The organism is Pseudomonas sp. NPDC077451 (assembly GCF_044543345.1).
In the GTDB taxonomy this organism is placed as follows: Bacteria; Pseudomonadota; Gammaproteobacteria; order Pseudomonadales; family Pseudomonadaceae; genus Stutzerimonas.
Map to the genome: position 1 here is coordinate 115,343 of NZ_JBITVX010000003.1, position 57,671 is coordinate 173,013.

Here is a 57,671-nt window from a genome sequence, read left to right on the forward strand (position 1 = left end):
AACCCCTTGCGTAGGCCTTTGCTCCACCGTTTACGGCGATCTCGTCTGCCGTGGATGCAAACGGTTTCATCATGAAGTGGTGAGCTGGAATGGCTATAGCGAAGAGGTCAAGCGCTCGGTCTGGCAGCGCCTGGAGGTATTGCTAGCGCAAGTGATGGCGGCAAAGCTGGAGGTTTTCGATGCGCCACTGTTGCGTTCTCAGCTGGAGAGCCGACAGATCCGCTTCGTTGCCGACCAGTCACCCTACTGTTGGGCCTATCAACTGATCGCCCGCGGCGCGCGCGTGATTCAGCAGCTCGAAGCCTATGGCGTCGTGCTGCTGCCGGAGTTTCGTGATTGGTCCTTGCCTGAGCTTCGTGATGCAATCGATCGGGAGTTCTTTCTCCTTTCCGAAGCGCATTACCAGCGTTACATCGCCCCTCGATTTGTTCAGGACATGGCTCGCTAGGCATTCAATACAGCCGAGGAAGGCGATATCCAGCCTCGGCTGTGCTGATGAGCCTAGCGCTGCGCTACGAGCTCCTCAAGGTGGTCGATGATGTCCTCTGGCTTCAGCACCAGCACATCGCTTTCCAATGTATCGAGCACGACCTCGGCGGTATTGCCCATCAAGGCCCCGGACAATCCGGTGCGGGCGACAGTGCCGATGACCGTTACGGCAGCCTGAAGCTGGTGGCAGACGCGCGGGATCAAGGCGTCTGCGGGCCCTTCCTCGATATGCAGGTGGCCGTCAGGGATGTCGAACTCAGTCTGAAACTGCCGGCAGGCGTTGCGGTAACGCGCTTCGATCGTTTCCTTGAGCTGGAACGCAGGATCAGCGGAGGACAGCATGGCTGAAGGGTGAGCGCTGATCACATGCAGTGTGCCCTCGGCAAGCGAGGCAATCTGGTAGCCGTAATTGATGATGCTGGAATGAAGCGTGCGGTGTTCGATGTCAGCATTGCCGACGTCCACTGCGGCCAGAATGTTGCCGCCCGTCCAGGGCGCTTCGGTTTTGACCATCAGCACCGGGCAGGGGCAATAACGCAATAGCTTCCAGTCATCGGGCGTCAGCAGGGCGCGTTTCAGCGGGTTATCGGCAATGTGCTGTTTGATCACCAGGCCGCAGCCTTCGGCTTGCTGAGCGCTGATGATGGTCTGGTGCAGGTTTTCATGCCAGGCCTGCCGAGCCGTAACGACGTGGCCCTGATCTTCGAGTTCTTGGCGCAAGCGCTCAAGATAGCTGCTGTGATCCTGTTTGGCGTCGCAGATCAGCAAGTGCAGCCGGGACTGGCTGACGCTGGAAATCAATCGCGCCCTTTTTAGTGCCAGATTTTCGGAAAGTTTTGGGTCAATTACCACGAGGATACAGCGTATGGCTTGCATGATCGGCTCCGTTTGGGTGATCAGATGGTTTCACTATAGACAAGGGCTTCAGGGCAGCCACTGACCTATATCAAGCAGTGCTGGCCGTTACTTGCTGGGCTCGTATAATGCGCGGCGGCCCAGCGACTTCGTGCTGTTCGCCTCTTTCATTTCCTTCATGAATACCAAGACCTCATGCTCCCCGAACTGAATGAATTTCTTGGCTGTGCGACACCTTCGGCGTGGGTCGACGTTGCGCTGCACAACCAGGATGTGATGTTGATCGATCATGGCAATTGCGAGAAGAAGGCTGCTGGCGCTGCCTTTCAGTTGATGTTTCGCTATGTCGATAAGCCGGATCTGCAGAACAAGATGTCGCGCCTGGCCAGGGAGGAGTTGCGACATTTCGAGCAGGTGCTCTCGATCATCCGCAAGCGTGAAATCAGTCTGCGCAATATCGGCTCATCCCGTTATGCGGCCGGTTTGCGCGAGTTGGTGCGCAACCACGAACCCTACCGGCTCACCGATACGTTGGTGATTGGTGCGTTTATCGAGGCGCGCTCATGTGAGCGTTTTGCGATGCTGGTGCCGCACTTGGACGAAGAACTTGGGCGGTTCTATCACGGGCTATTGAAGTCCGAAGCGAGGCATTTTCAGGATTACCTGAAGCTGGCTTACCTCTATGGAGAGGCGGCGGACATCGAGGCAACCGTTGTCCGCGTGCGTGAACGTGAGCGTGAGCTGATCGAAAGCCCAGACAGTGAGTTTCGCTTTCACAGCGGCGTACCGAGCGCCGCCTGACTGATCAGTTCAGGTCGAACGGAGCCTGGTGAAAACCTGAATCGTCGACCTGTAACGCCCAACCCTTGCGATCCCAGTCACCCAGGACGATCCGAATTGCTGCTTGACCATCGATCTGCAACGAATGGGTTGCTGGCCGGTGCGTGTGGCCGTGAATTAAGGTTCGGACTTTGTAGCGTTGCATGATGCTCGCCACTTCGTCGGGTGTTACGTCGACGATATCGCTGGCCTTCATTCGCGTCTCTTCCTTGCTGCTGGAACGCAGCTTTTTCGCCAGCTTCTGACGCTTGGCAAGCGAAAGGTTATGCAGGATGAAGAGACTTACCGGGTTTCGCAGCCAGCGGCGTAGCCGCATGTAGCCTTCGTCACGCGTGCATAGGCTGTCGCCATGCATCAACAACACGCGCTCGCCAGCGAGCTGCGCGATATGCGGGTCGGCCAGCAGCGTGCATCCGGCCTCGCGGCAAAACGCTTTTCCGATCATGAAGTCGCGATTGCCGTGCATCAGATAGATGCGCGTCCCATGCTGACTCAGCGCTTTCAGCGCTCGGGCTATTTCATGCTGAAAGAGAGTCATGCCGTCATCGCCGACCCAGACTTCGAAAAAGTCACCGAGGATATAGAGTGCCTCGGCTTCGATTGCGCGAGTCTCGAGGAAACGAAGAAACGCCCGGGTAATCTCCGGGCGTTTTTCTTCGAGATGCAGATCTGAGATCAACAGGATCAATGCGATTTACTCGACGACTTCGGCTTTCTCGATCACGACGTCTTCTACCGGAACGTCCTGATGGCCCGACTTCATCGTGGTGGGCACGCCTTTGATCTTTTCAACTACGTCCATGCCTTCGACCACTTCGCCAAATACTGTGTAGCCCCAGCCTTGAACGGTCGGCGCCGTGTGGTCGAGGAAATCATTGTCTTTAACGTTGATGAAGAACTGCGCAGAGGCCGAGTGCGGCTCCATGGTGCGTGCCATGGCCAGGGTGCCGGTCTTGTTGGAAAGGCCGTTGTTAGCTTCGTTCTTGATCTGGCCGCGGGTGGCTTTCTGCTTCATGCCCGACTCGAAACCGCCGCCCTGGATCATGAAGTTGCTGATCACGCGGTGAAAGATAGTGCCGTCGTAGTGACCGCTTTTTACGTATTCCTTGAAGTTGGCGGTGGTTTCCGGCGCCTTGTCTTCGAACAGCTTGACGGTGATGACGCCATGATTGGTATGCAGCTTGATCATTGAAAGCCTTCCTAAATGAGGGAGAAACATGTGTCGCGGCAACGCGACCGGCGTGACGGCCCCGAAGACTCGCGGCTACGGCGCATAGCGCGGCAGGGCGCTTTGCTCTGTCAGGGGGTTGACGGGTCCGCTATGATAAGCGCTTTGGTGCGACACGTGTGTACGTGTTGTGCTTGGTCTGGTTCACTGCACCATAGCTCCAAATCCTTTGCTATCAAGGGGTTAATGCTTAAAACAGCAGTCAATGTACCCGGCTCTGCCTGGTAATCCTAGCTTCGGACGCTATGCGTTCTGACGAAGCTAGGCAAGAAATCTGCATCAGTTCATACCCTAAATGGGTTAAGAATGGGTGTAGAAAACCAGAAAGTAGCTCTCCGGTCCGCCTGGATTGTTACAAATAATGTCTAAGCCTGAGGGTGAATTTTGCCCTTAGGGTAGAAATTCGTCCCTCTCGTTCGGCATAGCGCCTTTATCACCGTCGTGAGACGTTGGGGGACGTTGAACCAAGTACGGAGCGTCAAGCTCCGAATCGCATTGCTCAACTCTGCTTGTAAAGGGAGTACCGAGCCTGGCGTGTACCCGCCAGTTCATTAGATCGGCATGCGTCAGGGGCCAACCCTGGGGTGTGAAGCCCGATTAACAATGTCTTGCTCATTTAGAGGGTGTTATCCGGTGACGGAGAACGCTATGCGTCCGAATTGCACGGACGTAACGAGGCTAATGACCCAACCCGCATGGCTAACGCATGTGAATCGTCGCCAGAACCCTCGTAACTATCGACGGGCCTACGGCAATTATTGGCCTCAGCCAAACGGCACAGCAGTTGGCATCACAGTCAAAGCTTGTGATGCGGTACCACACAACTGTCGGGGGATAGACGAAGCCTAAACGGGGAATTGATGCGGCTCGGGGAACGTGGCAATCCCGACCACTCGCCTGGCCAGCAGTATCGGTCAGGCAGGCAAACCGCAAGGGGCGCTGATGGGTGTGGGGAATGGGAGGATGCAAAAAGCGAAGGGCCGCCTGTAATGGGCTGCATACCGGTTGAGACATTACCGGCAGGGGCAACCCTGGCTGACGTGCATTTGGTTTACGAGCGCAAGAAGAGCCGCTGATTCCAGCGATAACCAAACGACCCTATGGGCGACTACTGCCCATAGGGGAGTAGTCCGTCCTGAATGTCGTGCATATCAGGAGGACTGTATGAAAACGCAACCAGCAATAGCGGTCGCCTCTGCGCCTTCTGGCGGAATGACGAACTGGCACGATCTCGATTGGGCCAGGATTCAACAATCCGTTCGGAAAACGCAGCTAAAGATTGCGCAGGCAACGAGGGAAAGCGACTGGCGCAGGGTTAAACGCCTGCAACGACTGCTGACCCACTCGTTTTATGGCCGCTGTCTGGCCGTAAGGCGAGTCACGGAGAACCGGGGTCGCAAGACGCCGGGTGTCGATGGAGAAACCTGGGGAACGCCTCAGGCCAAGCTCCATGCTGTGGGACGTCTGTCGAAACAACGAGGTTATCGGCCAAAGCCGCTGCGGCGGGTGTGGATACCGAAGCCTGGAAAGTATGAGAAGCGCCCGCTGGGCATCCCGACGATGTTGGATCGGGCCATGCAAGCGCTGTATCTGCAAGCGTTGGAGCCTGTTGTGGAAAGCACCAGCGATCCGAAGTCCTATGGATTTCGTCCGGATCGTTCGACTGCTGACGCAATGGTCGAGCTTTTCCACCTGCTGTCGCCGCAAACGGCGCCAGTCTGGATTCTGGAAGGCGACATCAAAGGTTTCTTCGATAACATCAACCATGAATGGCTGTGCCGGAATGTCCCGATGGATAAGACGGTGCTGCGCAAGTGGTTGAGGGCCGGGTTTATCGACCGGCGACAACTCATGGCTACGGAGGCCGGGACGCCGCAGGGAGGGATCATCTCACCCTGTCTGGCTAACGCCACCCTGAATGGCTTGGAAACCCAGCTGAAGCGCCATCTGGTGCAGAAGTTGGGGCCCAAAAAAGCCAAGAAGCTCAAAGTGCAGTGTGTGCGCTATGCGGATGACTTTGTCATCACGGCTGCCTCGAAAGAGCTGCTGGAAGAGGAGGTCAAACCTTGGGTGGAGCAATTCCTGTCGGTACGAGGGGTTGCGCTGTCACGGGAAAAAACGCAGATCACGCACATCCACCAAGGCTTCGATTTTCTGGGGTGGAATTTCAGGAAGTACGTGCCGAAATCGCTGCATAGGAACGCCAAGCTGTTGATCAAACCCTCGAAGAAGAACGCCTCGGCGTTCTATCGGAAAGTGCGGGAAATCATCAAAAACAGCGGGGCCCTGACGCAGGATGCGTTGATCGGCCAGCTGAACCCGGTACTGAAGGGGTGGGCGCAATACCACTCCCCGGTCGTGGCAAAACAAGCCTTCAGTAAGCTGGATAGCCTTCTTTTCTGGCGACTCTGGAGGTGGGCGAAGCGGAGGCATTCGAAGAAGTCGGCTGAATGGATCAGGAATAAATACTTCCGATCCATAGGCGGGCAGAACTGGGTGTTTGCGCATCCCTACAAAAATGGCAAGGGAGAAAGGCATTACCGACGGCTGTACAAGCTGGCGGAAACCGCAATCGTGCGCCACAAGCGTTTACCGGGTGAGTATCAGCCCTACGACGCGGCGCATGAGCTGAAGTGGGAGGCGTTGAGGGTCCAACGGATGCAGCACAAGCTGCGTTATCGGGGGCAGATACTCAATATCTTTCGCAGACAGAAGGGGCTTTGTGCCCTGTGCGGGCATGCGATCAGTAAGGAAACCGGTTGGCACGACCATCACGTCATCAGGCGTGTGGACGGCGGGACGGATACTTTGAGGAACCGTGTGCTGCTTCATCCCAACTGCCATGCGCTGGTGCATAGCCAGCGTGAAAAGGTAACTCTGCGATACGGTGGTCTGGAATGTTAAGATCACGCGACATTGTTGCCGGTCAGCCATCAGCTGACTTTTCGTAAACTTGAGCCGTATGCGGTGAAAGCCGCACGTACGGTTCTTAGGGGGGGACGGGCCAGTAATGGCCTGTCCCTACCCGACATTTGGCGGGCCTACCCTGAGGCGCGCACTCGCAGATCGTTAAGGACACCATGAGCAAGCCTGAGACTACCGCAGCCACAAATTTTCTCCGCCCGATCGTTCAGGCCGACCTGCAATCAGGCAAGCACGCGAAGATCGTGACGCGCTTTCCACCGGAGCCCAATGGCTACCTGCACATCGGTCATGCTAAGTCGATCTGTCTGAACTTCGGCCTGGCGAAAGAATTTGGTGGCGAGTGCAATCTTCGTTTCGACGACACAAACCCGGCGAAAGAAGATCAGGAATACATCGATGCAATCAAAAGCGATGTCCGGTGGCTCGGCTTCGAGTGGGCTGGGGAGGAGCGTTATGCCTCCAACTATTTTTCGCAGCTACATGACTGGGCCATCGAGCTGATCAAAGCGGGCAAGGCTTACGTCTGCGACCTGACATCCGAGCAGGCCCGAGAGTACCGCGGCAGCCTGACCGAACCGGGCAAGAACAGTCCGTTCCGCGACCGTTCCATGGAAGAAAACCTGGACCTGTTCGCGCGGATGAAAGCTGGCGAGTTTCCGGACGGCGCAAAGGCACTCCGGGCCAAAATCGACATGGCCTCGCCAAACATGAATCTTCGCGACCCGATCCTCTATCGGATCCGCCATGCGCATCACCACCAGACCGGAAACGACTGGTGCATCTATCCAAGCTATGACTTCACCCATGGTCAGTCGGATGCCATAGAAGGCGTCACTCACTCGATTTGCACCCTTGAGTTTGAAGACCACCGCCCGCTCTACGAGTGGTTCCTGGAAAATCTCCCGGTTCCGGCACGTCCGCGTCAGTACGAATTCGCGCGGCTTAACCTCAACTACACGATCACCAGCAAGCGCAAGCTCAAGCAGCTCGTGGACGAAAAACACGTCAGTGGCTGGGATGATCCACGCATGTCGACGCTCAGCGGCTACCGTCGTCGTGGCTACACGCCGGCGTCGATTCGCACGTTCTGCGACATGATCGGGGTCAATCGCGCCGGCGGTGTAGTGGATGTGGGCATGCTCGAGTTCGCCATTCGCGAAGACCTGGACGCCAATGCCCCTCGTGCCATGTGCGTCCTCAAGCCGTTGAAAGTGGTCATCACCAACTATCCTGAGGACAAGACCGAGACGCTCGAGCTGCCTCGTCATCCGAAGCAGGACATCGGCGTGCGCCAGCTGCCGTTCTCGCGGGAGATTTATATCGATGCCACCGATTTCGAAGAAGTACCTCCGGCCGGGTTCAAACGCCTGGTTCCGGGTGGGGAAGTGCGCCTACGTGGCAGCTACGTGATTCGTGCGGATGAAGCGGTCAAGGACGAGCAAGGCAACATTGTTGAGCTGCGCTGCTCCTACGACGAGAACACGCTGGGCAAGAACCCGGAGGGTCGCAAGGTCAAAGGCGTCATTCACTGGGTGCCGGCTGCTGAGAGCGTCGAATGCGAAGTGCGTTTGTACGATCGTCTGTTCCGCTCGGCCAATCCCGAGAAGGATGAAGATGGCGGCAGCTTCCTGGACAACATCAACCCTGAGTCGTTGGTGGTGTTGAAGGGTTGCCGCGCCGAGCCGTCGTTGGCCTCTGCCGAAGCTGAGGATCGCTTCCAGTTCGAGCGCGAAGGCTATTTCTGCGTTGACCGCAAAGATAGCCGGCCCGACGCAATGGTGTTCAACCGGACCGTGACGCTGCGTGATTCCTGGGGAGGCCAGTAATGGCGCTGGCGATTTACAACACGCTGACCAAAACCAAGGAGCCGCTCAAGCCTCTGATCGCTAATCAGGTGCGCATGTATGTCTGCGGCATGACCGTTTATGACTTCTGTCATATCGGTCATGCACGGGTCATGGTGGCATTCGATGTCGTTTCGCGCTGGTTGCGCCAGCGTGGCTACGAATTGACCTATGTGCGCAACATCACTGACATCGACGACAAGATCATCCGGCGAGCCCAGGACAATGGCGAGACGTTCGAGGCGCTCACCGGACGCATGATCGCTGCGATGCATGAGGACGAAGCACGGCTCAACGTGCTACGTCCAGACATCGAGCCTCGCGCAACCGACCATATTGCTGGCATGCACAGCATGATCCAGACCCTGATCGACAAGGGCTTTGCCTACGCACCGGGCAATGGTGACGTGTACTACCGGGTTGGCAAGTTCGTCGGCTACGGCAAGCTGTCGCGGCGCAAGATAGAAGACCTCAAGATTGGCGCGCGAATCGAGGTCGACGAGGCCAAAGAGGATCCGTTGGATTTCGTGCTATGGAAGGCCGCCAAACCGGGAGAGCCGAGTTGGGGGTCGCCTTGGGGCGCAGGGCGTCCGGGCTGGCACATCGAGTGCTCGGTCATGTCAACCTGCTGCCTGGGTGAGACCTTCGACATTCATGGCGGCGGTCCTGATTTGGTATTTCCGCATCATGAGAATGAGATCGCACAGAGTGAAGCGGCAACCGGCAAGCTGTACGCCAATGCCTGGATGCACGCCGGCGCCGTCCGGGTTGATGGTGAGAAGATGTCCAAGTCGCTGGGCAACTTCTTCACCATTCGCGAAGTGCTGGAGAAATACCAGCCGGAAGTGGTGCGCTACCTGCTGGTCTCAAGCCACTACCGTAGCCCGATCAACTATTCAGAAGACAGTTTGAAAGAAGCCAAGGGGGCCCTTGAGCGCTTCTATACCGCACTCAGAGGTCTGCCTGAGGCCACCGCTCAGGGTGGCGATACGTTCGTGGCTCGCTTCGGCGAGGCAATGGATGACGACTTCAATTCACCCGAAGCGTGCGCGGTGCTGTTCGAAATGGTTCGCGAGATCAACCGTCTACGCGATACGGATATGCAGGCAGCGTCCGGCCTTGCTGCGCAGCTCAAAGCGCTGGCTAGCGTGCTCGGCATATTGCAGATGGATCCCGACACCTTCTTGCAGGCCGGGGTTGAGGGCAAGGTGGATGCCACCCAGGTGGAAGCACTGATTGCTTCACGCCTTCAGGCTCGCTCCGATAAGAACTGGGCTGAATCCGATCGGATTCGCGATCAACTGACGGCTATGGGTGTGGTTCTTGAAGACGGGAAGGGCGGCACGACCTGGCGTCTTGGCGAGTAACTCGTATCCGCTACTAAGGCCGCACGTCAGCTTTTATCCCTGAAGTGCGGTTTTTTCGTCTGTCGTCTGCAGGGGCCGTGGCCACTGCGACCACCATCTGCACAGCTAGCTGCGGCTCCACGGCCTATCAGCTCTTTAGCCTACCTGGGAAGCCTGGCTGACCAACGCGCTTATGTCGGATACAACCCTTCGGCGCGCAAACGCTTGTACAAGGTGTTGCGGCTCACACCGAGATGCCGGGCCAAGTGCGAAACGTTGCCGTGACAGGCTTCGAACTGAGCCCGCAGAGGCTCATTCGCAAGCATTGGAAACAGCACTGTTTCGCTTGTCGAGGCGGAGGCCCCGGTTCTACCTTGAGCCGTCAGCCTTACGTCCGTATCGGCAAGGAAATCATCCGGTAGATGTTCCACTCGGATCGGTTGGTCCTGGGCCAGCGCTAGCGCGACCTGCACAACGCTGCTCAGCTGACGGATGTTTCCCGGCCAAGGGTGGCTGTCGAACAGGCGCAGCACTTCTGGACTGAGACCGGCCCACTGATGTGGTTCACGGTGCTGTTCCCATACCCGTTGGAAAAGGGCGTACTTGTCATAACGCGCGCGGAGTGGGGGCAATTCGACGCCGAGGCCGCTGACCCGGTAGAACAAATCCTGACGAAAGCGACCCTTTTCGACTTCCTGACGTAGCGAACGGTTAGTTGCGCAGATCAATCGAAAGTCGACTGAGTAGGGCTCACCGCCGCCCAGCGGCTGGACGCTGCGTTCCTGCAGAACACGCAACAGACGCGCCTGCAAGCTCAGCGGCATATCGCCGATTTCATCGAGGAACAGCACACCACCATCTGCTTTGCGGATCAGGCCCAGGCTGCCTTTCTGGTGCGCGCCGGTGAATGCACCTTTTTCGTAGCCGAAGAGTTCGGACTCGATCAGCTCGCAGGGAATCGCTGCGCAATTCACGGCTATAAGCGGGGCGTTCGCCCGTGAGCTGGCCGCATGCAGTGCTTTGACCAGCACTTCCTTTCCGACACCCGTTTCGCCGTTCACTAGAATCGGAATGTCCTTTTCGAGCATGAGCTGAGCCTGGCGAATCACCTTATGAACCTGCGGGTCGCCCTGATCGATGCTTGCCAGGTCGATGATATGTTCCGGTCGGCTATCCGGTGTCCGAAAATCACGGGCCTGAATACGCGGCTTCTGGGGGCGTCGAACAAGGCCATGAAAGCGATGATTGCCCGCTGTCCGCAGCAGCAGCGGCTGGTCCTCGGGCTGGCTGAGCAGCTGCCGCAGCGGGACGTCGAACAGCCTGTCGATGCGGCTACGAGTAAGCGCCAAGCCCAGCAAATTGTCTGCACGTCGATTGGCTGAAACGATTAGCCCCGACTCGTCGAAGACCAACAGACCGGCCCACTGACTATCAAGATTGTCCTGGCCGGTATTGAACGTCAGCTGGAAATAATCACCGCGGAACAGATTCAAGATAAGCCTGTTTTCAACCGACTGGCTCATCATCTTGACCATGCCCAGCGTGTGCGATGGCGGCAGGTAGCTGTCGCTGGACACGTCGAGCACCGCGATCAGCTGTCGTTGCGCGTCGTAAATGGGCGACGCCGCGCCGGACAGATATCGGTTGGCCTGGAGGAAGTGCTCGTCACGTTGGATATGCACGGCTTGCCCGCTGGCCAGTGCGGTGCCGATCGCATTGGTTCCAGTATCTCGCTCCATCCAGCTGGCGCCCGGCTTGAATCCGCGTTGCTGCGCGGGTTCGACGAAGCGCCTGTCACCCCATGACTCAAGCAACTGTCCGCCGCTGTCGGCAAGCAGAATCAGGCAGCTCGAATTCGAAAGGATGTTCTCGTAATAAGGCAGCACTTCACGCTGCGTGGTCTGGACCAGGTTTCGCTGACGTTCCAGCAGGGCATTGACGTCTCTCTCCGCTGGGTCGCCAAAGCTGGGGATGCTGAGCGGATGTAGTCCGTAGCGTTCGCAACGGCTCCACGAGCCTTTTACCAAAGCCTGGTGTGAGATGGGCTGGGCTGGGTTGGCCATGTCGCCTCTCTATCGCGGTACGTTCTTGTTGTTTTTGGTGTTTGTCACCGTCGGTGCCATGAACAGTCTTGTTCATTTTTGTTCACTGTCAATGTTCACAACTGTTCATTTTGAACACTAAACAACAGCGGCCTGAAACAAATTGCCACGGGCTAGAGCGGTCTAGCGTAGCTGGCACGGATATCGCTCTAAATCCTTCCATAACAACTAGAAGGATGCGGCATGTCCCTCACCCTGGAACACGTCACTAAAACTGTCGATGGCCAGCTGCATATCGACGACGCCAGCCTCATTTTCGAACCTGGCTCGTTCAATGTGCTGATCGGTCGAACCCTGTCGGGCAAGACCTCGCTGATGCGACTCATGGCGGGGCTCGACAAGCCGACTCGGGGGCGAATCCTAATGAACGGCGCCGACGTAACCGGGGTTCCGGTGCGCAAGCGCAACGTGTCGATGGTGTACCAGCAGTTCATCAACTATCCGACGTTAACCGTGTACGAGAACATCGCTTCGCCGTTGCGACAGGCCGGATTCAGTAAAGCCGAGATCGAGCGCAAGGTGCGCGAAACCGCCGAGATGCTGCACATCGAAGCCTTCCTGAAGAAACACCCGCTGGAACTCTCCGGGGGGCAGCAGCAACGTACTGCAATGGCCAGGGCGTTGGTAAAGGACGCTGATCTGGTCCTGTTTGACGAGCCGCTGGTGAACCTTGATTACAAATTGCGCGAAGAGCTCCGCCAGGAAATGCGTGAGCTGTTTAAAACTCGCCGCAGCATCGCTGTGTATGCGACCACGGAGCCGAACGAGGCTTTGGCGCTAGGCGGAACAGCGACCGTATTGCATGAAGGTCGAGTAATTCAGAGCGGGCCGACGTCGGAGGTGTATCACCGTCCCAGCCAGGTGCTCAGTGCCGAACTGTTCTCCGAGCCACCGATCAATCTGTTGGCAGGGCGAATCGCGGCGAACGAGGTCAGTTTTCAAGACTGCATGCATTTCCCGCTTAACACCGATCTGAGCGGGCTGGACAAAGGCGAGTATCACTTCGGGATTCGGCCCAGTCATATCGGGCTGGTGCCTTCCAACGATGATGATTTGGAAGTGTCTGGCACCGTCGAGCTGGCCGAAATCAGCGGTTCTGAAACCTTTCTCCATGTGCGGAACGAGCACCTCAGCTTGGTGCTGCACCTGCAAGGGGTTCACGACTACCACGTCGACTCGCCCATCCGCGTCTATATCCCGACTCACAAGTTATTCGTTTTCGATGCTTCGGGCCGTCTGGCCCAGGCACCGGCTCGACGTGCCTGAGGAAATCGTTATGGCAGAAATCCGTTTGCAGAATCTTGCTCACAGCTATAACAGCCAACCCCAGGGCGCTGCTGACTATGCGATCCGTGAGATGGACCACGTGTGGGAGCAGGGCGGCGCTTACGCGCTGTTGGGGCCCTCTGGGTGTGGCAAGTCCACCTTGCTCAACATTATCTCGGGGTTGCTCAGCCCATCTGAGGGAGAGGTGCTGTTCGATACACGCAAGGTGAACACGCTAACGCCGGAGCAGCGCAACATCGCGCAGGTTTTTCAGTTTCCGGTCGTCTACGACACTATGACCGTCTTCGACAATCTGGCCTTCCCGCTGCGCAACCAAGGCATCGCCGAGGCGCGCATCACGAGCAAGGTTCACGAAATTGCCGAGGTACTCGACCTCCATCCGCTGCTCAAACGGAAGGCCCACAACCTGACTGCCGATGAAAAGCAGAAGGTCTCGATGGGGCGCGGGCTGGTCCGGGACGACGTGTCGGCGATCCTTTTCGACGAGCCGCTCACGGTCATCGACCCGCACCTCAAGTGGAAGCTGCGGCGCAAGCTCAAGCAGATCCATGAGCAATTCAACATCACCATGATCTACGTCACCCACGACCAGCTCGAGGCTTCGACCTTCGCTGACAAGATTGCGGTGATGTACGGCGGGCAGATCGTCCAGTTCGGCACGCCGCGTGAGTTGTTCGAGCGGCCGCAACACACCTTTGTTGGTTACTTCGTGGGCAGCCCGGGGATGAATCTGATCGAGGTGGATGGCCGGGAAGGCGGGGTCGGTTTCGGTGATCTGCATCTGCCGCTACCGGGTGCGCTGGCTGCACGACTGCCGGAATTAGCATCGAGCCGCTTGCAGATTGGCATCCGTCCTGAGTTCGTTCAGGTCAGCGAGGAGCCGGGTGCCGGCGGGATGCAGGCCGAGGCTGTGCGAGTCGAGGACCTCGGTACATACAAGATTCTTACGCTTCGTCTGCAAGGGCATCTGATCAAGGCGCGTTTGCCTGAGGATCAAACGGTGCCGAAAGGCCAGGCCTGGGTGGGCTTCCCGGCACAGTGGCTGATGCTCTATGCCGATGATCGGCTGGTTGAGGTGCTGCCATGACCAAGACGCATGACAACCGAGCGTGGTGGCTGGTCTTACCGGTTTTCCTGCTGGTGGCTTTCAGCGCCATCCTGCCAATGATGACCGTAGTGAGTTACTCGGTGCAGGACATCTTCGATTCTTCAACGCGGTTCTTCGTTGGTGCGGATTGGTATCGGCAGATACTCAACGACCCTCGGCTGCACGATTCACTGCTGCGGCAGTTCATCTTTTCGGGCTGCGTACTGTTGATCGAGATCCCGCTGGGAATCGCGGTCGCGCTGGCGATGCCGACCCGTGGCCGCTGGGCGTCGCTGTGCCTGATCGTGATGGCGATTCCCCTGCTGATCCCATGGAACGTAGTCGGGACCATCTGGCAGATCTTCGGGCGTGCCGATATCGGCCTGCTGGGTTACGGCCTCCGCGAGCTGGGCATCAGCTACAACTACGCCTCCAACACTCGGGACGCTTGGCTGACGGTGCTGGTGATGGATGTCTGGCATTGGACGTCCTTGGTTGCGCTGCTCTGCTACTCGGGCCTTCGGGCCATTCCGGATGCGTACTACCAGGCGGCTCGTATCGACAGGGCGTCCGCTTGGGCGGTGTTCCGCTACATCCAGTTGCCGAAGCTGAAGAGCGTGCTGCTGATCGCCGTGATGCTGCGCTTCATGGACAGCTTCATGATCTATACCGAGCCCTTCGTGCTCACCGGCGGTGGACCGGGCAACGCAACGACCTTCCTCAGCCAGACGCTCACTAAGATGGCGGTCGGACAGTTCGATCTCGGCCCGGCGGCGGCGTTCTCGCTGATCTACTTCCTGATCATCCTGCTGGTGTCCTGGCTGTTCTATACGGCTATGACCCACGGCGACCAGAAATGAAAGGGGGCCGCTGATGAACCTGCGCAAGCGAGTGGTATTGATCCTCTACATCGCGTTTCTGATGGTGCCGATCTATTGGCTGATCAACATGTCATTCAAGAGCAATACCGAGATTCTCGGCGGGCTGACGCTCTGGCCTCGCGACCTTACGCTGGCTAACTACAAGGTCATCTTCACCGATCGAAGCTGGTACAGCGGTTACATCAATTCGCTGTATTACGTGTGCCTGAACACGATCATCTCGCTAACCGTGGCGTTGCCGGCAGCTTATGCCTTCTCCCGATTTCGTTTTCTCGGGGACAAGCACCTGTTCTTCTGGTTGCTGACCAATCGGATGGCGCCACCCGCAGTCTTTCTGCTGCCGTTCTTTCAGCTTTACTCATCGATCGGGTTGTTCGACACGCACATCGCTGTGGCGCTCGCTCACTGTCTTTTCAATGTGCCTTTGGCGGTCTGGATCCTTGAGGGATTCATGTCCGGTGTGCCCAAAGAGATCGATGAAACGGCGTACATCGACGGTTACAGCTTTCCGAAGTTCTTTGTGAAGCTTTTCATCCCGCTGATCGGTTCGGGCATCGGCGTTACTGCGTTCTTCTGCTTCATGTTTTCCTGGGTCGAACTGCTGCTGGCGCGCACGCTGACTTCGGTTGACGCCAAGCCGATCGTTTCGGTGATGACACGAACCGTCTCGGCATCGGGAATCGACTGGGGCGTTCTGGCCGCGGCCGGTGTGCTGACTATTCTGCCCGGCATGCTGGTGATCTGGTTCGTCCGCAATCATGTCGCCAAGGGCTTCGCCCTTGGGCGCGTATAGGAGTCGCTCATGAGCTGGATGGCATGGACCGGGCCGACCGCGGCTTTCTTCGCCGTCATCGGTGTACTGCTGGCGCTGATGAGCGCCTGGGAACTGAGGCGACCCTGCGTTCCGCGCAAGGGCTTCCTGCCTATCGTTACCACCCGTGGCGATCGGCTGTTCATTGGACTTCTGGGCAGCGCCTATTGGCATCTGTTGCTGATAGGGCTGACCGACTGGAGCATCTGGATAGCGTCCGCGCTGTCTCTCGTCTGGTTGTTTGCAGTGATGCGCTGGGGTTGAGCCTTTCGGCTCACCCCTCCGAAAAACCCAAAGGAGGTGTTTATGTTCGAGAATAAAAACAACACCCGACATGGCATGGCGCTCGCGGCCTTGCTGACGTTGTCCGGCATTTCGGGATCGGCATGGGCCGACGCCTATGAAGACGCGGCGAAGAAATGGATCGAATCAGAATTCAACCCGTCGACCCTCACGCCTGAGCAGCAGATGGAAGAGCTGCGCTGGTTCATCAAAGCCGCCGAGCCGTTCCGTGGCATGGAAATCAACGTTGCTTCGGAAACCATCACGACGCACGAATATGAGTCCAAGACCTTGGCTCGTGCGTTTAGCGAGATCACCGGCATCAAGTTGCGTCACGACTTGATGCAGGAAGGGGATGTTGTAGAGAAGCTGCAGACCCAGATGCAGTCGGGCAAGAACATCTACGATGGGTATATCAACGACTCTGATCTGATCGGCACGCACTTCCGTTACGGCAAAGCAGTTGCGATCAGCGACATGATCGAAGGTGAAGCCAAGGACTACACGCTGCCAACACTTGATCTGGATGATTTCATCGGGATTTCTTTCACCACGGGCCCGGACGGCAAGCTCTATCAGTTGCCAGTGCAGCAGTTCGCCAACCTCTATTGGTTTCGCGCCGACTGGTTCGAGCGGCCTGAACTGAAAAAGCAGTTCAAAGAGCGTTACGGGTATGAGCTTGGTGTGCCAGTGAATTGGTCTGCTTATGAAGACATTGCCGAGTTCTTCAGCAAGCACGTCAAGGAGATCGACGGGCAGCGTGTTTATGGCCACATGGACTACGGCAAAAAGGACCCGTCGCTTGGCTGGCGCTTTACCGATGCCTGGTTCTCCATGGCGGGCGCCGGCGACAAAGGGCTTCCAAACGGTTTGCCGGTAGACGAGTGGGGAATTCGTGTTGAAGACTGCCACCCGGTTGGCTCGAGCGTTTCACGCGGCGGTGCCACAAACGGCCCAGCTGCGGTCTATGCGACACAAAAATATGTCGACTGGATGCGCGAATACGCGCCGCGCGAAGCCCAAGGCATGACCTTTTCCGAGGCGGGCCCGGTGCCGGCGCAAGGCAACATTGCTCAGCAGATTTTCTGGTACACCGCATTCACGGCCGACATGACCAAGCCGGGTCTGCCGGTGGTGAATGAGGACGGCACGCCGAAGTGGCGAATGGCACCGTCGCCGAAGGGGCCATATTGGGAGGAGGGCATGAAGCTCGGCTATCAGGATGCAGGATCCTGGACCTTCCTCAACTCGACTCCGGAGCAGCGCCGTCTGGCTGCATGGCTCTACGCGCAGTTCACCGTGGCGAAAACCGTGTCGCTGAAAAAGACCCTGGTGGGGCTTACCCCGATCCGTGAGTCGGATATCAACTCCGACGCCATGACCGAGGCTGCGCCAAAACTGGGCGGTCTGGTGGAGTTTTACCGCAGCCCGGCGCGAGTGCAATGGACGCCGACTGGAACCAATGTGCCGGATTATCCGCGTCTCGCACAGCTCTGGTGGCAGTACATCGCCGAAGCAGCCAGTGGCGACAAGACCCCTCAGGAGGCTGTGGACGGCCTTGCCGAAGCCCAAGACACCATGATGGCGCGGTTGGAACGAGCTAACGTGCAGCCTAAGTGCGGACCGAAGCTGAACGAGCCGCGGGATCCTGAGTATTGGCTGAGCCAACCTGGTGCGCCGAAGCCCAAACTGCAAGATGAAAAGCCCCAGGGACAGACCGTCAACTATGACGAACTGATCAAGTCTTGGGAGCACAAGAGGTAGTGGACTGCACCAGGTAAACAAAACGGCACCCGAGGGTGCCGTTTTGCGTGTTGTTTGCCTTAGTCGCAGTCGCTGCGTAGCTTAACCGTGCAGATGTTCAGCGGCATGCAATGTGTTTTCCAGCAGACAAGCCCGGGTCATCGGACCCACACCGCCTGGCACTGGCGTAATCCAGCTAGCGCGTTGCACGGCGACATCGAACTCGACATCACCGACGAGCTTGCCGTCGGCTTGGCGATTGATGCCGACGTCGATCACGATGGCGCCTTCCTTTATCCAGTCACCTTTGACCAGACCGGTAATCCCTGTCGCGACCACGATCAGATCGGCACGTTTGACGTGGTCGGCCAGGTCATGAGTAAAGCGATGGGTGACGGTGGTCGTGCAGCCGGCCAGCAATAACTCAAGCGCCATGGGCCTGCCGACGATGTTGGATGCGCCCACCACAACCGCGTTTAGGCCATGCAGATCGACGCCAGTGCTATCGAGCAATGCCATGATGCCTTTCGGCGTACAGGGGCGTAGCAGCGGCATACGCTGAGCGAGACGGCCAATGTTGTAGGGATGGAAACCATCCACGTCCTTGTCGGGGCGAATACGTTCGAGCAGTTGCGATGCATCCAGATGCTTAGGCAATGGCAGCTGCACAAGAATGCCGTCAATCGACGGGTCGTCATTAAGCTGATCGATCAATCCCAGCAGTTCATCCTGGCTGGTTGACGCTGGCAGGTCATGAGCGGTGGATTTGAATCCCACCTCCTCGCAATCCTTGCGCTTGTGCGCCACATAGACCTGAGAAGCCGGGTCCATGCCCACGAGAATCACTGCCAGGCCAGGTACTCGTAAACCTTGCTTGGATCGCTCGGCAACTCGGCCCGCGATTTGCTGGCGGACATTGGCAGCGATCTGTTTACCGTCGATCAGTTTTGCGGTCATGACGCGTGGTTAACCATCGAGAAGGACTGAAAAAGGACGCGCATTCTCTCACGACGGCACCGTTCGGCAAAGGCGACACGGGGGAGGATTCCCGTAACTCCTTTACCAGGCTGAAATTTTTTTGGTTTTGCTGTTGACGATGTGAAGGCAGGCCATTAAGATTCGCCCCGCTTGTCGAGCACAGCTTGCTGCTGGGTAAGACGGCTTTTGAGGGGAAACCCCTTCACTGGCCGGAGCTTGAAGTCTGCGCTCTGATCGAATGCAGATAAAAGCGCCCGTAGCTCAGTTGGATAGAGCATCCGCCTTCTAAGCGGATGGTCGCAGGTTCGAGTCCTGCCGGGTGCGCCATTCCGGTTGGTACAAGCGAATGCAATATGGTGGGCGTAGCTCAGTTGGTAGAGCACAGGATTGTGGCTCCTGCGGTCGTGGGTTCGAACCCCATCGTCCACCCCATATTCCGAAACGCCAGGCGCAGCCTGGCGTTTTCGTTTAGAAGTTTGCGGACGTGGTGAAATTGGTAGACACACCAGATTTAGGTTCTGGCGCCGCAAGGTGTGAGAGTTCGAGTCTCTCCGTCCGCACCATCTGAAACGCTGAAAGCCCCGTAATTCGGGGCTTTCGCGTATCTGGAACAAGGTAAAAGGGAGTGTATTTGTTCCCAGCGTGTTCCCGGATGAATGTGGACGAGGGCAGCAAAACTACCCCCAGGCGGGCGAATGCCGCGATTTTGGTTGACCCATCGAAAACGGGTAATTTAGGTAATTGATTCTCCGAATCGGGCGTAAAGCCTTCAGAATCAAAGCCTTACAAAGTTTTGTTAAAGGTAATAATAGAGTAATAAATAGGTAACCGAATTACCAAAAACACTGGTAAGTAGGCCGAAACCAAGAGGCCTTTGAAATCAGGCACTTACAAAAAAATTACCTTTTGCCTTACCTCAAATTACCTTTCTAGGTAATTGCTCCAGCCCAGTAAATACGCAGCCTCCAGCCGTTTCGAAACCACACCTTACCGAAATTACCCATTTCTGAATTCGACTCTGAATTTGGGGCGGCTTAGGGCTTCGCTATGGGCCGTACCTTCGCAGGTATCTGCAGGTATTCCTCTCGCCGCGATCATGCCGCCAGCGCAAGCGCTGGGCCGTTTGCGGCAGGGTGCAGGGGTGCAGCGAAAGCGACCTATTTAGGCCGCAGGTGAGGTGGGGGGACAACGGCGCGCGCTGGAGTCACTAGACGAGGCGGCGAGCAGCTCGGTACGCTAGCGCGATGGCCAATTGATATTGCAGGGTGACGCAGGATGTCCAAGTTGGAAAAGGCGCTGGGCTGGATATTCGGTGCCGTGCTATCGGTATTAGGTGCTTCGCTTTTACACAGCGGCTCTATAGTTGCGGGCCTGACCTTCGTGGCCACATCTTTATTTCTGTTGCCTCCGATTCGCCGTGTGATAGCCAGGAGAACCCGAAAATCGCTCAACGCAAAGTCTCGAGCGAGGTACGTCTCAGTATTTTTGGTCTTCGGCCTTCTTGGCTTGGGCGTAGACAAAGAGCTCGAGGCTGACCGCAAAGTGGTTGAGGTCGAGCGGGCTCATGTGGCGCAAATGGAAGCGGCTCGTGACGAATTAATCGAATTGTTTATGACGAGGCGCGAGACATTACTAAACGACGCAAACGCGCTGTTGAAGGATGGCAAGTATGGGGCAGTCATTGAGTCTCTATCGACTTACGCAATAGTAGATGACGCGGAACTACACGCGTTATTAAGGCGGGCTGAGCAAGGAATAGAGGAGCAAGCGATCGCCTCATCGGAACAGCTCCTCTTAAAGGAGCTAGATTCCTGGTCAATTTCGAGCAAGCGGCGCGACGTACTTGAGCAGCTTGTGAGACTGCGTCCAGACAATCTGCGTTATCGCGACGAATACGCAAAAGTGATTGAGGGTATCGCTGAGGAGGAGCGCGAAGCTGAAATAGAGGAAGCCCGCAAACGAAAAGTTGAAGGGCAATTTAGCAAATGGGACGGCTCACACCCCGGCGTTGTACGGCTCGTCAAAAGCATCATGAACGATCCAGATAGCTTCAAGCACGACTCAACTCGCTTCGTAGACGAAGGTGACCATCTCACTGTCGTAATGGCGTTCCGAGGCAAGAATGCGTTCGGAGCACTGGTGAGGAATGAAATCCGGGCTGAAGTGGACTTCCGGGGCAATGTGCTGAAAGTGCTTGGTCAGCAGTAGGTGCGGACGCTCTCAGGCACGGACCCCATGTGCCTGGATTACTTCAACGAGAACGTGCGGAACCTAATTACCTCCTCCCCAACCCACTCATTCACCTGAGCCAGCCTTGCCTGGATCGGTTCCAGTTCGTTGACGGCCCACACCTCGGCGACCTCGCGCAGTGAGCCAAAGCCCCCAGCGTTCTGGGGCACGATGCCCATCAGCTGGGGTGGGATGCGCAGCGCGGCCAGCAGGTCGTCGCGGCTGATGTTCTTGATCGACCCGAACTCATCCTTGGCCGCCACTTCGCTCACCGGCAGCAGCTGGATGCCGTCCTTCTTGCCGCCCGGCGCGTACATGAACAGGTTGCGGAAGTTGCCCGGCCCCTTGGCCGATTTCAGCGCCTGGCGCAGTGCGTCGACGTCCTCCTCCTTCTGCGCCGCGTCCGTCATGTACATGATGAAGCCAGCGTGCGAGCCGTTCTGGTAGTAGCGCCGGCGGAACAGCGTGGCCGACTCGTTCAGCAACGCCGACTGCAATGCCGACAACCATTCCGGCAGCCCGTACACCTCCTGGTTGATATCCGCCTCGCGCAGATGGCAGACGTGCCGGCAGCAAATTCATGTTCATCGCGCCAACCGCGCACCTGGTAATAGGTCTCCAGATCGGCACCACGGCGCATGTATTTCGCCAGAGTCGGCTGCAGGCTCAGCGCTTGGCCGAGCATGTTTTGCCGCCGCTCCAGGTACGCATTGCCACACCACAACCAGTCCAGGGCGAACTGGCCGAACGCCTGCCGGCTCAGCGGCTTGTGCGGAATGAACGTCCGCTCGAGCATGTCTCTACCGTCGACGCGTCGAGGAAAACTGAACTCCGTGGCCGAAGCCAAGGCGTGGCGGTCTATGAGCATGATTGGGTTACCCATGCAAACGACCGATCCATATCGCACGAAAACGGCGTCCTCGCATGACAACCAGACGCGGGTTTAGATGGAAGTGTGAGTAGGAATGGAAGCAGTCCATAGCGCTTGCTAATTGGGCGGCAAAAAACCGGGGCGGGTCAGGCGGGGTCATGGACCTGCGCGACCCTCCACGACGAGACAAGCTGCTTGTATTTACCGAAGTGGATAAGGTATGGGTGTCGGCGGTTGACGGCTCGGTTGGAACCCTTGGGTATCAAGACGACTTGGGACCTGGCGCAGTATGACCCGGCGTCGCTGCGTAGACAGTGCTCGGTGGTGCTAGAAACGCAAAGAGAGGTAGCTGTTATGGCCAAACTTACCGTCCAACAGAAGTGCGAAGCGTTCTGGACGCTGCATGAGTCCGGGTGCTTTGTGCTTCCGAATCCGTGGGATGCAGGCAGCGCGCAACTGCTCGCCGGCATGGGATTCAAGGCACTGGCGACGACCAGCTCCGGCCATGCCTGGTCCTGCGCAAAGCCCGACGGCTCTATGCAGCGCGACGCTGTGCTGGACTATATACGGAGCATCGTCGAGGCCACTGATCTGCCTATCAATGCGGATTTTGAAGACGGATTCGGCGAATCACCCCGCGATGTGTTCGAAAGCGCACAACTTGCGGTTGCGACCGGGGTTGCAGGCTTTTCCATCGAGGACTCGACAGGGGATCCGTACGCACCTGTCAGGAATATGCAGGAGGCGGTCGAACGTGTCTGTGCGGCACGGGATGCTGTTGATGCAAGCGGCTCCAAAACGCTCCTGGTCGCTCGTGCGGAAAACTTTTTTGTTGGCCGTCCCGATCTGCCGGACACCATCAAGCGGCTGCAGGCCTACGCCGAAGCCGGTGCCGACTGCCTTTACGCACCCGGGATCAAGACGCGTGACGATATCGCTGCGGTCGTCTTGTCCGTGGCGCCCAAGCCGGTCAACGTACTAATTGGCTGGAACAGTGACTTGACGGTTAAAGAACTGTCAGCCATGGGCGTCAGACGAGTCAGTGTAGGCGGTGCGTTGGCGCGCGCCGCATGGAGCGGCTTTTACAACGCCGCCCAAGCGCTGAAACATGGCCGGTTCGATGCGTTTCCAAGTTCACCTACCGGGAGCGAGCTCGACGAAGTGTTCCGGGGCGCTGCTCCAGCAACGAGATGTGATTAACGGCATCGCTGACGGGAGCGACCAGTCGATGACGCGGGAGGGTGACGAGAACCTGATATGAGTGCCCCTGGTCAACAATGACAATGAGTTGTTTCATGAGCGCAGACTGGCTACGGCCTTCTGGCCTCCAACGGTCTCATAAGTCGTCGCGAATGCGCCTTGTCGTCCACCTGCCTGCCGTGGCGCTTAGGAAGAATAGCTTGAACACTAAATACGTAACCAAGAAGCGCCTGCGACGCCACGCACTTTCGCTGGCTTTGGGGGCCGCTGTTCTCGTGAGCTCTAACCAGGCGATTTCGGCATCCTCGTTCGGATTTGGCTCGGCCCTTACCCAGACCGTGGCCTCGATTGAAGCGCGCACTGGCGGGCACATCGGAGTCAGCGTCACTGCCTTGGAGAGCGGACAGTCCTGGAGCCATCGAGGCGACGAGCGTTTTCCAATTGCCAGCACCTTCAAGGCATTTTCATGCGGCCACCTACTTGCTTTGGCTGACAGGGATGAGGTCGAGCTCGATACGCGCGTTCGTTTCGATGAAACGGATCTTCAGAGCTATTCGCCTATTACCAAGGATCGCGTTGGCGGAAACGGCATGTCTCTTTTTGAGCTGTGTAGCGCAACAACTTCGATGAGCGATAACACGGCTGCAAACCTCATTCTTCGCAATACCGGAGGACCGCAGGGGTTCACGACTTTCATGCGATCCATTGGCGATGCGGTAACCCGTCTAGACCGCTATGAGCCAGAGCTTAACGATGTCGGTCCCGGCGAAAAACGTGACACGACGACTCCGAGGGCTGCCGCAAGAAGCTTGGAGACACTGCTGTTGGGTGACAGTCTATCCACTGACTCCCGTGAGCAACTGAAAGCTTGGTTGATTAACAACAAAGTTGGCGGCCCCTTACTGCGCGCGAGTCTCCCAGAGAGCTGGAAAATTGCTGATCGCACTGGGTCGGGTGGCTATGGTTCGCGTGGCGTCATTGCCGTGATCTGGCCTCAGGGGAGCAACGCCCCGACCTCTGAACCGGTGATAGTGGCTGTGTATCTGACAGGAACGACTCTGACGCTGGAGGAGCGCGACTACCATCGCTGAAGTCGGCGCCGCGCTCGTTACAGATCTTGAAGCCTTAAAACAGCATGATGGATAACAGTCGTCACCCGTAACTTGGCAGACTTTGTCCATACAGGCGTTCCTACCCTCCAACCATTGGGACGAGGGACTATGAGGTCTTCAAGCTAACGATGTCTTGGTCGTCACCGCTCAATTTGTAGCTGCGTTGCCGAGCAGGCCTGGGCCGTTAATTCGGTGCGCCAATTCCACGAAGCACTGGCGAAAAGACGCACCTTGAAATCCGATATCAGCGGATCGGTTTTTAAAGCCAACAGAATTTGAGCTTTCTTTAGAGGTGGTAGGTCATTCGTATCGGATGGCACTCGCGAATCCAAGGAACGACAAAGTTAGCTGATCCCGTTCGCCAGCACCTGGCAGCAGCTTGATGAAATGATGCTGTCTTGGAACCTTGCTTGCGGCACGTTTGGATAGCCAGACTAGAGCCGCGGCCTCAGCCAAAAAAATCCCATTAGTAAAAAGATGACCATGTAGAATCCCGCGCCCCAAAAAGCAGGAGACAACACATTGGCCATTCATCACTCCGTGTCCGAAGGAACTGTGGCATGCGGACGCAGCGGATCGAACCTGACCAGTACTCACGATTCAACCAAGGTTTCATGCAAACTTTGTCTTCGCACCCTCGAAAGAAGCGCCAGTGAGCCTGTGCGCAAAAGCCCAAGCCTCGCCGAACTCAGGGCGGCTGCAAAGAGCGCGAAGCATGCTAAAGCGATCGCCGAGGAGTCAACGCCAACGCCATCGATATCGCCCCGTGCCGAATGGCATCAACGACTGGCGCAGTTACCAGGTCGAAATCGTCTTCCCCGCGGCGCCGCTCGCCAAGTCTATATCTAACTAAACAAGACGGCGGCTTCGGTCGCCGCTCACCTATAACTGAAGGCATCGCTAGGACAGCGCAACGCATTGTCCTGATGCGGGGTTTGCGAACGGTCGCGCACTGTGTCTTAAATTGTAGCCAAGATGAATTGCGGTTTGCTCGCAAACCCGCCAGGCCCTAAGCGATGGAAAAAACCGCGCCAGGAAGCGCGGGGAAGCAATGGTCGGTTCTGGAGAGAGGCTGAACACTGCAAGGCCATAATAGGTCAGCGCAGTGCCAAGCGACCGATAACAAGGGTGCGCGAGTTCACAATTGGGAGCCGCGATGCTCCTGTGCAAGCGAAACTTGGTGCCGATCAGTCGCTGCCTTCATCTGGGGGTAAAAGTCTTCCTGCGACGTCTTGCAGATCATAGGACTATTACAGTCCGTCGCGCATAGAGCGGAAAATTTGATTTGTCTAGTGAATTGGCGACGAATCTGTCTTAAAAAATGGTTGACAAGAAATTGTTATGCACATTGAGGCCTCGCTGTAGCATTTGTCATATCAAGCCGTTTCGTTTGTTTCGATTAAATATCTTAAGTTATTGAATCTAAAGAACTAAAAAGTTCTGAGCAAAAACTCGTCGATCTGTTCGTAGCCCGCATCAGACGGGCATTTGGCCGAGTAATTCAGACTATGTTCACAGTGTTATCCACAGCTTTTGTGGATAACACTCCGAACCCAAACGCGGCGGGGCTTGCAGCATTAATTTGCGCGTTTAAAGCGCTTCCCGCGTTTTGCCTCGGTAGACGCGCAGCACGTCAGCCATCACTGAAAGGGCGATCTCAGCCGGCGTCTTGCTGCCGAGGTCCAGTCCGATGGGCATGTGGATGCGCTCGATTTGTTTTTCGTCGAGCCCACCGACGCGCTGCAATCGCTCGGCCCGCTTGGCAGAGGTCTGGCGCGAACCCATGGCGCCGATATAAAACGCGGGGGTTCGTACCGCTTCCATCAGTGCGAGGTCATCAATGCGTGGATCATGGGTCAGTGCGACCACGGCGGTGGCTTCGTGACATGCGCCGGACGCAATGAATACGGACGGCAACACTGGTTGCACTTCGATGCCTTCAATCAAGGTGCCCTGCATTTCCTCGCGCGGGTCACAGGCAATCACTTCGCAGCCAAGCGCTCGCGCAAAGCTGGCGCACGCCTGTGCGACGGGCGATACCCCTGCAAGTAGAAGCCGAAGCGCAGGGCCGATGCGAATATCCACTTGTTCACCCTTAAGGCAGGTCTGCTCACCGCCGTGGTCCGGCAGTAGCTCGGCGCCGCCGGTCGTCAAATCTACTCGCCGCAGCAAGCGCTGTTGGCCTTGCAGGGTTGCCTGTAGCGTGAGCAGATGGGAATGCCAGGTGGGGGTCGGCCTGTGGTGCTCCACCAGCACCTGCAGGATGCCGCCGCAGGGCAACCGTAGGCGACGCCGGTCGTCATCGGTTTCGCCGTAGCGAACGATCTGCGCGGGTGCTTGCAGTTCGCCCTGCGCCAGGCTGGCGAGGAACTCTTCCTCGACGCATCCGCCGGACAACGAGCCCACATGAGCGCCATCGGCCCGGGCTACTAGCAGCGCACCGGGCGCTCGCGGCGCCGATCCATAAGTCGACAATACGGTGCAAAACCAGACTTCATGTTCGTCCGCTACCCATTGAAGCGCCTGATCGATTACCTGCAGATCAAGGTGTTGCATATCCGTCCCTCTGGCGATTCGGCGAGACTCAGCCGCCGTTATGGATCGGACCAGCCCGAAAGGCGTTCTGCTGCAAGAAGTTTGGGGAGCGGATCGTCGTAGAGCCTAGGGAGAGGGCGTTACGGGCAAGCGAGTGGATTTGCTCTTTTGCTCCGGGAGCGTGAAATTCCCCCGAGAGCACCGCTTGGCTTGCACTTATTGAGCTATGGCTAGCTGGCGATGTTCAGATAGCGCCGATTGAGCTGACACTCGAAATGCCACCGTTCCAGACCATCTCGTAATGCTCGCTTTGGATGATCGAAGTCACGGGCTTTGGGGTCATCAGTGCCCAGCAGTGTTGGCCCGCCTTGCGTACGGAGTGGTAGCGCAAACCGGGTGTCCGGTTTTTTCTCAGCAGGCGCCCAAAGCGATGGCTATTTGTATAGTCGTCCGGGTCGTAGAGCGGATCGGTCATCGGAATTGACGTTGCATCGAGCATTCCTGCCTCGTTAAAGCGGCACGACAAGCCTCGAAAAACAAAGCGTTCGTAGCTCAGCCCAGGCACGTTTGACCAATAGCGATTCTGGTGATGGCGAACTTCGGCAAGCGCGGTGTCCATCGTGCTGGCCAGATAAAGTACCCCATAGCTACCGTCACTGAACCGCGATCCAGCTGGGTTCACGTGGGTAAACGGGGCTGTGGCGTATGAGCAGCCTGGTATGCCGAAGGGTATTTCAGACCGCGAGATCAGCTCCAGATGTCCAGTTTCGTTTCGTAGACGCGGATTGGTCAGCGCTTGTAGTTGGTAGAGCGTTTCGAACTCGTCGGCATCGGCAACGTCATCGAACAAGGCAATGGGCGGGAACTTGGAGTTGACCAGCCGATAGGCCTGTCGTTGGGCTTCAACCAGTCTCGGTAGCTGGCTCGGTTTCACCACTGCGCGCCTCGCAGGCTATCGATGCGACGGAACGATTCATATAAGGAAATCATGTCGCCTTGGGCCATGATTTCCAATGGGGAACGCCCGTTAAAGAATTCGTTGTGATTGGCCATCGCCGCGAACCCGTACACGTTTTCCGGATTATCGAAGATCAGCCGGAGCGCGGCATGAATATTAAGAACGAAACTGATGCGTTGCATCTGGTCCGGGTCGAGGCTGACCGACCAAGAGGCATCACCCGACTTTGCTCGGGCATGCGTGCTGCGTGAAATGCGCAGAATGTTGCAGGCTTGATCGGTGGTTGCCTGCCATCTTTCCAAGATATTTACCGCAGCCTTGAGACCGGTTGCGCATTGATCTTTCGTAAACGCCTGTGCTTGAAGAACTGCTGCCATGGCTAATATGCTCATTTTGAATCTGTAGATGCAAAGTTAGCATAGTTTGCATCTGCAGAAACAAAAGTTAGTGGCTAGCTAGTGGTTCAACGGTTCCGCAGAATCAGCCGTCACGCCTTTTTCATAGACCAATAGGCCGGCTTAAATAGGTCCCGCTCGCCGAGCAGCAGTACACCCATCGCGAAAGCACAGAGCACCAGCCCGATATACAGACACAACTGCAACAACCCTTGCGGTGAGGGTAACCAGTGCAGCGCCGTCGCTACAGTAACGGCTGTGGCGATCCAGCGCCCGAGAACACCTGGAGCCAGGCCTGCCGGCGACGCGCGATAAACGTATAGCCCCATGAACAGCGCCTGCAAGGTCACGCCGGCAGAGAACGAGACTGCTAGGCCTTCGGCGCCATATGGACCGTAGAGCAGCGCATCGAGGCCGATCGTAAATGCGGAACTGACCAGCATGATCACCAGAAACAACCGTGATTGATGCTGCGCTAAGAGCGCGCGTCCCCATAGCAGCGCCAAGCCCATCGCAGGGAGACCGAGGGCATACAGAACCACCAACGAGGCCGTGGCGTCGGTTTGCGTTGCGCCGAACTGACCCCGTTCCAGTAGTACCGAGACCACCGGTTGCGGGAATGAACAGAGCACGACGGACGCTGGGACCAGGAACAGCAGCGTCGCCAGCAATCCCTTGCGGATAACAGCAGCATGGCCGCTGAGGTCGCCATCATTCCAGCTTGATACGAAGCGGGGGAACAGCACTGAGAGCACGGACAAGGCGTAAAGCGTGAGCGGAATGGTGACGATGCGAAACGCAAACGACAGCATCGTAATGCTCCCTTCCTCCAGGTAGGAGGCGAACATCCGCTCGGCAAGAATGCAGGCTTGTTGCGCCCCAGCCGCCAGTAGTACTGGCGCGAACGCCAGACCGAAGCCACCTGCATGCCCCTTCGTCTCGACTTTGTTGCCTCCGCGCAGGTACGCGATACGCCGGTGCTGGACCAGAATCAACGCCAGCTGGGGCAGCAGCATGCCAATGAAAATTACCATCCCGGTGGGTTGGAACAGCAGGATGCCGACGATCGCGCCAGCGTTGAGCAGCACTGTCCGTGTCATCGGCAGGATGAACACCTCATCCATGTTCAGCAGTGCACCCTGACAATACAAAACCGCCTGAACAGCGACCAGTACCGCGCCTACGCAGAATACGATCTGGCCGGCGGCAACCTGAGCGTCCGTCCAGCCGGGCGCCAGCATGTTCAGAATCCAATAGCTTGCAATGATGGCGACGGCACTCACGGCTGCGCCCATGAGCATGACCCGCCAATAGAGCCAGCGGCTGACGGCTTCAAACAAGGCTTCGGATTGGCTACGCAGCTTTTGCAGGTACGGAATCATTGCGTCGCGCAGGGCGAGGCCGAGGAAGTTCTCGAAAAACATCGGCAGGATCAATGCGACAAATATCAGGTCCGCTTCCCAGCTCAGTCCGAAGGACTTGGCGATGAACAGGTCGCGTAGAAAACCCAAGAGAAAACTGGCGACGGTTAGCGCCAGGATGACCAATGATGCGTTCATTCCTTGATCCTGTGCAGGCCATTATCGGACGGCCTGATAAATAGCGGCATATCCCATCGTGTGCAGGTGGTCCGGTACGCCACCCTTGTCAGGCACCGAGCGAACGGTACATAGACTGAATGGCTCAAGCATGGTTCCTGCGCCGGTGCTGCGCTTTATGCGATCGGTTTTGGTTGCGACAACGCCGGATACGTAAAAATGCCGTAAATCCCCTTTGCGAGCGGAGCGCGACTGCTTATGGTTCACGCTCATTTTCAGGCGAACCCAGTTCATGTCCGAGGCAACTACTTCTTCTGCCGGCTCCGTGCGGCGTTGGCTAATCATCGGCAGCGTGGTTGTTGCGATTGCGCTGCTGCTCTGGTGGCTATGGCCAACCACGGCCGAGGCGCCGTCACAGCGAGCGGGCGGTCGGCCTGCGTTCGGTGCCTTCGGCGGCCCGACACCGGTGCGGGTTGCCCCGGTGCAGCAAGGACCATTCGAGGTTTACGCCAAGGCGCTTGGCACCGTCACGCCGTTGAATACGGTCAACGTGCGCAGCCGCGTGGCAGGAGAGCTGGTCGAGATTCGATTCGACGAGGGCCAGCGAGTCAAGGCCGGCGACCTGCTTGCCGTCATCGACCCTCGTGCTTATGAGGTGGCGCTGCAGCAGGCTGAAGGCACTCTCCAGCAGAACCGCGCCTTGTTGCAGAACGCGCAGGTCGATCTTGATCGCTATCGAGGCCTGTTCGCCGACGACAGCATTGCCAAACAGACGCTCGATACGCAGCAGGCATTGGTGAATCAATACAAAGGAACACTCGCCGCTAACCAGGCCGCCGTCAACGAGGCCAAGCTGAACCTGCAGTTCACCCAAATTCGCGCGCCAATCGACGGTCGCGTCGGCCTGCGTCAGCTGGATCAAGGCAACCTTGTGGCGGCCAACGACACCACGCCGTTGGTCGTCATTACCCAGACCCAACCCATGGCGATCAGTTTTACCCTGCCTGAAAGCGAGTTGCCGCCAGTCATTGCCCGGTTCCGCCGCAGTGAAGAGCTGTCCGTACAGGCCTGGGACCGTGGCGAACGCATCCTGCTCGGTGAGGGCGTACTGGAAAGCGTCGATAACCTGATTGATACGACCACCGGCACGCTGAAGATGAAGGCGCGCTTCGATAACGAGGACGAACTGCTGATACCCAACCAGTTCGTCAACGTTCGCCTGCGTGTGGAAACCTTGCCTGATGCGGTCCTGATTCCCTCGGCCGCGCTGCAATTCGGCTCGCGGGGCAATTACGCATACGTCGTCGGCGAGGACTCCAAGGTGGAGCTGCGAGTCCTTGAAGTAGGCCCAAGCAACGGCGACCAAACGGTCGTCACCAGCGGATTGAGCGTCGGCGAACGAATCGTCATGGAGGGCACCGACCGCCTGCGCGACGGCAGCGAGGTCGAAGTGGTGGATCGTCAGAAGCTCGCCGAAGAGGCCGCTGAGAATCCGAAGGTTGAGCCTCAGAGCGCCAAGGAGCGTCCAGCGCGATGAACATCTCGCGGCTGTTCATCCTTCGGCCCGTGGCAACCACCCTGACGATGATCGCGATCCTGCTGGCTGGCCTGATTGCCTACCGCATGCTGCCGGTTTCCGCGTTGCCGCAGGTGGACTATCCGACCATTCGGGTGATGACGCTGTATCCCGGCGCCAGCCCGGAAGTCATGACCAGCGCCGTGACGGCTCCGCTGGAGCGGCAGTTCGGACAGATGCCGGGCCTGACGCAGATGTCGTCCACCAGTTCCGGTGGCGCTTCGGTGATCACCTTGCGTTTCTCGCTCGAAGTCGAGCTGGATGTGGCCGAGCAGGAAGTCCAGGCCGCTATCAACGCCGGAAGCAATCTGCTGCCCAAGGATCTGCCGGCACCGCCGGTGTACAACAAGGTCAACCCGGCGGACACCCCGGTCATGACGCTGGCGATCACATCTGAAAGCCTGGCGCTGCCGGAGTTGCACGACCTGGTCGACACGCGCATGGCGCAGAAACTCGCGCAGATCAGTGGCGTGGGCATGGTTAGCATTGCCGGAGGCCAGCGCCCTGCGGTGCGTATTCGAGTCAATCCGGAGGCGCTTGCGTCCTACGGTCTGTCGCTCGCTGACGTTCGCTCATTGGTAACCAGCTCCAACGTCAATCAGCCCAAGGGTAATTTTGACGGCCCGACGCGCGTCTCGATGCTCGATGCCAACGATCAGCTGAAAACCCCAGAGGAATACGCCGAACTTATTTTGGCCTACGAGGACGGCGCGACACTCCGCTTGAAAGATGTCGCCGACATCATCGACGGCGCCGAGAACGAGCGCCTCGCGGCCTGGGCCAATCAAAGCCAGGCGGTCCTTTTGAACATCCAGCGCCAGCCCGGCGCTAACGTGATTGAAGTGGTCGAGCGCATTCAGGCGCTGCTGCCCGCGGTCACGGCGAGCATGCCGACCGGCCTGGACGTGGTGGTGCTCACCGATCGTACGCAGACGATCCGGGCTGCCATCACTGACGTCCAGCATGAATTGCTGATGGCCACCTTTCTGGTGGTGATGGTCACCTTCGTTTTCCTCAAGCGTTTGTCGGCGACCATCATTCCCTCCATCGCGGTGCCGCTGTCGCTGATCGGTACCTTTGCCGTGATGCACCTCGCCGGTTTTTCGCTGAACAACCTGACGTTGATGGCGCTGACCATTGCGACCGGGTTCGTGGTGGACGACGCCATTGTCATGCTCGAAAACATCGCTCGCCATGTGGAAGAGGGTGAGACGCCGCTGCAAGCCGCACTCAAGGGGGCCAAGCAGATCAGCTTCACGTTGATATCGCTGACGCTCTCGCTGATTGCCGTACTGATTCCGCTGTTGTTCATGCAAGACGTGGTGGGGCGTCTGTTCCGCGAGTTCGCCATCACCCTGGCCGTCGCGATCCTGATCTCGCTGGTGGTCTCGCTGACGCTGACGCCGATGATGTGTGCCAAGTTGCTCAAGCCCGCCGCGGCTGAAAAATCGGCACCGGACTGGGTCGAGCGCCTGATTGGCGGTTATGCACGTTGGCTGACTTGGGTGTTGGGCCATCAGACGCTGACCTTGCTGGTCGCTGTGGCCACGCTTGGGCTTACGGTGGTGCTGTATCTGGCGGTGCCGAAGGGCTTCTTTCCGGTGCAGGACACCGGGGTGATACAGGGCATCAGTGAGGCCCCTCAATCCATCTCTTTCCGGGCCATGAGCGAGCGCCAGCAATCGCTGTCCCGCGTGATTCTCGCGGACCCCGCTGTGGCCAGCCTGTCGTCCTACATTGGCGTTGATGGCGATAACGTAACGCTTAACAGCGGGCGGATGCTGATCAATCTCAAGCCTCACGATGAACGCGATGTCACCGCCAGCCAGGTCATCGACCGGTTGCGGCCGGAGCTAGCCAAACTGCCGGGCATCGAGCTGTACATGCAACCGGTGCAGGACCTGTCCATCGAAGATCGGGTCAGTCGTACGCAGTTCCAGTTCAGTCTGGAGTCGCCCGACGGAGAATTGCTCGAAGAATGGACCCCGCGCCTGGTCGCAGCTTTGCGCGAGCGACCGGAACTGACCGATGTCGCGAGCGACCTGCAAAGCGATGGCCTGCAAATCTTTCTGGATATCGACCGAGATGCGGCCGCGCGCCTGGGTATTCAGGTCTCGGCTATCACCGATGCGTTATATGACGCATTCGGTCAGCGGCAGATTTCCACGATTTTCACTCAAGCCAGTCAGTACCGCGTGGTGCTCGAGGCGGAGGCAGGCGACCGCCTCGGCGCGCAGGCGCTGGAACAGTTGTTCGTGCAGAGTGAAGGCGGCACGCCGGTCAGGTTGTCGAGCTTGGCGACGCTTGAACAACGCAACGCGCCCCTGCTGATCAACCACATCGGGCAGTTTCCGGCGGTGACGCTGTCTTTCAACCTGGCCGATGGCGTTTCGCTGGGTAAAGCGGTGGAAGTGATCGAGAGCGTCGAGGCGGAAATCGGCTTGCCTGCTGGAATCCAGAGCCGTTTCCAAGGCGCTGCTGAAGCGTTCCGAGCCTCGCTGTCGAGCACGCTGCTGCTGATCCTCGCAGCGGTGGTGACCATGTACATCGTGCTGGGTGTGCTCTACGAGAGCTACATCCACCCGATCACCATCCTGTCGACGCTGCCCTCGGCAGCGGTCGGCGCCTTGCTGGCGCTGCTGTTGACCGGCAACGATCTGGGTTTGATCGCCATCATCGGCATCATCCTGCTGATTGGCATCGTCAAGAAGAACGCCATCATGATGATCGACTTCGCCCTTGAGGCCGAGCGCAATCAGGGCATGAGTCCGCAGGACGCGATCTATCGCGCCGCCTTGCTGCGCTTCCGACCGATCCTGATGACGACGCTGGCAGCGCTGTTCGGCGCGGTACCGCTGATGCTCGCCTCGGGCTCAGGGGCCGAATTGCGTCAGCCGCTGGGGCTGGTGCTGGTCGGCGGTCTGCTGCTCAGCCAGTTACTGACACTGTTTACCACGCCAGTGATTTATCTGTTTTTCGATCGGTTGGGCAGTCGGTTCGGGCGCAAATCCGCTTCAGCTCAAGAGGCGACGCTATGAGTCTCGCGCCTTCCCTGGCCTTTAAGCCATGAACCTGTCCGCCCCCTTTATCGCGCGTCCGGTCGCCACCATGCTGCTAAGCCTGGCGATTCTATTGCTGGGTGGGGTCAGCTTCGGTCTGTTGCCGGTATCGCCGCTGCCGAATATGGATTTCCCGGTGATTACGGTACAGGCCAGCCTGCCCGGCGCCAGCCCTGAAATCATGGCATCCAGCGTGGCGACGCCGTTGGAGCGCTCCCTTGGGAGCATCGCCGGCGTTAGCCAGATGAGCAGTCGCAGCAGTCAGGGCTCGACACGCATCATTATCCAGTTCGATCTTGAGCGGGATATCAATGGTGCCGCCCGCGATGTTCAGGCGGCAATCAACGCTTCGCGCAATCTGCTGCCCAGCGGGATGCGCAGCATGCCGACCTACCGCAAGATCAACCCTGCACAAGCGCCGATCATGGTGCTGTCGCTAACCTCCGACGTGCTCAACAAGGGGCAGCTCTACGACATCGGCTCGACAATATTGGCGCAGAGGTTGTCGCAGGTTCCTGGCGTGGGCGAGGTGCAGGTGGGCGGGAGTTCGTTGCCGGCGGTGCGGGTCGAGCTGCAGCCTCAGCAGCTCGAGCAGTACGGCGTCTCGCTCGATGAGGTGCGCGATACCATCGCCAATGCGAATGTTCGGCGACCCAAGGGGATGGTCGAAGACGACCATCGCCACTGGCAGGTGCAGGCCAGCGACCAACTGCATGAAGCCGCTGACTATTTGCCGCTGATCATCCGTTATCAGGACGGCGCGGCGCTGCGCCTGAGCGATGTGGCGAAGGTCAAAGATGGGGTAGAAGATCGCTACAACGACGGTTTCTTTAACAACGACCGTGCCGTACTGCTGGTGATCAACCGACAGGCCGGCGCCAATATCATCGAAACCATCGAGGGCATCCGCAACGAGCTGCCGGCACTGCAGGCGATCGTGCCCGGTAGCGTCAACATGGCAGTGGCGATGGATCGTTCGCCGGTCATCCGTGCCACCCTCCACGAGGCCGAACGGACCTTGCTGATCGCGGTGGGCCTGGTGATCGTGCTGGTATTTCTCTTTCTTGGCCGGTTGCGTACCGCGCTGATTCCGGCACTGGCAGTTCCGGTGTCGCTGGTTGGCACCTTTGCCGTCATGTACCTGTTCGGCTTCTCGCTTAATGTGCTGTCGCTGATGGCCTTGATCCTCGCCGCCGGGCTGGTGGTGGATGACGCTATCGTGGTCCTGGAAAACATCGCTCGGCACATCGACGAGGGGGTTCCGCCGTTGCGTGCCGCCTATATCGGTACGCGCGAGGTGGGCTTCACCCTGTTGTCGATGAATCTCTCGCTGGTGGTCGTATTCGTCTCGATCCTGTTCATGGGCGGCATTGTCGAGCGGCTGTTCCGCGAGTTCTCCATCACCCTGGCTGCGGCGATTCTGGTCTCGCTGCTGGTCTCGCTGACGTTGACGCCAATGCTCTGTGCGCGCTGGTTGAAGCCTCATCAGCCCGAGCATGACGGCCGTCTGTATCGCTGGAGCCACAAGGCCCACCAGTGGTTGTTAGGCCATTACGACAGGTCCCTAGGCTGGGCGCTGCGGCATCATAGAATCACGCTGTTTACCTTGCTGGCGACCATCGGCCTTAACGTCTTTTTGTATGTCCAGGTTCCGAAAACCTTTCTCCCGCAACAGGACACCGGCCAACTGACCGGCTTCATTCGCGGCGACGACGGCCTGTCGTTCCAGGTCATGCAGCCGAAGATGGAGACCTACCGCAAGGCGGTGCTGGCCGATCCGGCCGTGGAAAGCGTGGCAGGCTTCATTGGCGGGCAGGGCGGCATCAACAATGCCTTCATGATCGTCCGGCTCAAGCCGCTGGATGAACGCAAGATTTCTGCGCAAAAAGTGATCGAGCGTATCCGCAAGAACCAGCCGAAGGTACCGGGTGGCCGGATGTTTCTGATGGCCGATCAGGATTTGCAGTTCGGGGGCGGTCGGCAGAGCAGTTCGGCCTATTCCTACAACCTGCTGGCCAGCGATCTGGCCGATCTCCGAACCTGGGTGCCGCAAGTGACCCGAGCATTGATGGCCTTGCCAGAGCTGACCAGCATCGACGCCAATGAAGGCGAGGGCGCACAGCAGATCAGCCTGAAGATCGACCGCGATGCCGCCAAGCGGCTCGGCATCGACATGAGCACTGTGACGACGATGCTCAACAATGCCTTCAGCCAGCGGCAGATCTCTACCATCTACGAATCGCTGAACCAGTACCGAGTGGTGATGGAGATCGATCCAAGCTACGCCCAACATCCCGAGGTACTGGAGCAGATACAGGTCATCACCAGCGATGGTCGGCGTGTTCCGCTGGCAGCCTTCGCACGTTACGAGCGGAGCCTGGAAGAGGACAGCGTCAGTCACGACGGGCAGTTTGCCGCCGAGAACATCGATTTCGACCTGGCGCCCGGCGTCAGCCTGGACCAGGCGACGCGGGCGATCGAGCGTGCCGTTGCAGCGATCGGTCTACCGAGCGAGGTCCAGGGCCGCCTGGGCGGCACGGGTGACGTCTTCCAGTCTACGCAGGACAGCCAGCCATTGATGATTCTGGGCGCGTTGCTGCTCGTCTATATCGTGCTGGGTGTTCTGTACGAGAGTTACATCCACCCGCTGACGATCCTGTCCACACTGCCTTCAGCCGGTGTTGGCGCGTTGCTGGCCATCATTCTGACGGGCGAAGAGTTCAGCCTGATTTCGCTGCTCGGGCTGTTCCTGCTCATCGGAGTGGTGAAAAAGAACGCGATTCTGATGATCGATCTGGCGCTGCAGTTCGAGCGTAACGATCATCTAGCGCCGGACGAGTCGATTCGCCGGGCTTGCCTGTTGCGTTTTCGGCCGATCCTGATGACCACTATGGCGGCGATCCTTGGCGCATTGCCGTTGCTGCTCGGGGGCGCGGAGGGGGCAGAAATGCGCCAGCCGTTGGGCCTGACCATCATTGGTGGCCTGATCCTCAGCCAGATCCTAACGCTCTACACCACGCCGGTGGTCTACCTCTATCTGGACCGCGCGCGCCACCGTTTCAACCGCTGGCGCGGTGTACGCACCGACGCCGCTCTGGAAAGTCCGCTATGAGTTCGTTGTACCTGAAAAACTCCCTACGCCCGCTGGCCATCGTCGTCATGACTTTTTCTCTAGGTGCCTGCACCTTGGGTCCTGACTACCAGCGCCCCGAGCTGCCAATGGCCGCGGAATTCAAGCGGGCCGAAGGTTGGAAGGTCGCCAACCCGGCCGACGTACTGGAGCGCGGCAGTTGGTGGCGGCTATACGGTGATGCGAAGTTGGATGCATTGGTCGAACGGCTGAACGTGTCCAACCAGAACCTGGCGGCGGCCGAAGCGCAGTACCGACAAGCGCGCGCGCTGGTGCGGGGGGCTCGCTCTCAGCTGTTCCCGACAGTGGGGGGCAGCGCAGGCGCGACGCGTGCCGGACAGGGCAGTTCGGCCAGCTCAGCCGCACAGAGCGGAAGCGGCTTCAGCGGCATCAGCGAGAGTTACAGCGTGGGGCTCGATGCGGCCTGGGAGCTGGATATATGGGGCCGTCTGCGGCGCAACCTTGAAGCCAATCGAGCCAATATGCAGGCATCAGCTGCGGATCTCGCTGCTGTGCGGCTGAGCCTGCAATCCGAACTAGTCCAGACCTATTTGCGGTTGCGCGTGATGGACGAACAGCAGCGGCTACTGAACCAGACGGTCGAAGCCTTTTCGCGATCATTGCGCCTCACTGAAAACCAGTATCGTGCGGGCATCGTGCCCAAGTCAGATGTGACCCAGGCGCTGACCCAGCTCAGAAGCACGGAGGCTCAGGCCATAGACCTGCAATGGCAACGGGCCCAGATGGAGCACGCTATTGCGGTGCTGATTGGGGTACCCCCGTCGGAGCTGGACATTGAGGAACGTGATGAAATCCCCGATTTGCCAACAGTGCCGCTGGCCCTGCCTTCGCAATTGCTCGAACGCCGCCCGGATATCGCGTCGGCTGAACGGCAAGTGATTGCGGCAAACGCGCAAATTGGCGTGGCCGAAGCCGCCTGGTATCCGGACCTGACCCTGAGCGCGAGCGGTGGCTATCGAAACAGCAGCTTTAGCGACCTGATCAGTCTACCCAACCGCTTCTGGTCATTAGGCCCGCAGCTGGCCGCCACACTGCTTGATTTCGGTGGCCGGCGTGCCGACCTCGAAGCGGCAGAGGCCAACTATGACCTGACAGTGGCCAATTACCGTCAGACCGTGCTCGACAGCTTTCGTGAGGTTGAGGACAACCTGGTGCAATTGCGCGTCCTCGCCGCCGAAGCGGTGGTTCAACGGCAAGCGCTGGAAGCCGCGCAGGAATCGTTACGTCTGATCCAGAACCAGTACCGCGCCGGTACAGTCGACTTCCTCAGCGTCGCCACCGTGCAAACCAGCGCCCTGAACAACGAGCGCACCTACCTGACCCTGCTGGGCGATCAACTCGCTGCCAGCGTACAACTGATCGCAGCGTTGGGCGGTGGTTGGGAAGAAGCGCAGCTGGATTTCGAACCGCTGCTAGAGACGCCTGAACGCTGATCACAACGGCGCCAACGTGCGGACCCAAATGACATTCGTGGCTGCTGGAGGGTGCGCTGCGTATAGGTGGGTCGGTCATCTCGCCGAGCGGCGTTGGGGAAACCGCGGCGTTGCTGCCGCGGTTGGAAGGTGAGGCGGGGAGGTCAGTCGCGCTGCTTGCGGTTAACCGTTTGTGCTGCCTTGATGATATCGGCGCCGATCACCGGTTCGAATTCCTGCCACACCGGCCGCATGGCTTCACGCCAGACTTCGCGTTGTTCCGGGGTCAGTTCGATGATCTCGGACGTGCCTGCCTTGCGGATACGCTCGCGGTCGGCCTGGTTGGCTTCTTCCGCAGCGCGGTTAACCTCGAAGGTGACCTCGTCGATAATGCCTTCCAACTCAGTGCGCACCTGGTGCGGTATGCCGAACCAGAACCGCGTATTGCTCACCAGCATGTAGTCGAGCACGCCATGGTTGGATTCGGTGATGTAAGGCTGCACCGTGTGCATCTTCTTGCTGTAGATGTTCGACCAGGGGTTTTCTGCACCTTGAACGGTCCCGTTCTGCAGCGAGGCGTAGACCTCGGCGAAAGGGATCTTCTTGGTCGGCGCTCCGACCTGTGCAAATTGCGACTCCAGAACGGCGGACGGCTGGATACGGAAAGCCAGTCCCATTGCATCGTTTGGCAGCCGCAGCGCCTTTGTTGCCGAGAGCTGCTTCATGCCGTTGTGCCAGTAAGCCAGACCGGTGATGTTCTCCTTCTCCATCGAGCGCAGTAGTTGGCGTCCCTTGGCGCGCTTCTGGAAACGGTTGACGGCCTCTAGGTCATCGAACAGGAACGGCAGGTCGAATACTTGCACCTGCTTGCTGTACTTCTCGAACTTCGCTAATGAAGGTGCTAGCAGCTGCACCTCGTCGTTGGCCAACGCCTCGAGCTCATTGGCATCGCCGAACAACATCGAGTTAGGGTAGACCTCGACGCTTACCTGGCCGGGTAGACGCTCTTCAACCAGTTTCTTGAACAGCAGGGCACCCTTGCCTTTCGGGGTGTCTTCAGCGACGACGTGCGAGAACTTGATGACGATCGGCTCAGCTTCGACCGCGGTCGCGGTCAACGCCAGCACCAGGCCGGCGAGGGTGATGATCGGCTTGATCATGAAAAGGCTCTTTTTTTGGTGGGTTGGCATGACATCCGAGACGCAGATGTGATTGAGCTTCAACGAAGCGTTATGCCAAATAAGCCGCACCGTAAAAAGGGCTTTCTCATAGAATTCATAATTGAGGCAGCGGGAGTTGCAACAGGTCACACTTTCACCGCCGATAGGGACAGCTCTGCGCTGCTAGGCTGCAGAGCAGCGCAGAGCCGTTGCCGATCAGCCGTTGGCCAGCTGCCAACCGCCGCCGAGTGCCTTGTAAAGGCCTACGACGCCACGATAGACCTCAACTTCAGCCTGAGCCTGGGCATCCTCTGCAGCCAGGCGCTCACGCTCGGCATCCAGTAGCACCAGAAAATCCACTGTGCCTTCCCGATAGCGGATCGCTGCTTGCTCCGCTGCAGCGCGACTGGCGCCGGACTGGCGCAACAGGGCGAGCAGCCGCTCCTGAGCTCTCGCATAGTCACTGAAGGCGTTCTCCGATTCCTCCAACGCCAGCAGAACCTGCTGCTCGTAGCTGGCTAACGCACCCTCGGCGTCCGCTTTCGCACCGCGCAATCTGGCGCGAACGCTGCCCATGTCGAATGCTGCCCAGGTGATGCTCGGTGCAACGCCCCAAGCCTGAGCCGCGCTCGAACCGATCTGCGAACCGCGCCCCGCAATAAAGCCCAGGAAACCACTCAAGCTTACCCGCGGAAACAGATCAGCCGTCGCTACGCCCACGTTGGCAGTCGCCGCTGCCAGCTGCCGTTCGGCCGCGAGAATGTCCGGTCGGCGACGCAGCAACTCGGTGGGATCACCGATCGGCAGCGCCTTTGCGATGGCAGGCAACTCACGCGGCGTGAGGTCGATACTCAGCCTATCGGCGCGCTGACCGAGCAGGGTTGCGATGCGATTGGTCGCACGGCTCTGCTGCGCCTGCAGTTGCGGCAAGCTGGCCTCGGTTGCCGCCAGCCGTGCATCGGCGCGCAGTACGTCAAGTTCGCTACCTACGCCAGCGTCGCGCAGCTGTTCGGTCAGGCGATGCGAGTTGCGCTGATTCTCAAGGTTTTCCCGGGCGATGCGTTCACGCAACTGCGCGCCGCGCAGCTGGCCGTAGGCATCGACCAGTTCGGCGATCAGGCTGACCTGTAGCTGGTAGAGCTCCGCTTCCGCAGCTTCACTCTGCGCCTCGCTGGCTTCGATGCGTCGCTGCACCCGGCCGAACAGGTCGAGTTCCCAGGCCATGTCCAGACCCAGGTCGTAGCGCTCGATGCTGCTGCGCTCCTCGCCGAAGCCAGGCTGCTGAGCCTCGCCATATTCGGCGCTAGCTCCAGCAGTGACGGTAGGGAAGCGATCGTTGGCCGCATCATCACGAATCGAACGAGCGGCGCGGAGGCGGGCGAAGGCGATGCGCAGTTCGCGGTTCTCGGCCAACGCTTCACCCACCAGTGCGTCGAGCGTCGGATCATCGAACTGGCGCCACCAGGCTGCCTGGAATCGTGACTGATCGAAGCCAGCCGCCGCAGCACGCTCAATCTGTGCGGGCGCAACCTCCGGGGCGCGGTAATCCGGCCCCACTGCGCAGGCGCTCAGGGCGAGAACAGCCGCAAGCAGTAACGGAGTGGAAATGACAGCCTTCATGCGTGCGACTCCTTCAGTACCGCTTTTTTCTCTGCGCGCCGTTCAACGTAGGCGCGTATGACCAGGTAGAACACCGGCGTCAGCAACAGGCCGAAGAAGGTCACCCCGAGCATGCCGCTGAACACCGCAACGCCCATGGCGTGACGCATCTCAGCACCAGCGCCGGAGGAGAGCACCAACGGCACCACACCCATGATGAACGCGAAGCTGGTCATCAGAATCGGGCGCAGTCGCAGGCGGCAGGCCTCGAGCACAGCGGATAGACGGTCCATGCCTTCTTCCTGTTTGTCCTTGGCGAACTCGACGATAAGAATCGCGTTCTTGCATGCCAGGCCAACGAGGACGATCAGGCCGATCTGGGTAAACACGTTGTTGTCGCCGCCAGAGAGGATCACCCCGGTGATGGCCGAGAGCAGCGTCATCGGTACGATCAGAATCACCGCCAGTGGCAGGCTCCAGCTTTCGTACTGCGCCGCCAATACCAGGAAGGCCAGCAGCACGCAGAGCGGGAAGACGAACATCGCGGTGTTACCAGCCAGGATCTGCTGATAGGTCAGCTCGGTCCATTCGAAGCTCATGCCGTTCGGTAGCTCAGCTTGCAGCAGCCGCTCCATCGCCGCTTCGGCCTGACCGGAGCTGTAGCCGGGGGCGGCCGCACCGTTGATTTCAGCGGTCAGGAAGCCGTTGTAGTGCATCACGCGATCCGGGCCGGAACTGTCACTGACCTTGACGAAGGTCGACAGGGGCACCATCTCGCCACGGTTGTTGCGCACCTTCAGCTGACCGATCTGGTCGCGCGTCAGGCGAAACTTCTGCTCAGCCTGGACGTTGACCTGATAGGTGCGGCCAAAGCGGTTGAAGTCGTTGGCATACAGCGAGCCGAGGTAGACCTGCATGGTGTCGAAGATCTGATCGATAGCCACGCCGTGAGTCTTGGCTTTTTCCCGGTCGATGTCGGCATCGATCTGCGGCACGTTTACCTGGTAACTGGTGAATAGCCCGGCCAGCTCGGGATAGTCCGCGCTCTTGGCGATGACGTTCTGCACCTGCTTGTACAGTTCTTCGTAGCCGAGGTTGCCGCGGTCCTGCACCTGCACGCGGAAGCCGCCGATGGTGCCCAGCCCTTGTACGGGTGGCGGTGGGAAGATCGCGAGGTAGGCTTCCTGAATACCGGAAAACTGACCGTTCAACTCGCCCGCGATAGCACCAGCGGACATGTTTTCTTCTTTGCGCTGGTCGAAGTCCTTCAGCGCAACGAAAACGATGCCGCTGTTCGGGCTGTTGGTGAACCCATTGATCGACAGACCAGGGAAAGCGATGGTGTTCTCTACGCCGGGGTGCTTGCCTGCGATCTCGGACATCTGCTTGATGACGTCTTCGGTGCGATCCAACGTGGCGGCATCCGGCAGTTGAGCGAAGGCCACCAGATACTGCTTGTCCTGCGGCGGCACGAAACCGGTCGGAGTGCTGGCGAATCCCAGGTATCCGAGACCGACCAGGCCGACATACACCACCAGGGCGATGCCGCTGCCGCGCAGGATGCGTTTAACCGCACCGACGTAGCCGTGACTCGCGCGCTCGAAAACGCGGTTGAACGGCGCGAACAGCCAGCCACCGAACAATTTGTCCAGCAACCGCGAGAAACCGTCTTTCGGCGCGTCATGGCTGCGCAGCAATGCGGCCGCCAAGGCTGGAGATAGGGTCAGCGAGTTGAAGGCGGAAATGACCGTCGAAATGGCAATAGTCAACGCGAACTGCTGATAGAACTGCCCGGTGAGGCCGGAAATAAACGCGGTCGGGATAAACACGGCGCAAAGCACGAGCGCGGTGGCGATGATTGGGCCGGTCACTTCCTTCATCGCTTGCTTGGTGGCTTCGACCGGGGACTTGCCGAGGCCGATATTCCGCTCTACGTTTTCCACCACGACGATGGCGTCATCCACCACGATGCCGATCGCCAACACCAAGCCAAACAGCGACAGCGCATTGAGCGAGAAGCCCAGCATGTGCATCACCGCGAATGTGCCGATCAGCGACACCGGTACGGCGGCCAGCGGAATGATCGAAGCGCGCCAGGTCTGCAAGAACAGAATCACGACCAGCACCACCAGCACAATGGCCTCGAGGAGGGTATGCACCACCGCCTCGATGGAGCCGCGCACGAAGATGGTCGGGTCGTAGACGATTTCGTAGTCCACGCCTTCGGGGAAATCCTTCTTCAGTTCGGCCATGCGAGCACGTACCGAATCGGAGATTTCAATTGCGTTCGAGCCAGGGCGCTGAAACACCGGAATGGCCACGGCAGGCTGGTTGTTGAGCAGAGAGCGCAGCGCGTACTGGCTGGAACCCAGTTCGATACGTGCGATGTCCCGCAGGCGAGTGATCGAGCCGTCTTCGCCGGCACGAATGATGATGTTCTCGAACTCTTCTTCGCTAACCAGTCGGCCTTGGGTATTGATCGATAACTGGAAGTCCGTCGCGCCCGGTGCGGGTGGTGCACCCAGCGAACCCGCCGCAACCTGGCGGTTCTGCTCGCGGATTGCATTGACCACGTCAGTTGCGGTGAGGTTGCGCGAGGCCACCTTGTTTGGATCTAGCCAGACGCGCAGCGAGTAATCGCCCATGCCGAACAACTGCACATCGCCAATCCCGTCCAGCCGCGCCAGCTCGTCCTTGACGTTGAGCGCCGCATAGTTGGACAGATAGAGCATGTCGTAGCGTTCGTCCGGCGATGTCAGGTGCACAACCATGGTCAGGTCCGGCGAGGCCTTGTCCACCGTGACACCGAGGCGCTGCACTTCGGTCGGCAACGTTGGCTGGGTGCGCGTAACCCGGTTCTGCACCTGCACCTGGGCGTTGTCCAGATCGGTTCCCAGCGCAAACGTAATGGTCAGGGTCAGCTTGCCATCGGCGGTCGCCTGGGACGACATGTAGAGCATACCCTCGACGCCGGTGATGGCCTGCTCCAGTGGCGACGCGACGGTTTCGCCGATGACTTTGGGGTTCGCACCTGGGAAGCTGGCGCGGACCACCACCGTCGGCGGCACCACCTCGGGATATTCGCTGATCGGCAATTGGAACAGCGAGATGGCACCACCGATCAGGATGATCAGCGACAGCACCGCCGCAAAGATTGGCCGCTGGATGAAGAACTGAGAGAAATTCATGACGCACTCCGGGGGAGAGGGTGCGCATGACGCACCCTGGCGGAATCAGTTTTAAAGGGGTGGCGCCTCGGCGCCGGTCAGCGGGTCAGCGGAACGCTGATCATCAACTGTTCGGTCCGCGCGCCAGCGTGCGGTCGACCACCTGCGGCTTCATCGCGGCGGAGATTGCACGGTTCTGTTCTTTCAGCGCGGCGAGGGTGTCAGCGTCGGCCATTGGCACATTCTGGGGCTGCACGGCGTTGCCCGGACGAACGCGCTGCAGGCCGTTCACGACGATGGTTTCACCTTCCTTCAGACCGTCGCGCACGATGCGCAGGCCCTCAAGCTTCGGACCGAGCTCGATGGAGCGATAATTGACGGTATCGTCCTCCCCGAGGACCAGGACGAACTTCTTGCCCAGATCGGTTCCGACCGCGACATCCTTGATCAGGACGGCGTCGTAGGTGGCGCTGCCGACCAGCTTCAGGCGCGCATAAAGCCCTGGCGTGAAGCTGCCGTCACGGTTGTCGAACACGGCGCGACCGCGAATGGTGCCAGTGCGGGGATCAACCTGGTTGTCGATGAAGTCCATGTGCCCCAGATGCGGGTGGCCTTCTTCGCTGGATAGCCCGAGGTACACAGGGGTTTCCTCGCCACGTTCACCGTCACGGGCCAGTTCGCGGTATTTCAGGTAGGTGCGTTCGTCTGCCTCGAAGTAGGCATAGACCTTGTCGGTCGAGACCAGCGTCGTCAGTAAGGCTTCGCCAGCATTAACCAGGTTGCCCGCGGTGATCAGCGCACGACCTGCGCGGCCATCGATGGGGGCAGTGACGCGGGTGAAACCGAGATCCAGCTTGGCTGCATCGAGCTGAGCCTGGATGGCTGCGACTGCGGACTTCGCTTCGCTGGCAGCGCTGGCTCGCGCATCAGCCAGTTCAGCTGAAATAGCGTTATTGGCGCGCAGTCGCTCACCGCGTTCGGCCTCGTTTGCGGTCCGGCGCTCAGTGGCACGAGCTTGTTGCAACTCGGCCTGCAAGCGTTTGACCTGGGCTTCGAACGGGCGCGGATCGATCTGGAACAGCAGATCACCTTTCTTCACCAGTGAGCCTTCTTCGAATGCGACCTTGTCGATGAAGCCCGACACGCGTGGACGAATATCGACCGACTCGGGCGCTTCCAGGCGGCCCGTGAGCTCGTCCCACTCCGTGACCTGCTGTTCGATGACGGTCGCAACGCTTACGGCTGGCGCGGGCATTGCCGCTTCGGTGGCCTCAGGTGCCTGCCCGCAAGCGCCGATGAGGGCAGCGGCAATCGCAACCAGTGGGTAACGCAAGGCTATGAGTGGACGTTCCATGCTTGACTCCGCAGCTCGGGTTTTTATCGATGGCGGGAGTGTGCGGGGCGGCTTCGTGAAGCAGAAATCGAACTGGGCGAATGTAAATATCATCCGCGCTGATGTTGCGGGGTGTTTCATCAAGTGAACAAGGGATTGTCGGGGCATTGGTGCCGACCTCGACTGACGTGGTTTCGGCCGGGCTGGTGGGCTGAAGCCCACCCTACAACGAGGATGTGCAAGCACTGATAACAGGTGGGTTTCAGCCCCCAATGGAAGATCGAATGCAAAGCAATCAGCAGGTAGGGTGGGCTTCAGCCCACCACATCAAGCGGTGTGCTAGCGCAGTGCAGGCGAACCAATGGCGGTTTAAAGACTGTCCGGGTCGCCTACGAACATCTGGATCCGCGAACGCAGCCAGCGCTCGGCCGGGTCGTTGTCCTGGGCGCCGCGCCAGGCCATGGATAGTTCGAAATCCTGGCTTGTGTCGAATGGCAGCGGCTCGGCACGCACACCCCCGTTAGCGGCAAGGGCTGCCGCGGCGTAGTCCGGCACCGTCGCCACCAAGTCAGTCCCCGCCAGCAGACTGGCCAGCCCGTTGAACTGCGGTACGGCGAGCACGACCTTGCGTTTGCAGCCGTGGAGCGCCAGTTCGTCATCGATGTAGCCATTCAAATCGCCGGCAAAGGAAACCATGGCATGTGGCCGCGAGCAGTAGTCCTCCATCGTCATGCGGCCGGGGATGCTGTCTGCGCGGAGCAGCATCGGTTTTGGCCTGCGCAAGATTTTGCGCTTGGCGTTGGCCGGCAGTTCCTCGGTGTAGCAGACACCCACCGAGATCTCGCCAGACGCAAGCAGGCCCGGCATCAGCAGATAGTTGGCGCGCCGTACCACCAGCACCACGTCGGGCGCCTCGGCGCGCACACGCCTGAGCAACTGGGGCAGCAGGGCAAACTCGACCTCATCAGTCAGACCGATACGAAACACCAGCTCGCTGGTGGCCGGATCGAACGTGGAGGCGCGGCTGACAGCCGTGGAGATCGAGTCCAGCGCCGGCGACAGCAGACCGGCGATCTCCTGCGCGCGCGCAGTCGGCTCCATGCTGCGGCCGGTGCGTACGAACAACGGGTCGTCGAACAGCGTGCGCAGGCGCGCCAGTGCAGCACTGATCGCCGGCTGGCCGAGAAAGAGTTTCTCCGCGGCACGGGTCACGCTGCGCTCGTGCATCAGCGTTTCGAAGACGATCAACAGGTTCAGGTCTACGCGGCGAAGGTCGTTGCGATTCATGCCTTTCACTTCAAGCTGTGGTCAGACATAAGGCGCGGCTGACCGAAATGAGGGTTGCGTCTGCATTCTAGACAGATCGGAGTGACGTCGGCATGTCCATTCCCGCTTTGCAATGACACAAACCTGCAGCAGTGGGAGTGGCCTTACATACAGCACATCATCATTCCCGCGCATGGCGACTATCGAGCGGAATGCAGGGATCGCTGCTGGAGTTGTGCCAATACTGCAGATAAAGTCACAGACACAGTAGTAATCGAGGGGTCTTTTTCATGTCCCGCATCATCCGTTTCCACCAGTTCGGGCCCGCGGACGTATTGCGCTACGAACAGCGAGAAGTCCCTCGGCCGGGGCCTGGCGAAGTGCTTGTCGGCGTCAAGGCGATCGGCGTCAGCTGGAATGACGTGCTCTGGCGGCAGGATCTGGCGCCGCGTCACGCCAAGCTCCCAGCCGGGCTCGGCAGCGAGATCGCTGGCGAAGTGCTTGCGGTGGGCGAGGACGTGGACGGCTTCGCGATTGGCGACCGTGTCGCCAGTTTCCCTGCGCATGATCTCAACCAGTACCCGCTCTACGGCGAGCAGGTGCTGCTGCCGCAGGCGTCCTTGGTCCACCATCCGGAGATGCTCAGCGCCGCCGAGGCGTGTGTGCATTACACGCCGGCGCTGGTCTCGTATTTCGCTCTGGTCGAGCTGGCTCAGCTCGAGCCCGGACAATACGTGCTGGTGACCGAAGCGCGGCATTGCACCGGTCCTTCGGCCGTGCAAATGGCGAAAGCGCTTGGCGGACGGGTAATCGCCACCTGTGACACGGCAGAGGATCGTGACTTCCTGCGCGAGCTGGGGGCCGAGACCGTCATCGTTACCGAAGAGGAGGATCTCGTCGGCCGGCTGCAAAAGATCACCGGCGGAGCAGGCGTCGAAGTTGTGCTCGATGGTTGCGGTGGCTCGCAGATGAAGCTGCTTGGTGACGTTATCGCACCGCGTGGCAAGCTGATTCTTTATGGGCTCAATGGTGGCAACGAAACTGCGTTTCCAGCCTGCGCGGCGTTCAAGAAGAACTTCAAGTTCTTCCTGCATTGCCTGTGCGATTTCACCGGGCAACCCGAGCTGGGAATCGAGCAAAACCGCGAGGCGGTCGAGAATGCCTTGCTGCACATCAACCAGCTCACAGCCGACCGCCTGATCACGCCGCAGGTCGACAAGGTCTTCGGCTTCGACGAGGTAGTGGCAGCCCACGAATACGTCGAAAGCGGTGTCCCGCGCGGCCGGGTCGTACTGCGCGTCGATTGATTCTTCGAGGCCTCTGCATTGGGGCATCTCATCGCTTCATAGAAACTTTTCCCGCCCGCGCCAAGTCCTCCGAATACAGGTATTGATCCCTTGACGGAGGATTTTGGCATGCCCGACGAAAACCAGACGCTCCCGCCGCAGCAACAGGCTGAACCGGGTAAAGAAAGCGAGATGACCCCGAGGCCCGAGTACCGTGGCGAGGACTACAAAGCGGCGGGCAAGCTCCAAGGCAAGGTTGCAATCATCACTGGCGGCGACAGCGGCATCGGCCGCTCGGTCGCGGTGCTGTTCGCGCGTGAAGGTGCCGATGTAGCGATTCTCTATCTGGATCAGCACCAGGACGCAGAGGAAACCAAGCGCGCAGTGGAAGAGCAGGGGCGCAAATGTTTGACTTTCGCCGGCGACGTGGCCGACCGCGACTTGTGCCATAAGGTGATCGACGAAACGGTGAGTGCCTTCGGCAAGCTCGACATTCTGGTCAATAACGCCGCTGAGCAGCATCCCCAGGAAAAGCTCGAAGACATCAGCGAAGAGCAGTGGGAGAAGACCTTCCGCACCAACATTTTCGGCATGTTCCAGATGACCAAGGCTGCACTGCCGAACCTGAAAAAAGGCGCCTCGATCATCAACACCACGTCGGTGACGGCCTACAAAGGCAGCCCACAGCTGCTGGACTACTCATCCACCAAGGGCGCCATTACGGCCTTTACCCGCTCGCTGTCGATGAATATCGCCGACCGAGGTATTCGCGTGAATGGCGTAGCACCCGGGCCGATCTGGACGCCGCTGATTCCGTCGACCTTCGACGAAGACAAGGTCGAAAAATTCGGCGCCAACGTGCCCATGGAGCGTCCCGGCCAGCCCGACGAAGTCGCGCCGGCATACGTGTATTTGGCCAGCAGCGACGCTTCCTATGTCAGCGGTCAGGTGATCCATGTGAACGGCGGCACCGTGGTCAACGGCTGACCGAACGACTGTCGACAGGAGGGAAGGCTTATGCCCCGTACGATCTGGAAAGGCGCCGTCAGTTTCGGCCTGGTTCATATCCCCGTCGCCTTGGTGCCTGCGACCACGCGCTCGGGTATAGATTTTGACTGGCTGGACAAACGCAGCATGGACCGAGTGGGCTACAAGCGCATCAACAAGACCACCGGCGAGGACATCGAGAGCGAGAACATCGTCAAAGGCGTGGAATACGAAAAAGGTAACTACGTCGTTATCAGCGATGACGAGATCAAGGCCGCTCACCCAGAAGCCACGCAGACGGTAGACATCGTTGCCTTTGTCGACGCCAAGGACATTTCCTTCCTGTACATCGCTACACCCTACTACCTCACCCCGGATCGGCGGGGTGAGAAGGTTTACGCGCTGCTGCGCGAAACCCTGACTCAGACTGGCAAGGTCGGCATCGCCAACGTGGTGCTGCGCAACAAGCAGCATCTGGCCGTGGTGATGCCGCTGGGCAAAGCACTGGTGATGAATACGCTGCGCTGGGCCGATGAGGTCAGGGGCGTGGAGTACCTTGAAATGAAGGACGAGGCGCTTAATGCCGACCTCAACCCGAAGGAACTCGACATGGCCAAGCGACTGGTCGAGGACATGAGTGAGGACTGGAACCCCGAGCAATACAAGGACACCTTCCAAGACCAGATCATGGATCTAGTGGAGACCAAGGCTCGCGAAGGCAAACTCGAAGCTGTGGGTGGGCCCGAAGAAGCGGTGGATCGTCGCAGCGCCGATGTCATCGACCTGACCGAACTGCTTAAACGTAGCCTGGCCGGCAAATCATCCGCCAAGAAAGCTGCCCCGACTGAAGACGTGGACGACGACGAAGACAGCGAAGAGGCATCGTCTGCCAAGCGGACCACGAGCAAAACTACAGCCAGCAAATCGAAGGCCCCGGCCAAGTCTGCAGCCAGTAAATCCTCTACCAGCAAAACCTCGACGGCCCGCAAGACCAGCACCAGTAAGCCGGCTGCCAGCAAGTCCAACAGCAAGAAAGCGAGCTGACGCTCATGAGGAGCGTGCATGGCTGAAAAAACTGCCAAAAATCGCCCCGATGTGGGCGGTATCGGCATCAGTAATCCGCAACGTGTCATCGATCCGGCAAGCGGTGCCACCAAGCTGCAGCTCGCTGAATACTATCTGGCGGTGGGCGAATGGCTCGTACCTCATCTGGCCAAGCGTCCGCTGTCCATTGTCCGGGCGCCGGATGGAGTCAGCGGTGACAGCTTCTTCCAGCGCCACTGCGGGCGGCTGAAAATGCCGCACATGCGCGTGCTGGATAAGTCCCTCGATCCGGAGCATGCGCGCCTGATCCAGGCGGACAATATCAGCGCGGTCGTCGAGGCGGTGCAGATGGGCACCGTCGAGTTTCATACCTGGAATGCACGCAGCGACCGCATCGACAAGCCGGATCGGGTGGTCTTCGATCTGGATCCTGACCCGGAGCTGCCGTGGTCAAGCATGGTCGAGGCGACGAACATGACCCTTAAACTGCTTGATCAACTCGGGCTCAAGGCCTTCATCAAAACCAGCGGTGGGCGCGGCATGCATGTCGTGGTGCCGATCGATCGTCGTCAGAGTTGGGATTGCGCCAACGAATTCGCCCGTATGGTCACGGTTCGCCTGGCCAAAGAGTCACCTGAGCAGATCGTCGCCAAGATGGGGCCGAAGAATCGGGTCGGCAAGATCTTCGTCGACTACCTGCGCAACCAGCGAGGCGCTAGCACGGTTGCTGCTTTTTCCGCACGAGCACGCCCAGGGCTGCCCGTCTCGGTACCCATCACACGGGAGGAGCTGGATCAGATAAGCGGCGCCGATCAGTGGAACATCCTCAATCTCCATGAACGCCTCAAGAGGCTGAAGCTCGATCCCTGGGCCGACTACGGCTCGACCCGTCAGAGCCTTTCAGCGCAGCTGTTGAAGGATCTCGCTGCGCGTCAATGACGCGACGGGTGACCTGTCTGTGGCCGGTTTACTGGACTAGCCTCGTACTGGCGTAGCGAATACGCCGCCCCGTCTGTCCCGCCGGAGGAACCATTCCAGAGCGGTTCAGTCGATGTGGTTAGATGGGCAGACATAATAAGTAACAGGAGATACCGATGACCGTGCGAGTATCCCGGCGACAGTTCCTGAAGTTCGGTGCGGCCGGTGTAGGCGCGTCGAGCATGGCCATGATGGGATTTGCGCCTGATGAAGCCGTCGCGTCGATTCGTCACTTCAAACTGACCGGCGCCAAAATGACCCGCAACATCTGCACCTACTGCTCGGTAGGTTGCGGCATGTTGCTCTACTCGCGTGGTGATGGCGCGATCAACGTTATTGACGAGATCTACCACGTCGAAGGCGATCCGGACCATCCAGTCAGCCGAGGGTCGCTTTGCCCTCGGGGGGCAGGCGTGCTGGACTTCATCAAGAGCGAGTCGCGGGTCAAATACCCCGAGGTTCGTGAGCCTTACACCAACGAGTGGAAGCGCATCAGCTGGGATGAGGCGTTCGCACGCATCGCCCGGCACATGAAGGACGACCGCGACAGAAATTTCGAAACCCATGACGAGCAGGGCAGGCTGGTCAATCGCTGGATGACCACGTCGATGGTTGCAGCCTCGGCTTGCACCAACGAGACGGCTTATCTGACGCAGAAGATCACCCGAGCACTCGGCATCCTCAAACTCGACAACCAGGCGCGCGTTTGACACGGACCAACGGTGGCAGGTCTTGCCCCAACATTTGGTCGCGGTGCCATGACGAACCACTGGACCGACATTGCCAATGCCAATGTCATCCTGTCGATGGGCGGCAATTCGGCTGAAGCACACCCCGTAGGCTTCCGCTGGGTCATGCATGCCAAGCAGCGCAGCAATGCCGTGCTGATCTCAATCGATCCGCGCTTCAACCGCACCACGGCGGTGGCGGACTATCACGCCTGGATTCGCACGGGGACGGACATCGCGTTCCTTGGTGGTTTCATCAACTACCTGATCGAAACCAACCGTTTTGCGCATGAATATGTACGCGAATACACCGACGCGAGCCTGATCGTGGCTGAAGGGTTCGGCTTCGAGGAGGGACTGTTCACCGGCTACAACCCGGCGGACCGCACCTACGATCGCCAAACCTGGAACTTCGAGATCGGCGAGGACGGTTTTGTCCGCACTGATCCAACCTTCGAGCACCCGCGCTGCGTGCTTCAGTTGATGCGTCAGCATTACAGCCGCTACACGGTTGATCAGGTGGAAAATATTTGCGGCATGCCCCAGGAAAAGGTGCTCGAACTTTGGGATCTGATGGCGACCACCTCGGCGCCAGACAAGACCATGACCATCCTCTATGCCCTGGGTTGGACGCAGCACACCATCGGATCGCAGATCATTCGCTGTGGCGCAATGGTGCAGCTGCTGCTGGGCAACATGGGCATGCCTGGCGGAGGCGTCAACGCTCTGCGTGGGCATTCCAATATTCAAGGCCTGACTGACATCGGACTGCTGTCAAACCTGCTGCCAGGCTATATGAACCTGCCGTCGGCAGACCTGCAGACCTATGACGACTATTTGGAAACTAGGGTCAAGCCGCCATTGCTCGAGGGCGAGGTCTCGTACTGGAAATTCTACGAACGCTTCTTCGTCAGCATGATGAAGGAGTGGTACGGCGACGCCGCCACGGCTGAGAACAACTGGTGCTACGACTGGTTGCCGAAGCTTTCCGAGCCGATCTATGACGTGCTCTACGCCATTAACGACATGACGTTGGGCAAGGCGACCGGCGCCTTCTGCCAAGGCTTCAACATCCTGGCGGCCTTTCCGAACAAGGCCAAGGTTCTGGACGGGCTGTCGAAACTCAAGTACTTCGTGATCATGGACCCGCTCACGGTGGAAACCGGTGAGTTCTGGAAGAATTTCGGCGAATACCACGATGTCGATCCGTCGAAGATCGCCACTGAGGTGTTCCGCCTGCCGACCACCTGCTTCGCCGAGGACGACGGATCCATCACCAACAGTGCCCGCTGGCTGCAATGGCATGAGAAAGCGGCACCCGGGCCTGGCGAAGCCATGACCGATACCGAGATTCTCGGCGAGGTCATGCTGCGCCTCAAGCACCTGTATCAGGTCGAAGGCGGAGCATTCCCAGACCCGATCTTGAATCTTGAGTGGAACTACAAGGTTCCGGATTTCCCGAAGGCCTCCGAGCTGGCAAAGGAATACAACGGACGGGCCCTGGCGGATATCTCCGACGATACCGGTAAGGTGATCCGGCGTAAGGGAGAGCAGCTGCAGGATTTCAGCGAACTGCGTGCCGATGGTTCAACCGCGTGCGGCTGCTGGATCTATTCCGGGGCCTGGACCGAAGCCGGAAACATGATGGCTCGTCGAGACAATTCGGACCCTTACCACACGGGTAATACGCTGGGCTGGGCGTGGGCATGGCCGATGAATCGACGGCTTTTGTACAACCGCGCATCGGCAAGGCCTGACGGTACGCCGTGGGCTCCGAACAAAGCATTTATCTGGTGGGACGGGGAGCGCTGGACGGGCGCTGACGTGCCGGACTACCCGATCTTTACGCCACCGTCAGCCGGTGTTGGGCCATTCATCGTGACACAGACCGGCCGAGGGCATTTCTTCTCCTGCGAATGGCTGAACGAAGGGCCGCTCCCTGAGCACTACGAACCGATGGAAACGCCCATCGACCGTAACCCGCTCAATCCCAACAACCCATTGGCGCTGCATAACCCCATCGCCCGGGTATTCGAGCAGGATCGCGATTCGTTTGGCTCGAACAAGGATTTCCCGTACGCGGCGACGACCTATCGACTGACTGAGCATTTCCATTACTGGACGATGCACGTGCGGCTCAACGCCATCGCCCAGCCGGAGAAGTTCATCGAGATGAGCGATGTTCTGGCAGCCGAGCTGGGCATCAACGCAGGCGACCGGGTCAAGGTAACGTCCAAACGTGGATTTATCACCGCTGTGGCGGTGGTAACCAAGCGCATGGTGCCGTTGCAGGTCGATGGTCGAACGGTCCATCACATCGGGATCCCGATCCACTGGGGCTTCAAAGGTGTTACGAAAAAGGCGCACCTCACCAACACCCTCACGCCGTTTGTGGGTGACGGGAACACCCAGACGCCAGAGTTCAAGTCGTTTCTGGTGAACGTGGAAAAAGTCGGAGGGATCGTCTGATGCGTGGCGACCAGATCAATCTGCAAAACATCATCGCCCGCTCGGCGACCACCACACCTTCTCCGCAAGTCCGCCATGGCGGGGTGGAGAAGGTCACCAAGCTCATCGATGTGTCCGTGTGCATCGGTTGCAAGGCGTGCCAGGTTGCCTGTTCGGAGTGGAACGACCTTCGTGATGAAGTAGGGGAGTGCGATGGCACTTACAACAACCCGCAGGACCTGACTCCGGAATCGTTCGAAGTGATGCGGTTTTCGGAATACGAGGACGAGCAGGGCAATCTCGAATGGCTTATCCGCAAGGACAACTGCATGCATTGCGCCGAACCGGGCTGTCTCAAGGCATGCCCTTCGCCCGGCGCAATCGTGCAGTACGCCAATGGCATCGTCGATTTCAACTCCGAGCATTGCATTGGCTGTGGTTACTGCGTGGCGGGTTGCCCGTTCGACATTCCCCGAATCTCGAAAAAGGACAACAAGGCATACAAATGCACCCTGTGCTCGGACCGGGTCTATAACGGGCTGGAACCGGCGTGCGTCAAGAGCTGCCCGACCTCGGCCATCATGTTCGGCACCAAGGAAGACATGCTCGACTACGGTGCTCATCGCGTCGCGGATCTGCAAGGGCGAGGCTACGCAAACGCGGGGATCTACGATCCGCCTGGCGTCGGTGGCACCCATGTGGTCTATGTGCTGCAGCACAATGATAAACCCGAGATCTACAGCGGTCTGCCGCGCGATCCGCACATCGCCCCGACGGTCGAACTGTGGAAGGGCGTGACCAAGCCGATCATGTCGGTGGCCTTGGGCATGTCGGTGCTGGCGGGGTTCTTCCATTACGTGATGAAGGGGCCCAAAGAAGAGCCGGAGGACGATCCTGATCCGGTAAAAGCGCATGACGCCCGCGACATCGATAAGCGCGGGGAGGACCGGCTATGAGCCACTCCAATGTTAAGCACGGCATCCTGCGTTATGGCTGGTGGACACGGGTAAATCACTGGCTTATCGCGATCAGCTTCGTGTTGCTCGTGCTAAGCGGGTTGGCGTTGTTCTATCCATTCTTCTTCGGCCTCACCGCGCTGTTCGGCGGCCCGGAACCCACACGCATCGTGCATCCGTATATTGGGGTGTTCATGTCGTTGTTCTTCGTCATCCAGGCTGTGCGCTTCTTTGGTGACAACCTGATTCGTCGCCACGATGTGCAGTGGATGAAGCAGATCCGCGACGTGCTGGGCAACCGCGACGAGCGATTGCCGCCAGTGGGCAAAAACAACGCCGGGCAGAAGCTCGTGTACTGGATCTTCCTCGCCACCGTGCCGGTATTGCTGGTGACCGGCATCGTCCTGTGGCGGCCTTGGGTCGCCGATGAGATGCCAGTTTGGGCGCTGCGCTGGGCAGTGACCATCCATGCCTATACCGCCTTCATCGCGATCATCACGCTGGTAATTCATGTGTACTCGGCGATCTGGGTGAAGGGCTCGGTACGCGCAATGACCCAGGGCCGTGTAAGCCACGCCTGGGCACGCCATCATCATGGGCTCTGGTATGACGAGGTACGCCGCAAGGAAGGTTATGACGATCCAGGTGGTCTTTCGCCTGATCGTGACGTGCCGTCGAAACGAACGTAAGGAGTTGCAGTGAACCACTCTTATGGAAGCGCGCCTTCGGGGATCATGGAGGCGCCAAACGTGGTGTTGCCGAACGCCAAGGTGTTCAGCAAGCGCGCTACGCGGCTGCGGGAACTCGTCCAGCAGGTTCCACCTCTGGATGAGTTTCTCGCCTTCATGGCACGACTGGTACAAGCCCAGCATCAGGTGCTCAACGAACGCGAACCATCCTGGCGCCCGGCTGAGGATGCGTTCGATCAGGCGCTTAAACATGGCTTGCCGCCGCTTGGTGTTCAGGCCTTGAAGCGTGACGTGCCCTGGAGTGAAGACCTGCTGTCGATGCTCGACGCCATGGAGCTTCATGTGGGCGAGGCTCAGCGGCCCTTGCTCAGGACGTTGAGGGAGTTGTCTCGCGAGCAGCTGGATACGTTGGCCGACGATGTCCTTGAGGCTCGTCCCGGCGATGAAACAACCCGACCGCTGCTGCCATTGGTTGCCGCTGCCCTGCAGATCAGTTGGATGAGGCTGGCGATAGCCCTGCCTCGGCCGCCTGATAAGCCCGAGGGGGAAGCAAAGGGGTTATGCCCTTGCTGCGGTTCGCCACCGGTCGCCAGTGTCATCCACAACGAGCGCCATCGTGCTGGCGTGCGCTATCTGCATTGCTCGCTATGCGCCACCGAGTGGCACCTGGAGCGGCTCAAGTGCAGCGTTTGCGACAGCGGCGCAAAACTGCTGTACCTCACGCTGGATGACGAGCAGGGCAAACCGGCGATGCCGGTCCAGGCGGAATCTTGCGGCGAGTGTCATAGCTATCTGAAGGTCATGCTGCGTGAAGAACACGGACGCGCCGAACCCGTGGCGGACGACCTGGCAAGCCTCGCGCTCGACATCTTGTTGGCCGAACAGGGGGAATATGGCCGTAGCGGTTACAACCCGTTGTTGATCGCCGGCGGGGACTAGCGCACCAGGCTATGGCTCAAGCATGAACACGCCTGGTGACGATCGGTGATATTTGCGTGGTTTCGGATCGCCAGCAAGCTGGCTCCTACAAGTAGGGGCTTGGCTTTAGCTTGGCTCTCTATGTTCGCCACAGTACGCTTTTGTAGGAGCCACCTCGGTGGCGATCAGCGGTGTTCGCGTTGTGTTTGATCGTCAACAGGCTGGCTCATACAGGAGCGGCCTGCCTCCCCGCCAAATCATCCGTCTTATATTTGGCCTAAAACAAGCGCAACGCCGGCTGTGGCAAGCGGTAGCGGCCTTTAAGCTGAACTTTTCAGGCCTCCTTTGGTTCGGAAAGAACAGAGCCCGAGAAAGCCC

The 57,671-nt window shown here is 58.9% G+C and carries 41 protein-coding genes, 3 tRNA genes and 1 pseudogene (1 of these 45 cut by a window edge); 30 read left to right on the plus strand and 15 right to left on the minus strand.

What is annotated here, in order from left to right:
* Positions 1 to 448, plus strand: the 3' portion of a protein-coding gene (locus tag ACIGHL_RS07110; RefSeq protein ID WP_045427522.1) for a DUF1289 domain-containing protein. The gene continues 20 nt to the left of window position 1, outside the view; 448 of the gene's 468 nt are visible here — the last part of the coding sequence; its start codon lies beyond the left edge, outside the window; it ends in the stop codon at positions 446 to 448.
* Positions 449 to 501: 53 nt separating this feature from the next.
* On the opposite strand, the gene uspL is transcribed toward ACIGHL_RS07110, so the two are convergent.
* Positions 502 to 1,365 carry a universal stress protein UspL gene (gene uspL, locus ACIGHL_RS07115; RefSeq protein WP_128121298.1) on the minus strand — a complete coding sequence of 288 codons (864 nt, stop codon included), beginning with the start codon at positions 1,363 to 1,365 and terminating at the stop codon, positions 502 to 504.
* A gap of 174 nt (positions 1,366 to 1,539) precedes the next feature.
* Here uspL and ACIGHL_RS07120 point away from each other — a divergent pair, with 174 nt between their 5' ends.
* Complete coding sequence (locus ACIGHL_RS07120; RefSeq protein ID WP_128121297.1) at positions 1,540 to 2,145, plus strand: MiaE family protein; 606 nt, start codon at positions 1,540 to 1,542, stop codon at positions 2,143 to 2,145.
* 4 nt (positions 2,146 to 2,149) lie between these two features.
* Here ACIGHL_RS07120 and lpxH read toward each other — a convergent pair whose 3' ends face one another.
* Complete coding sequence (lpxH, locus tag ACIGHL_RS07125; RefSeq protein WP_128121296.1) at positions 2,150 to 2,872, minus strand: UDP-2,3-diacylglucosamine diphosphatase; 723 nt, start codon at positions 2,870 to 2,872, stop codon at positions 2,150 to 2,152.
* Between the two features lie 6 nt (positions 2,873 to 2,878).
* Positions 2,879 to 3,373 (minus strand): peptidylprolyl isomerase, encoded by a 495-nt coding sequence (locus tag ACIGHL_RS07130; RefSeq protein WP_128121295.1) that lies wholly within the window; start codon positions 3,371 to 3,373, stop codon positions 2,879 to 2,881.
* A gap of 1,203 nt (positions 3,374 to 4,576) precedes the next feature.
* Here ACIGHL_RS07130 and ltrA point away from each other — a divergent pair.
* The 3 genes from ltrA to cysS all read left to right on the plus strand — a co-directional run bounded on the left by ltrA (position 4,577) and on the right by cysS (position 9,548).
* A complete protein-coding gene (gene ltrA, locus ACIGHL_RS07135) occupies positions 4,577 to 6,316 on the plus strand; it encodes a group II intron reverse transcriptase/maturase (RefSeq protein WP_255961581.1) in 1,740 nt (579 codons plus the stop codon).
* 176 nt (positions 6,317 to 6,492) lie between these two features.
* The gene (locus tag ACIGHL_RS07140) at positions 6,493 to 8,163 is read left to right on the plus strand and encodes a glutamine--tRNA ligase/YqeY domain fusion protein (RefSeq protein ID WP_128121294.1); all 1,671 of its coding nucleotides are present in this window, start codon (positions 6,493 to 6,495) and stop codon (positions 8,161 to 8,163) included.
* Complete coding sequence (gene cysS, locus ACIGHL_RS07145; protein WP_128121293.1) at positions 8,163 to 9,548, plus strand: cysteine--tRNA ligase; 1,386 nt, start codon at positions 8,163 to 8,165, stop codon at positions 9,546 to 9,548. The genes ACIGHL_RS07140 and cysS overlap by 1 nt, the downstream gene beginning before the upstream one ends.
* Before the next feature lie 170 nt (positions 9,549 to 9,718).
* Here the strand turns inward: cysS and ACIGHL_RS07150 are convergent, their stop codons facing one another.
* A complete protein-coding gene (locus ACIGHL_RS07150; protein WP_128121292.1) occupies positions 9,719 to 11,590 on the minus strand; it encodes a sigma-54-dependent Fis family transcriptional regulator in 1,872 nt (623 codons plus the stop codon).
* Between the two features lie 222 nt (positions 11,591 to 11,812).
* On the opposite strand from ACIGHL_RS07150, the gene ACIGHL_RS07155 reads away from it, so the two are divergent.
* The 6 genes from ACIGHL_RS07155 to ACIGHL_RS07180 are packed head-to-tail and all read left to right on the plus strand — an operon-like array spanning position 11,813 to position 17,741.
* Positions 11,813 to 12,895 carry an ABC transporter ATP-binding protein gene (locus tag ACIGHL_RS07155; protein ID WP_128121291.1) on the plus strand — a complete coding sequence of 361 codons (1,083 nt, stop codon included), beginning with the start codon at positions 11,813 to 11,815 and terminating at the stop codon, positions 12,893 to 12,895.
* A 10-nt stretch (positions 12,896 to 12,905) separates the two neighbouring features.
* Positions 12,906 to 14,003: an ABC transporter ATP-binding protein gene (locus ACIGHL_RS07160; RefSeq protein WP_128121290.1), complete on the plus strand. Its 1,098-nt coding sequence runs from the start codon at positions 12,906 to 12,908 to the stop codon at positions 14,001 to 14,003.
* Complete coding sequence (locus ACIGHL_RS07165) at positions 14,000 to 14,863, plus strand: carbohydrate ABC transporter permease (RefSeq protein WP_128121289.1); 864 nt, start codon at positions 14,000 to 14,002, stop codon at positions 14,861 to 14,863. Before ACIGHL_RS07160 ends, ACIGHL_RS07165 begins: the two co-directional genes overlap by 4 nt.
* A gap of 13 nt (positions 14,864 to 14,876) precedes the next feature.
* The gene (locus tag ACIGHL_RS07170; protein ID WP_045427497.1) at positions 14,877 to 15,677 is read left to right on the plus strand and encodes a carbohydrate ABC transporter permease; all 801 of its coding nucleotides are present in this window, start codon (positions 14,877 to 14,879) and stop codon (positions 15,675 to 15,677) included.
* A gap of 9 nt (positions 15,678 to 15,686) precedes the next feature.
* Positions 15,687 to 15,959, plus strand: coding sequence for a DUF2160 domain-containing protein (locus ACIGHL_RS07175; RefSeq protein WP_045427494.1), 273 nt, complete (start codon positions 15,687 to 15,689; stop codon positions 15,957 to 15,959).
* A 42-nt stretch (positions 15,960 to 16,001) separates the two neighbouring features.
* Positions 16,002 to 17,741 carry an ABC transporter substrate-binding protein gene (locus ACIGHL_RS07180; RefSeq protein WP_128121288.1) on the plus strand — a complete coding sequence of 580 codons (1,740 nt, stop codon included), beginning with the start codon at positions 16,002 to 16,004 and terminating at the stop codon, positions 17,739 to 17,741.
* Between the two features lie 81 nt (positions 17,742 to 17,822).
* Here ACIGHL_RS07180 and folD read toward each other — a convergent pair whose 3' ends face one another.
* Positions 17,823 to 18,677 (minus strand): bifunctional methylenetetrahydrofolate dehydrogenase/methenyltetrahydrofolate cyclohydrolase FolD, encoded by an 855-nt coding sequence (gene folD, locus ACIGHL_RS07185; RefSeq protein WP_045427489.1) that lies wholly within the window; start codon positions 18,675 to 18,677, stop codon positions 17,823 to 17,825.
* 271 nt (positions 18,678 to 18,948) lie between these two features.
* Between folD and ACIGHL_RS07190 the strand changes: the two genes are divergently transcribed.
* The 4 genes from ACIGHL_RS07190 (at position 18,949) to ACIGHL_RS07205 (ending at position 20,906) form a co-directional block, all read left to right on the plus strand.
* Positions 18,949 to 19,025 (plus strand) — tRNA-Arg (locus ACIGHL_RS07190).
* A gap of 29 nt (positions 19,026 to 19,054) precedes the next feature.
* Positions 19,055 to 19,130: transfer RNA gene (locus tag ACIGHL_RS07195), tRNA-His, on the plus strand.
* 46 nt (positions 19,131 to 19,176) lie between these two features.
* Positions 19,177 to 19,261: transfer RNA gene (locus ACIGHL_RS07200), tRNA-Leu, on the plus strand.
* Between the two features lie 712 nt (positions 19,262 to 19,973).
* Positions 19,974 to 20,906 (plus strand): hypothetical protein, encoded by a 933-nt coding sequence (locus ACIGHL_RS07205; protein ID WP_128121287.1) that lies wholly within the window; start codon positions 19,974 to 19,976, stop codon positions 20,904 to 20,906.
* A gap of 38 nt (positions 20,907 to 20,944) precedes the next feature.
* Here ACIGHL_RS07205 and ACIGHL_RS07210 read toward each other — a convergent pair.
* Positions 20,945 to 21,729, minus strand: a pseudogene (locus ACIGHL_RS07210) (phage portal protein); the annotation flags it as partial.
* A 423-nt stretch (positions 21,730 to 22,152) separates the two neighbouring features.
* Between ACIGHL_RS07210 and ACIGHL_RS07215 the strand changes: the two are divergent.
* From ACIGHL_RS07215 to ACIGHL_RS07225, 3 genes are all read left to right on the plus strand, one after another.
* Positions 22,153 to 22,998, plus strand: a complete 846-nt coding sequence (locus ACIGHL_RS07215) for an isocitrate lyase/PEP mutase family protein (RefSeq protein WP_128121305.1) — start codon at positions 22,153 to 22,155, stop codon at positions 22,996 to 22,998.
* 200 nt (positions 22,999 to 23,198) lie between these two features.
* Positions 23,199 to 24,089, plus strand: a complete 891-nt coding sequence (gene bla, locus ACIGHL_RS07220) for a class A beta-lactamase (RefSeq protein WP_206606874.1) — start codon at positions 23,199 to 23,201, stop codon at positions 24,087 to 24,089.
* Between the two features lie 543 nt (positions 24,090 to 24,632).
* Positions 24,633 to 24,959 (plus strand): hypothetical protein, encoded by a 327-nt coding sequence (locus ACIGHL_RS07225; RefSeq protein WP_128121286.1) that lies wholly within the window; start codon positions 24,633 to 24,635, stop codon positions 24,957 to 24,959.
* A gap of 741 nt (positions 24,960 to 25,700) precedes the next feature.
* Here the strand turns inward: ACIGHL_RS07225 and ACIGHL_RS07230 are convergent.
* From ACIGHL_RS07230 to ACIGHL_RS07245, 4 genes are all read right to left on the minus strand, one after another.
* A complete protein-coding gene (locus tag ACIGHL_RS07230) occupies positions 25,701 to 26,666 on the minus strand; it encodes an XdhC family protein (protein ID WP_128121285.1) in 966 nt (321 codons plus the stop codon).
* Positions 26,667 to 26,889: 223 nt separating this feature from the next.
* On the minus strand, positions 26,890 to 27,582 hold the full coding sequence (locus ACIGHL_RS07235; protein ID WP_128121284.1) for an RES family NAD+ phosphorylase: 693 nt from the start codon (positions 27,580 to 27,582) through the stop codon (positions 26,890 to 26,892).
* Positions 27,576 to 27,980 carry an antitoxin Xre-like helix-turn-helix domain-containing protein gene (locus ACIGHL_RS07240; RefSeq protein WP_128121283.1) on the minus strand — a complete coding sequence of 135 codons (405 nt, stop codon included), beginning with the start codon at positions 27,978 to 27,980 and terminating at the stop codon, positions 27,576 to 27,578. The genes ACIGHL_RS07235 and ACIGHL_RS07240 overlap by 7 nt, the downstream gene beginning before the upstream one ends.
* Positions 27,981 to 28,090: 110 nt before the next feature.
* On the minus strand, positions 28,091 to 29,557 hold the full coding sequence (locus tag ACIGHL_RS07245) for a lipid II flippase MurJ (RefSeq protein WP_128121282.1): 1,467 nt from the start codon (positions 29,555 to 29,557) through the stop codon (positions 28,091 to 28,093).
* Between the two features lie 271 nt (positions 29,558 to 29,828).
* Here ACIGHL_RS07245 and ACIGHL_RS07250 point away from each other — a divergent pair, with 271 nt between their 5' ends.
* The 4 genes from ACIGHL_RS07250 to ACIGHL_RS07265 are packed head-to-tail and all read left to right on the plus strand — an operon-like array spanning position 29,829 to position 38,755.
* Positions 29,829 to 31,073, plus strand: a complete 1,245-nt coding sequence (locus ACIGHL_RS07250) for an MdtA/MuxA family multidrug efflux RND transporter periplasmic adaptor subunit (protein ID WP_128121281.1) — start codon at positions 29,829 to 29,831, stop codon at positions 31,071 to 31,073.
* Entirely contained in the window at positions 31,070 to 34,150 is a 3,081-nt protein-coding gene (locus ACIGHL_RS07255; protein ID WP_128121280.1) for an MdtB/MuxB family multidrug efflux RND transporter permease subunit, read from the plus strand. The genes ACIGHL_RS07250 and ACIGHL_RS07255 overlap by 4 nt, the downstream gene beginning before the upstream one ends.
* Positions 34,151 to 34,178: 28 nt before the next feature.
* Entirely contained in the window at positions 34,179 to 37,283 is a 3,105-nt protein-coding gene (locus ACIGHL_RS07260; protein ID WP_128121279.1) for an efflux RND transporter permease subunit, read from the plus strand.
* Positions 37,280 to 38,755, plus strand: coding sequence for an efflux transporter outer membrane subunit (locus tag ACIGHL_RS07265; RefSeq protein WP_128121278.1), 1,476 nt, complete (start codon positions 37,280 to 37,282; stop codon positions 38,753 to 38,755). The genes ACIGHL_RS07260 and ACIGHL_RS07265 overlap by 4 nt, the downstream gene beginning before the upstream one ends.
* A gap of 143 nt (positions 38,756 to 38,898) precedes the next feature.
* Here ACIGHL_RS07265 and ACIGHL_RS07270 read toward each other — a convergent pair whose 3' ends face one another.
* The 5 genes from ACIGHL_RS07270 to ACIGHL_RS07290 form a co-directional block, all read right to left on the minus strand.
* The gene (locus tag ACIGHL_RS07270; protein ID WP_128121304.1) at positions 38,899 to 39,891 is read right to left on the minus strand and encodes a TRAP transporter substrate-binding protein; all 993 of its coding nucleotides are present in this window, start codon (positions 39,889 to 39,891) and stop codon (positions 38,899 to 38,901) included.
* 219 nt (positions 39,892 to 40,110) lie between these two features.
* Positions 40,111 to 41,514, minus strand: a complete 1,404-nt coding sequence (locus ACIGHL_RS07275; protein WP_128121277.1) for an efflux transporter outer membrane subunit — start codon at positions 41,512 to 41,514, stop codon at positions 40,111 to 40,113.
* Entirely contained in the window at positions 41,511 to 44,681 is a 3,171-nt protein-coding gene (locus ACIGHL_RS07280) for an efflux RND transporter permease subunit (protein ID WP_216706837.1), read from the minus strand. The genes ACIGHL_RS07275 and ACIGHL_RS07280 overlap by 4 nt, the downstream gene beginning before the upstream one ends.
* Before the next feature lie 103 nt (positions 44,682 to 44,784).
* A complete protein-coding gene (gene mexE, locus ACIGHL_RS07285; protein WP_128121276.1) occupies positions 44,785 to 46,014 on the minus strand; it encodes a multidrug efflux RND transporter periplasmic adaptor subunit MexE in 1,230 nt (409 codons plus the stop codon).
* 348 nt (positions 46,015 to 46,362) lie between these two features.
* Complete coding sequence (locus tag ACIGHL_RS07290; protein WP_045427440.1) at positions 46,363 to 47,280, minus strand: LysR family transcriptional regulator; 918 nt, start codon at positions 47,278 to 47,280, stop codon at positions 46,363 to 46,365.
* 269 nt (positions 47,281 to 47,549) lie between these two features.
* On the opposite strand from ACIGHL_RS07290, the gene ACIGHL_RS07295 reads away from it, so the two are divergent.
* The 8 genes from ACIGHL_RS07295 to fdhE all read left to right on the plus strand — a co-directional run bounded on the left by ACIGHL_RS07295 (position 47,550) and on the right by fdhE (position 57,314).
* Positions 47,550 to 48,566: a zinc-dependent alcohol dehydrogenase family protein gene (locus ACIGHL_RS07295; protein ID WP_128121275.1), complete on the plus strand. Its 1,017-nt coding sequence runs from the start codon at positions 47,550 to 47,552 to the stop codon at positions 48,564 to 48,566.
* Positions 48,567 to 48,674: 108 nt separating this feature from the next.
* Entirely contained in the window at positions 48,675 to 49,532 is an 858-nt protein-coding gene (locus tag ACIGHL_RS07300; RefSeq protein ID WP_128121274.1) for an SDR family oxidoreductase, read from the plus strand.
* Between the two features lie 30 nt (positions 49,533 to 49,562).
* The gene (ku, locus tag ACIGHL_RS07305) at positions 49,563 to 50,576 is read left to right on the plus strand and encodes a non-homologous end joining protein Ku (RefSeq protein ID WP_128121273.1); all 1,014 of its coding nucleotides are present in this window, start codon (positions 49,563 to 49,565) and stop codon (positions 50,574 to 50,576) included.
* 18 nt (positions 50,577 to 50,594) lie between these two features.
* A complete protein-coding gene (gene ligD, locus ACIGHL_RS07310; protein ID WP_128121272.1) occupies positions 50,595 to 51,515 on the plus strand; it encodes a non-homologous end-joining DNA ligase in 921 nt (306 codons plus the stop codon).
* 161 nt (positions 51,516 to 51,676) lie between these two features.
* A complete protein-coding gene (fdnG, locus tag ACIGHL_RS07315; RefSeq protein ID WP_181690031.1) occupies positions 51,677 to 54,751 on the plus strand; it encodes a formate dehydrogenase-N subunit alpha in 3,075 nt (1,024 codons plus the stop codon).
* Entirely contained in the window at positions 54,751 to 55,686 is a 936-nt protein-coding gene (gene fdxH / locus ACIGHL_RS07320; RefSeq protein WP_128121269.1) for a formate dehydrogenase subunit beta, read from the plus strand. The genes fdnG and fdxH overlap by 1 nt, the downstream gene beginning before the upstream one ends.
* The gene (locus ACIGHL_RS07325) at positions 55,683 to 56,375 is read left to right on the plus strand and encodes a formate dehydrogenase subunit gamma (protein WP_128121268.1); all 693 of its coding nucleotides are present in this window, start codon (positions 55,683 to 55,685) and stop codon (positions 56,373 to 56,375) included. The genes fdxH and ACIGHL_RS07325 overlap by 4 nt, the downstream gene beginning before the upstream one ends.
* 45 nt (positions 56,376 to 56,420) lie before the next feature.
* A complete protein-coding gene (fdhE, locus tag ACIGHL_RS07330) occupies positions 56,421 to 57,314 on the plus strand; it encodes a formate dehydrogenase accessory protein FdhE (protein ID WP_181690030.1) in 894 nt (297 codons plus the stop codon).
* Positions 57,315 to 57,671: the final 357 nt, after the last annotated feature.

Bases quoted from the DNA above. Each gene is read 5' to 3' on its own strand.
- ACIGHL_RS07170 (WP_045427497.1), top strand. From the start codon at position 14,877: ATGAACCTGCGCAAGCGAGTGGTATTGATCCTCTACATCGCGTTTCTG.
- ku (WP_128121273.1), top strand. From the start codon at position 49,563: ATGCCCCGTACGATCTGGAAAGGCGCCGTCAGTTTCGGCCTGGTTCAT.
- ACIGHL_RS07290 (WP_045427440.1), bottom strand. From the start codon at position 47,280: ATGAATCGCAACGACCTTCGCCGCGTAGACCTGAACCTGTTGATCGTC.
- ACIGHL_RS07280 (WP_216706837.1), bottom strand. From the start codon at position 44,681: ATGAATTTCTCTCAGTTCTTCATCCAGCGGCCAATCTTTGCGGCGGTG.
- ligD (WP_128121272.1), top strand. From the start codon at position 50,595: ATGGCTGAAAAAACTGCCAAAAATCGCCCCGATGTGGGCGGTATCGGC.
- ACIGHL_RS07160 (WP_128121290.1), top strand. From the start codon at position 12,906: ATGGCAGAAATCCGTTTGCAGAATCTTGCTCACAGCTATAACAGCCAA.
- fdxH (WP_128121269.1), top strand. From the start codon at position 54,751: ATGCGTGGCGACCAGATCAATCTGCAAAACATCATCGCCCGCTCGGCG.
- ACIGHL_RS07275 (WP_128121277.1), bottom strand. From the start codon at position 41,514: ATGAAGGCTGTCATTTCCACTCCGTTACTGCTTGCGGCTGTTCTCGCC.
- ACIGHL_RS07325 (WP_128121268.1), top strand. From the start codon at position 55,683: ATGAGCCACTCCAATGTTAAGCACGGCATCCTGCGTTATGGCTGGTGG.
- ACIGHL_RS07205 (WP_128121287.1), top strand. From the start codon at position 19,974: ATGTCCAAGTTGGAAAAGGCGCTGGGCTGGATATTCGGTGCCGTGCTA.
- ACIGHL_RS07180 (WP_128121288.1), top strand. From the start codon at position 16,002: ATGTTCGAGAATAAAAACAACACCCGACATGGCATGGCGCTCGCGGCC.
- ACIGHL_RS07120 (WP_128121297.1), top strand. From the start codon at position 1,540: ATGCTCCCCGAACTGAATGAATTTCTTGGCTGTGCGACACCTTCGGCG.
- ACIGHL_RS07260 (WP_128121279.1), top strand. From the start codon at position 34,179: ATGAACCTGTCCGCCCCCTTTATCGCGCGTCCGGTCGCCACCATGCTG.
- mexE (WP_128121276.1), bottom strand. From the start codon at position 46,014: ATGGAACGTCCACTCATAGCCTTGCGTTACCCACTGGTTGCGATTGCC.
- ACIGHL_RS07240 (WP_128121283.1), bottom strand. From the start codon at position 27,980: ATGGCAGCAGTTCTTCAAGCACAGGCGTTTACGAAAGATCAATGCGCA.
- ACIGHL_RS07295 (WP_128121275.1), top strand. From the start codon at position 47,550: ATGTCCCGCATCATCCGTTTCCACCAGTTCGGGCCCGCGGACGTATTG.
- ACIGHL_RS07155 (WP_128121291.1), top strand. From the start codon at position 11,813: ATGTCCCTCACCCTGGAACACGTCACTAAAACTGTCGATGGCCAGCTG.
- fdhE (WP_181690030.1), top strand. From the start codon at position 56,421: ATGGAGGCGCCAAACGTGGTGTTGCCGAACGCCAAGGTGTTCAGCAAG.
- ACIGHL_RS07265 (WP_128121278.1), top strand. From the start codon at position 37,280: ATGAGTTCGTTGTACCTGAAAAACTCCCTACGCCCGCTGGCCATCGTC.
- ACIGHL_RS07245 (WP_128121282.1), bottom strand. From the start codon at position 29,557: ATGAACGCATCATTGGTCATCCTGGCGCTAACCGTCGCCAGTTTTCTC.
- cysS (WP_128121293.1), top strand. From the start codon at position 8,163: ATGGCGCTGGCGATTTACAACACGCTGACCAAAACCAAGGAGCCGCTC.
- ACIGHL_RS07165 (WP_128121289.1), top strand. From the start codon at position 14,000: ATGACCAAGACGCATGACAACCGAGCGTGGTGGCTGGTCTTACCGGTT.
- uspL (WP_128121298.1), bottom strand. From the start codon at position 1,365: ATGCAAGCCATACGCTGTATCCTCGTGGTAATTGACCCAAAACTTTCC.
- ltrA (WP_255961581.1), top strand. From the start codon at position 4,577: ATGAAAACGCAACCAGCAATAGCGGTCGCCTCTGCGCCTTCTGGCGGA.
- ACIGHL_RS07140 (WP_128121294.1), top strand. From the start codon at position 6,493: ATGAGCAAGCCTGAGACTACCGCAGCCACAAATTTTCTCCGCCCGATC.
- ACIGHL_RS07150 (WP_128121292.1), bottom strand. From the start codon at position 11,590: ATGGCCAACCCAGCCCAGCCCATCTCACACCAGGCTTTGGTAAAAGGC.
- ACIGHL_RS07300 (WP_128121274.1), top strand. From the start codon at position 48,675: ATGCCCGACGAAAACCAGACGCTCCCGCCGCAGCAACAGGCTGAACCG.
- ACIGHL_RS07130 (WP_128121295.1), bottom strand. From the start codon at position 3,373: ATGATCAAGCTGCATACCAATCATGGCGTCATCACCGTCAAGCTGTTC.
- ACIGHL_RS07255 (WP_128121280.1), top strand. From the start codon at position 31,070: ATGAACATCTCGCGGCTGTTCATCCTTCGGCCCGTGGCAACCACCCTG.
- ACIGHL_RS07230 (WP_128121285.1), bottom strand. From the start codon at position 26,666: ATGCAACACCTTGATCTGCAGGTAATCGATCAGGCGCTTCAATGGGTA.
- ACIGHL_RS07250 (WP_128121281.1), top strand. From the start codon at position 29,829: ATGTCCGAGGCAACTACTTCTTCTGCCGGCTCCGTGCGGCGTTGGCTA.
- ACIGHL_RS07215 (WP_128121305.1), top strand. From the start codon at position 22,153: ATGGCCAAACTTACCGTCCAACAGAAGTGCGAAGCGTTCTGGACGCTG.
- folD (WP_045427489.1), bottom strand. From the start codon at position 18,677: ATGACCGCAAAACTGATCGACGGTAAACAGATCGCTGCCAATGTCCGC.
- ACIGHL_RS07175 (WP_045427494.1), top strand. From the start codon at position 15,687: ATGAGCTGGATGGCATGGACCGGGCCGACCGCGGCTTTCTTCGCCGTC.